Annotated in this window: 52 protein-coding genes and 1 tRNA gene (1 of these 53 running past the window's edge); 15 read left to right on the top strand and 38 right to left on the bottom strand. The window is 70.3% G+C overall.

Going from position 1 to position 57,671, the window contains the following annotated elements; translation table 11 throughout:
- On the bottom strand, positions 1–678 hold the 5' portion of the coding sequence (locus J5V16_RS02825; protein WP_208494457.1) for a LacI family DNA-binding transcriptional regulator. It extends 351 nt beyond the left edge of the window; only the first 678 of its 1,029 coding nucleotides appear in the window; it begins with the start codon at positions 676–678; the stop codon falls past the left edge of the window.
- A 107-nt stretch (positions 679–785) separates the two neighbouring features.
- Between J5V16_RS02825 and J5V16_RS02820 the strand changes: the two genes are divergently transcribed.
- The 3 genes from J5V16_RS02820 to J5V16_RS02810 all read left to right on the top strand — a co-directional run bounded on the left by J5V16_RS02820 (position 786) and on the right by J5V16_RS02810 (position 5,004).
- The gene (locus tag J5V16_RS02820) at positions 786–1,859 is read left to right on the top strand and encodes a LacI family DNA-binding transcriptional regulator (RefSeq protein WP_208494456.1); all 1,074 of its coding nucleotides are present in this window, start codon (positions 786–788) and stop codon (positions 1,857–1,859) included.
- Positions 1,860–2,068: 209 nt separating this feature from the next.
- Complete coding sequence (locus J5V16_RS02815; RefSeq protein ID WP_208494455.1) at positions 2,069–3,328, top strand: family 16 glycosylhydrolase; 1,260 nt, start codon at positions 2,069–2,071, stop codon at positions 3,326–3,328.
- Positions 3,329–3,411: 83 nt separating this feature from the next.
- Positions 3,412–5,004 (top strand): cellulase family glycosylhydrolase, encoded by a 1,593-nt coding sequence (locus tag J5V16_RS02810; protein ID WP_208494454.1) that lies wholly within the window; start codon positions 3,412–3,414, stop codon positions 5,002–5,004.
- Between the two features lie 312 nt (positions 5,005–5,316).
- Here the strand turns inward: J5V16_RS02810 and J5V16_RS24870 are convergent, their stop codons facing one another.
- Complete coding sequence (locus J5V16_RS24870) at positions 5,317–5,832, bottom strand: tyrosine-type recombinase/integrase (protein ID WP_208494453.1); 516 nt, start codon at positions 5,830–5,832, stop codon at positions 5,317–5,319.
- 31 nt (positions 5,833–5,863) lie between these two features.
- Here J5V16_RS24870 and J5V16_RS02800 point away from each other — a divergent pair, with 31 nt between their 5' ends.
- Positions 5,864–6,313, top strand: coding sequence for a hypothetical protein (locus tag J5V16_RS02800; RefSeq protein WP_208494452.1), 450 nt, complete (start codon positions 5,864–5,866; stop codon positions 6,311–6,313).
- Between the two features lie 27 nt (positions 6,314–6,340).
- Here J5V16_RS02800 and J5V16_RS24865 read toward each other — a convergent pair whose 3' ends face one another.
- The 12 genes from J5V16_RS24865 to J5V16_RS02740 form a co-directional block, all read right to left on the bottom strand.
- On the bottom strand, positions 6,341–6,535 hold the full coding sequence (locus J5V16_RS24865; RefSeq protein WP_208494451.1) for a tyrosine-type recombinase/integrase: 195 nt from the start codon (positions 6,533–6,535) through the stop codon (positions 6,341–6,343).
- Positions 6,536–6,801: 266 nt separating this feature from the next.
- Positions 6,802–6,875, bottom strand: a tRNA-Pro gene (locus tag J5V16_RS02790).
- A gap of 85 nt (positions 6,876–6,960) precedes the next feature.
- On the bottom strand, positions 6,961–8,352 hold the full coding sequence (der, locus tag J5V16_RS02785) for a ribosome biogenesis GTPase Der (protein WP_208494450.1): 1,392 nt from the start codon (positions 8,350–8,352) through the stop codon (positions 6,961–6,963).
- Positions 8,345–9,022 (bottom strand): (d)CMP kinase, encoded by a 678-nt coding sequence (cmk, locus tag J5V16_RS02780; protein ID WP_208494449.1) that lies wholly within the window; start codon positions 9,020–9,022, stop codon positions 8,345–8,347. The genes der and cmk overlap by 8 nt, the downstream gene beginning before the upstream one ends.
- A gap of 95 nt (positions 9,023–9,117) precedes the next feature.
- Entirely contained in the window at positions 9,118–9,492 is a 375-nt protein-coding gene (locus J5V16_RS02775) for a YccF domain-containing protein (RefSeq protein ID WP_208494448.1), read from the bottom strand.
- Positions 9,493–9,536: 44 nt separating this feature from the next.
- A complete protein-coding gene (locus J5V16_RS02770; protein ID WP_208494447.1) occupies positions 9,537–10,274 on the bottom strand; it encodes a pseudouridine synthase in 738 nt (245 codons plus the stop codon).
- Positions 10,261–11,019, bottom strand: a complete 759-nt coding sequence (scpB, locus tag J5V16_RS02765; RefSeq protein ID WP_208494446.1) for an SMC-Scp complex subunit ScpB — start codon at positions 11,017–11,019, stop codon at positions 10,261–10,263. The genes J5V16_RS02770 and scpB overlap by 14 nt, the downstream gene beginning before the upstream one ends.
- A complete protein-coding gene (locus J5V16_RS02760) occupies positions 11,016–11,888 on the bottom strand; it encodes a segregation and condensation protein A (RefSeq protein ID WP_208494445.1) in 873 nt (290 codons plus the stop codon). The genes scpB and J5V16_RS02760 overlap by 4 nt, the downstream gene beginning before the upstream one ends.
- A gap of 105 nt (positions 11,889–11,993) precedes the next feature.
- On the bottom strand, positions 11,994–12,866 hold the full coding sequence (locus J5V16_RS02755) for a ParA family protein (RefSeq protein ID WP_408612362.1): 873 nt from the start codon (positions 12,864–12,866) through the stop codon (positions 11,994–11,996).
- A gap of 225 nt (positions 12,867–13,091) precedes the next feature.
- On the bottom strand, positions 13,092–14,213 hold the full coding sequence (gene ald, locus J5V16_RS02750) for an alanine dehydrogenase (RefSeq protein ID WP_208494443.1): 1,122 nt from the start codon (positions 14,211–14,213) through the stop codon (positions 13,092–13,094).
- A gap of 189 nt (positions 14,214–14,402) precedes the next feature.
- Entirely contained in the window at positions 14,403–14,957 is a 555-nt protein-coding gene (locus J5V16_RS02745) for an NUDIX hydrolase (protein WP_307792851.1), read from the bottom strand.
- A gap of 32 nt (positions 14,958–14,989) precedes the next feature.
- Entirely contained in the window at positions 14,990–15,529 is a 540-nt protein-coding gene (locus tag J5V16_RS02740) for a TetR/AcrR family transcriptional regulator (RefSeq protein ID WP_208494442.1), read from the bottom strand.
- Positions 15,530–15,661: 132 nt separating this feature from the next.
- On the opposite strand from J5V16_RS02740, the gene J5V16_RS02735 reads away from it, so the two are divergent.
- From J5V16_RS02735 to J5V16_RS02725, 3 genes are all read left to right on the top strand, one after another.
- The gene (locus J5V16_RS02735; RefSeq protein WP_208494441.1) at positions 15,662–17,173 is read left to right on the top strand and encodes an MFS transporter; all 1,512 of its coding nucleotides are present in this window, start codon (positions 15,662–15,664) and stop codon (positions 17,171–17,173) included.
- 102 nt (positions 17,174–17,275) lie between these two features.
- The gene (locus tag J5V16_RS02730; RefSeq protein WP_208494440.1) at positions 17,276–17,662 is read left to right on the top strand and encodes a DUF805 domain-containing protein; all 387 of its coding nucleotides are present in this window, start codon (positions 17,276–17,278) and stop codon (positions 17,660–17,662) included.
- A 174-nt stretch (positions 17,663–17,836) separates the two neighbouring features.
- Positions 17,837–18,199 (top strand): DUF805 domain-containing protein, encoded by a 363-nt coding sequence (locus J5V16_RS02725; RefSeq protein ID WP_208494439.1) that lies wholly within the window; start codon positions 17,837–17,839, stop codon positions 18,197–18,199.
- A 59-nt stretch (positions 18,200–18,258) separates the two neighbouring features.
- Here the strand turns inward: J5V16_RS02725 and J5V16_RS02720 are convergent, their stop codons facing one another.
- From J5V16_RS02720 to J5V16_RS02680, 9 genes are all read right to left on the bottom strand, one after another.
- On the bottom strand, positions 18,259–19,929 hold the full coding sequence (locus J5V16_RS02720) for a CTP synthase (protein ID WP_408612361.1): 1,671 nt from the start codon (positions 19,927–19,929) through the stop codon (positions 18,259–18,261).
- 85 nt (positions 19,930–20,014) lie between these two features.
- A complete protein-coding gene (locus tag J5V16_RS02715) occupies positions 20,015–22,255 on the bottom strand; it encodes a hypothetical protein (RefSeq protein WP_208494436.1) in 2,241 nt (746 codons plus the stop codon).
- A gap of 7 nt (positions 22,256–22,262) precedes the next feature.
- On the bottom strand, positions 22,263–23,360 hold the full coding sequence (locus J5V16_RS02710) for a glycosyltransferase family 4 protein (RefSeq protein ID WP_208494434.1): 1,098 nt from the start codon (positions 23,358–23,360) through the stop codon (positions 22,263–22,265).
- Entirely contained in the window at positions 23,357–25,054 is a 1,698-nt protein-coding gene (gene murJ / locus J5V16_RS02705) for a murein biosynthesis integral membrane protein MurJ (protein ID WP_208494432.1), read from the bottom strand. The genes J5V16_RS02710 and murJ overlap by 4 nt, the downstream gene beginning before the upstream one ends.
- Complete coding sequence (locus tag J5V16_RS02700; RefSeq protein ID WP_208494430.1) at positions 25,051–25,947, bottom strand: hypothetical protein; 897 nt, start codon at positions 25,945–25,947, stop codon at positions 25,051–25,053. Before J5V16_RS02700 ends, murJ begins: the two co-directional genes overlap by 4 nt.
- A 10-nt stretch (positions 25,948–25,957) precedes the next feature.
- A complete protein-coding gene (locus tag J5V16_RS02695; RefSeq protein ID WP_208494428.1) occupies positions 25,958–26,887 on the bottom strand; it encodes a copper transporter in 930 nt (309 codons plus the stop codon).
- Complete coding sequence (gene steA, locus J5V16_RS02690; RefSeq protein WP_208494426.1) at positions 26,884–28,086, bottom strand: putative cytokinetic ring protein SteA; 1,203 nt, start codon at positions 28,084–28,086, stop codon at positions 26,884–26,886. The genes J5V16_RS02695 and steA overlap by 4 nt, the downstream gene beginning before the upstream one ends.
- A 76-nt stretch (positions 28,087–28,162) precedes the next feature.
- Positions 28,163–29,899: a DNA repair protein RecN gene (gene recN / locus J5V16_RS02685; RefSeq protein ID WP_208494424.1), complete on the bottom strand. Its 1,737-nt coding sequence runs from the start codon at positions 29,897–29,899 to the stop codon at positions 28,163–28,165.
- Positions 29,900–30,108: 209 nt separating this feature from the next.
- Positions 30,109–31,008, bottom strand: coding sequence for an NAD kinase (locus tag J5V16_RS02680; RefSeq protein WP_208494422.1), 900 nt, complete (start codon positions 31,006–31,008; stop codon positions 30,109–30,111).
- Positions 31,009–31,231: 223 nt separating this feature from the next.
- On the opposite strand from J5V16_RS02680, the gene J5V16_RS02675 reads away from it, so the two are divergent.
- Positions 31,232–32,827, top strand: coding sequence for a GMC oxidoreductase (locus tag J5V16_RS02675; RefSeq protein WP_208494420.1), 1,596 nt, complete (start codon positions 31,232–31,234; stop codon positions 32,825–32,827).
- Here J5V16_RS02675 and J5V16_RS02670 read toward each other — a convergent pair.
- The 3 genes from J5V16_RS02670 to J5V16_RS02660 are packed head-to-tail and all read right to left on the bottom strand — an operon-like array spanning position 32,824 to position 34,265.
- Positions 32,824–33,612: a TlyA family RNA methyltransferase gene (locus tag J5V16_RS02670; RefSeq protein ID WP_208494418.1), complete on the bottom strand. Its 789-nt coding sequence runs from the start codon at positions 33,610–33,612 to the stop codon at positions 32,824–32,826. The two genes, J5V16_RS02675 and J5V16_RS02670, sit on opposite strands and share 4 nt — an antisense overlap.
- A gap of 30 nt (positions 33,613–33,642) precedes the next feature.
- Positions 33,643–33,843, bottom strand: coding sequence for a hypothetical protein (locus J5V16_RS02665; protein ID WP_243900582.1), 201 nt, complete (start codon positions 33,841–33,843; stop codon positions 33,643–33,645).
- Positions 33,840–34,265 carry a phasin family protein gene (locus tag J5V16_RS02660; RefSeq protein ID WP_208494416.1) on the bottom strand — a complete coding sequence of 142 codons (426 nt, stop codon included), beginning with the start codon at positions 34,263–34,265 and terminating at the stop codon, positions 33,840–33,842. The genes J5V16_RS02665 and J5V16_RS02660 overlap by 4 nt, the downstream gene beginning before the upstream one ends.
- Before the next feature lie 199 nt (positions 34,266–34,464).
- Here J5V16_RS02660 and J5V16_RS02655 point away from each other — a divergent pair, with 199 nt between their 5' ends.
- Positions 34,465–34,803 (top strand): SCP2 sterol-binding domain-containing protein, encoded by a 339-nt coding sequence (locus tag J5V16_RS02655; protein ID WP_208494414.1) that lies wholly within the window; start codon positions 34,465–34,467, stop codon positions 34,801–34,803.
- Between the two features lie 212 nt (positions 34,804–35,015).
- On the top strand, positions 35,016–35,363 hold the full coding sequence (locus tag J5V16_RS02650; RefSeq protein ID WP_208494412.1) for an SCP2 sterol-binding domain-containing protein: 348 nt from the start codon (positions 35,016–35,018) through the stop codon (positions 35,361–35,363).
- Positions 35,364–35,458: 95 nt separating this feature from the next.
- Here J5V16_RS02650 and J5V16_RS02645 read toward each other — a convergent pair whose 3' ends face one another.
- Positions 35,459–36,493: an HAD-IIA family hydrolase gene (locus tag J5V16_RS02645; protein WP_208494410.1), complete on the bottom strand. Its 1,035-nt coding sequence runs from the start codon at positions 36,491–36,493 to the stop codon at positions 35,459–35,461.
- A complete protein-coding gene (locus J5V16_RS02640) occupies positions 36,468–37,466 on the bottom strand; it encodes a hypothetical protein (RefSeq protein ID WP_208494408.1) in 999 nt (332 codons plus the stop codon). The genes J5V16_RS02645 and J5V16_RS02640 overlap by 26 nt, the downstream gene beginning before the upstream one ends.
- Positions 37,467–37,481: 15 nt before the next feature.
- Between J5V16_RS02640 and J5V16_RS02635 the strand changes: the two genes are divergently transcribed.
- Positions 37,482–38,807, top strand: a complete 1,326-nt coding sequence (locus J5V16_RS02635; protein ID WP_208494406.1) for a hypothetical protein — start codon at positions 37,482–37,484, stop codon at positions 38,805–38,807.
- Here the strand turns inward: J5V16_RS02635 and tyrS are convergent.
- From tyrS to J5V16_RS02605, 6 genes are all read right to left on the bottom strand, one after another.
- A complete protein-coding gene (gene tyrS / locus J5V16_RS02630) occupies positions 38,797–40,053 on the bottom strand; it encodes a tyrosine--tRNA ligase (RefSeq protein ID WP_208494404.1) in 1,257 nt (418 codons plus the stop codon). The two genes, J5V16_RS02635 and tyrS, sit on opposite strands and share 11 nt — an antisense overlap.
- A gap of 64 nt (positions 40,054–40,117) precedes the next feature.
- A complete protein-coding gene (locus tag J5V16_RS02625) occupies positions 40,118–41,965 on the bottom strand; it encodes an RNB domain-containing ribonuclease (protein ID WP_208494402.1) in 1,848 nt (615 codons plus the stop codon).
- A 189-nt stretch (positions 41,966–42,154) separates the two neighbouring features.
- Positions 42,155–42,874 carry a cupin domain-containing protein gene (locus J5V16_RS02620; protein ID WP_208494400.1) on the bottom strand — a complete coding sequence of 240 codons (720 nt, stop codon included), beginning with the start codon at positions 42,872–42,874 and terminating at the stop codon, positions 42,155–42,157.
- 2 nt (positions 42,875–42,876) lie between these two features.
- On the bottom strand, positions 42,877–43,788 hold the full coding sequence (locus J5V16_RS02615) for a DUF6807 domain-containing protein (RefSeq protein WP_208494398.1): 912 nt from the start codon (positions 43,786–43,788) through the stop codon (positions 42,877–42,879).
- Positions 43,789–43,816: 28 nt separating this feature from the next.
- Positions 43,817–44,914 carry a Gfo/Idh/MocA family protein gene (locus J5V16_RS25330; RefSeq protein WP_208494396.1) on the bottom strand — a complete coding sequence of 366 codons (1,098 nt, stop codon included), beginning with the start codon at positions 44,912–44,914 and terminating at the stop codon, positions 43,817–43,819.
- Positions 44,915–44,996: 82 nt separating this feature from the next.
- Positions 44,997–47,321: a beta-glucosidase family protein gene (locus J5V16_RS02605; RefSeq protein ID WP_208494394.1), complete on the bottom strand. Its 2,325-nt coding sequence runs from the start codon at positions 47,319–47,321 to the stop codon at positions 44,997–44,999.
- A gap of 267 nt (positions 47,322–47,588) precedes the next feature.
- Here J5V16_RS02605 and J5V16_RS02600 point away from each other — a divergent pair, with 267 nt between their 5' ends.
- Complete coding sequence (locus J5V16_RS02600) at positions 47,589–48,611, top strand: LacI family DNA-binding transcriptional regulator (RefSeq protein WP_208494392.1); 1,023 nt, start codon at positions 47,589–47,591, stop codon at positions 48,609–48,611.
- Positions 48,612–48,615: 4 nt separating this feature from the next.
- Here J5V16_RS02600 and J5V16_RS02595 read toward each other — a convergent pair whose 3' ends face one another.
- Positions 48,616–49,875: an ABC transporter substrate-binding protein gene (locus J5V16_RS02595; protein WP_208494390.1), complete on the bottom strand. Its 1,260-nt coding sequence runs from the start codon at positions 49,873–49,875 to the stop codon at positions 48,616–48,618.
- A gap of 193 nt (positions 49,876–50,068) precedes the next feature.
- Complete coding sequence (gene bioB, locus J5V16_RS02590; RefSeq protein ID WP_208494388.1) at positions 50,069–51,136, bottom strand: biotin synthase BioB; 1,068 nt, start codon at positions 51,134–51,136, stop codon at positions 50,069–50,071.
- Positions 51,137–51,387: 251 nt separating this feature from the next.
- On the opposite strand from bioB, the gene J5V16_RS02585 reads away from it, so the two are divergent.
- Positions 51,388–52,305, top strand: coding sequence for a C40 family peptidase (locus J5V16_RS02585; protein ID WP_208494386.1), 918 nt, complete (start codon positions 51,388–51,390; stop codon positions 52,303–52,305).
- Positions 52,306–52,378: 73 nt separating this feature from the next.
- Here the strand turns inward: J5V16_RS02585 and J5V16_RS02580 are convergent, their stop codons facing one another.
- Positions 52,379–53,440 (bottom strand): TerC/Alx family metal homeostasis membrane protein, encoded by a 1,062-nt coding sequence (locus J5V16_RS02580; RefSeq protein WP_208494384.1) that lies wholly within the window; start codon positions 53,438–53,440, stop codon positions 52,379–52,381.
- A gap of 269 nt (positions 53,441–53,709) precedes the next feature.
- Between J5V16_RS02580 and J5V16_RS02575 the strand changes: the two genes are divergently transcribed.
- Positions 53,710–54,000, top strand: coding sequence for an antibiotic biosynthesis monooxygenase family protein (locus J5V16_RS02575; RefSeq protein WP_208494380.1), 291 nt, complete (start codon positions 53,710–53,712; stop codon positions 53,998–54,000).
- Between the two features lie 53 nt (positions 54,001–54,053).
- Here J5V16_RS02575 and uvrB read toward each other — a convergent pair whose 3' ends face one another.
- Positions 54,054–56,114, bottom strand: coding sequence for an excinuclease ABC subunit UvrB (uvrB, locus tag J5V16_RS02570; RefSeq protein WP_307792849.1), 2,061 nt, complete (start codon positions 56,112–56,114; stop codon positions 54,054–54,056).
- Positions 56,115–56,240: 126 nt separating this feature from the next.
- Between uvrB and J5V16_RS02565 the strand changes: the two genes are divergently transcribed.
- Positions 56,241–57,596 carry a hypothetical protein gene (locus J5V16_RS02565; RefSeq protein ID WP_208494379.1) on the top strand — a complete coding sequence of 452 codons (1,356 nt, stop codon included), beginning with the start codon at positions 56,241–56,243 and terminating at the stop codon, positions 57,594–57,596.
- Positions 57,597–57,671 lie beyond the last annotated feature (75 nt).

The following is a 57,671-nucleotide window of genomic DNA, read 5'->3' as shown; positions in this document are numbered from 1 at the left end:
GTGCTCGACGACCACCGAGCCCGGGTCAAAGCCCCGCTCGGACAAGCCCCGCAGGAACCCTTCGGCGCGGCAGTCGAGCGCCGGGTGCCCCGGAGTGGTCAGGACGGCGGCGCGGCGCCGGCCCAGGCCGCCCATATGGCGGCCGACGACCCTCCCGGATTCGAAGTCGTCGAAGCGGACCGCCGGAAACGGCGTGTCGTGCTCGCCGATGAAGACGACACCGCACCCGTCCTCGCGGAAGCGCTCGAGCTGAGGGAGGACCAGCTCCTTCGGGACATCAGCGAAGCTCGCACTCGTCACGACCAGCGCCCGGGGCCGCAATGCGCGCAGCACCTCGAGCGCCGTCCGGTGCGCGGCGGTGCCGCTTCCGGCCCCGGTGATGCTGACCAGTGCGCCGCGCTCCCGGCCGGCCGCCTCCATCCCGGCGGCGATCGCGGCAACGGACGCGGTCCTCGGATCGCTCGCGAGCAGGACGACTGCCGTCCGCCGCCCCCGCAACGCCCGAGCCGCCTGATTCGAGACGTAGCCGAGGGATTCCGCCACCGCGAGGACGCGCGCGGAAAGGCGCTCGCTCACGTGGAGATCACCGCCGTTGAGCACTCGGGAGGCCGTCGAGGGCGATACTCCGGCCGCCTGCGCGACGTCACGAAGCGTTGCCCGCTGATACGATCGCCGCACTCATCCTCCAATGTCGGACACGACCCCGTGTGCGCTCACCGACACCGGGAGGTGCTCGAGGAACGGGGCGGCGCACCCTGGGATGCACCCAGTGCCAGGATGTCATTGTGACCACCGACCCCGCCACCGACGACCGGTCCCCCGGCGTACCGAACCGGCCGTCGGCGGCCACCCTCCGTGACGTCGCCGAGGCCGCCGGGGTCTCCAAGGCCTCGGCCTCCCGAGCGCTCGACCCGGCCTCCCAGTACGTGTCGTCGAACATGCGCACGCGCGTCCTGGACGCCGCCGGTCGACTGGGCTACCGGCCGAACGCGTCGGCGCAAGCCACGACCACAGGCGCGACCGCGATGGTGGCCGTGCTCGTCTCCGACATCCGCGACCCTTACAACGCCGAGATCGTGCACGGCGTGATCGAGCAGGCGGGCGCCTCCGGGCTCGTGGCCACCTTCGCCGGGACGGACCACGCCATCGACGACGAGATCCGGGTCGTGCGGATGATGCGCAGTCTCAGGCCGCACGCCATGATCCTGACCGGCACCCGCAGCGGCTCGACCGTCTCGCGGTCGTCCCTCGAGGATGAACTCGCGCGCTACACGCACGAGGGGGGCCGGGTGGTGATCGCCGGAGACGACGAACTGCCCTTCGACACCGCGGTCGTCCCCCGTCTGCGCGGTGCGTCGGCGCTCGTCGACGAACTGTTCCGTCTGGGCTACCGCTCGCCCGCCCTGATCCGGCCCGACCGCGATTCGGCTGCCGCGCGCCGATGGGAGGACGGCGTCGTCGAAGCCGCAGAGCGGCACGGGATGCGGATCGAGCGCGGCGCCGTCGCGCGCGCACCGATGACCCGGGACGGCGGGTACGACGCGGCCGCCGACCTCATCGCGCGGCGGCCCGAGCACCTCGACGTCATCCTCGCCGCCACTGACGCGATGGCCATCGGCGCGATGACGGCGATGCGCGACGTGGGCCTCACTCCTGGCGCCGAGATCGGCGTCGCCGGGTTCGACGATGCCGTGGGCGCCGAGGACGTCACCCCGGGTCTGACCAGTGTGGACCTTGCCTTGGCGCGGGTGGGCGCCGCCTCGGTGGAGCTGGCGCTGACCGGTTCCGGCGACCGTCGAAGGATCGAATTCGAACCCCGGGTCGTCGTTCGGGGCACCACGCCCGTCCGTCCCCGCTGACACCGCGCCAGCGATGCGTGCGTTATGAAAGCGTGACTTAAATATTGATACATGTAGATTGACAGTTTCTGGAACCGTTGTCATTCTGATTCTGAAGTTCCACAGCGATCGCTCCGCATCTGCGCGGCCCTGCCCGGAGGCGGCGGCAGAAACGATCCGCTCACCGTCTGCACGTTCCGTATGCAGGACATCCCCCCGAAGGAGACCTCATGGCTTTCGATCCCGAACGCGTCAAACTCGCCCGCCGCGGCCTGTTGGCCGGCGGTGGCGCCCTCGCCCTGTCGGCATTCCTGGAAGCCCCCGTGTCCGCGGCCGAAACGCCCCCGAACCCGCTCGAGAAACCAGGCTGGATCCTCGACCGGCACGACGAGTTCAACACCGGCAGCCTGGACACGAACCTCTGGATCCCGAGATACCTGGAGTCCCGGACCACCGTCGAACGGTCCGCAGCGCGATACGGGTTCCGCAACGGCGCCCTCGTGCTCCGCATCGACGACGACCAGCCCACGTACTACAACGGCAACCCGATGAAGGTCTCGAGCGTCCAGACCGGCCAGCGAACGGACCTGCACAAGGACAACGCGTTCGACCACTCGATCCCCACCGACATGAAGTACACGCCGCAGTACGGCTACTTCGAGATCCGCGCGAAGAGCTCCGCGAGGAGCGGCATCCACACCGCGTTCTGGCTGACCGGCCGGCAGGACACGTGGGAGCAGCGCGGGGAGGTCGACGTCGTCGAGCACGCGGGCATCCACGGGAAGAGCAAGTTCAACTGGAACCTCTTCAAGTGGTCGGACCCGAACCTCTCGACCCACACCGAGCAGGTCGGCGTCGGATTCGACATGACCACGGAGATGCACATCTACGCGCTGGAATGGACCCCGACCCAGTTCAAGCTCTACATCGACAACGTCCTGACGCGGACCATCAACCAGTCCTTCACCTATCCGGCGGTGTTCTACCTGGGCATCTACGAGCACGCCGACTGGACCGGAACGGTCGACCCCAACGACCCCCGGCCGAAGGAGCTGGTCGTCGACTACTTCCGCGCCTACAAGCCCGCCGCGGACGCCGCCGACCCCCGCAGCGGCCAGACCTACCGGCTCCGCAACGTCGCCACAGGCCGGTATCTCGACTCGGGCGCCGCCGGCGCGGTCTCGCTGGAACCGGGAAGCACCTATGACGACCAATTGTGGACCCTCACCGAGCAGCAGCCCGGCTACTGGACGATCGACAACGTCCGGGAGGGCCGCGGCTACCTCGACACCGACCCGGACGGCAAGGTCATCTGGGGCGACGCCCGCGTGGGCGACGACACGCTCTGGGCAATCGCACCGGTCTCCGGCGGATTCCGGATCGACAACAAGCAGAGCGGCCGCGGCTACCTCTACGGGTCGGGCGCTTCGGTCGCGTGGAACGCCGGAGCGGCGGACGCGAACACAGTCTGGGCACTCGAACGGCGGTAGCCGGCCTTCGCAAACGCCTGCACCACAGCACATGACGTTCGAACATCACGATCAGACGGGAAGTCGAGAAAGGAGGGCTCCGAGTGAGTCCACTGAAGATGAGAGTCAGGGCCGCGCTGGTCGCGGTGATGCTGGCGGTGGGCGTATCGGTCACCGGTTGGTCGTCCCCGGCATCGGCCGATACGATGACGCAACGGAACGCGTCGCAGATCATCGCGGACATGGGCGCGGGCTGGAACCTCGGGAACAGCCTGGAGGCCAACACCAACGGCGTCCCGAATGAGACCGCCTGGAACAACCCGACGGTGACGCAGTCACTGATCGACAGCGTGCAGGCGGCGGGGTTCGACACGATCCGGATCCCGGTGTCCTATCTGAACCACATCGGGTCCGGCCCGAACTACACGATCAACGCCAACTGGCTCAACAGGATCCAGCAGGTCGTCGACTACGCCTACGACCAGGGCATGCACGTCGTGATCAACATGCACGGCGACGGCTACAAGACCGTCGGCAGTGCCTGGCTGATCTGCGACGCGTCGAACCAGACCGTGATCAAGGCCAAGTACAAGAGCGCGTGGCAGCAGATCGCAACGAGGTTCCGCGACTACGACCAGCGCCTCATCCTCGAGTCGATGAACGAGAACTTCGACGGGCAGTACGGCGCGCCGACGCAGCCCTGCTACTCGAACATCAACGCCTACAACCAGATCTTCGTCGACACGGTGCGCCAGACCGGCGGGAACAACGGTTCGCGCTGGCTCCTCGTGCCCGGCTGGAACACGAACATCGACTACACCACGGGCAACTACGGCTTCGTGATCCCGACCGACAACTACCGCAGCTCCGTCATTCCCAGCGGTGAGCGACGGATCATGATCTCCGTCCACTACTACGCTCCGTGGGACTTCGCCGGCGAGGAGAACGGCACCATCACCCAGTGGGGGCCGAACGCCACCAACGCTTCCAAGACGTCCACCTGGGGCCAGGAGGACTACATGGACTCGCAGATGAAGAAGACCTACGACGCGTTCGTCTCGCGCGGTTACCCGGTCGTCGTCGGCGAGTACGGCTCGATCGACAAGACCTCGCACGACTCGGCGAACAACCGGTACCGCCAGGACTTCGCACGCACCATGGTCGCGACGGCCAAGAAATACGGGGCCGCAACCATCTACTGGGACAATGGTGTCAACGGCCAGTACGGGTTCGGGCTGTTCAACCGGTCCTCGAACGCGGTGACCCAGCAGGGCATCGTCAACGCCATCATGAGCGGGCTCGATGCGCAACCGTCCGGGTCGACCCCGATCGTGGGCGCGGCGTCGAACCGCTGTCTGGACATCCCTAACGCCTCGACGGCGAACGGTACTCAGGCGCAGCTGTGGGACTGCAATCAGCGGTCCAACCAGCAGTTCACCCGCACGTCCGCCGGTGAACTGAGGGTGAGCGGCAAGTGCCTGGAGGCGTCGGGCTGGGGCACGGCGAACGGCACCAAGGCCGCGATCTGGGACTGCACCGGCGGCGCGAACCAGCGCTGGAACGTCAACTCCAACGGCACGATCACGAACGCCCACAACGGCCTCTGCCTGGACGCCAACGGGGCCGCCACCGCCAACGGCACCCCGATCATCCTCTGGACCTGCAACGGCGGCAGCAACCAACGCTGGACCCTCTGACAGACCTCCAGAAGCTGGAGTCGGTGAAAACGGGCCTCTGATTCGATGTTGAACTGATCCAGAGGCCCTTCCGGCACCCCACGAAGGTCACCCTGGACGAGGAGTGCAGTCATCAGCCGGGTGCGCTCCTCATCGGCGTATGCCCTAAGTAGTTGATGAGCGCCGATGCCATCGCGGGCTCCCGACCGCTACCGCTCCGGCTAGGGAACAAACGATCACCAATACGGCGGCGCTAATGTGCGAACCCCCGCTCCCAAAGCGGTTGCTCTTGGGTCAAGAGGACTCACCGTCTTCCTACTTTCGGCATCCGCGTCAGCGTCGCCGTTTGTGAGCTTCCTGAGCATTGCCTGCAGTTCGGCGATCTGGGGACTCGGCTCCTTTGCTACGGGTCTTGGCAAGGGCGGTGAGGGCGGTCTCGTCGGCGTTGTCGAGGGTGTGGAGGTAGCGTTCGGTGGTGGTGATGGAGGCGTGGCCGAGGTGCGCTTTGACGGTGGCGAGGTCGGCGCCTCCGGCGAGGAGCCAGGACGAGTAGGCGTGGCGGAGGCCGTGCATGCGGGTGTCAGAGGGCAGGCTGGCCCGTTTGAGGACGGGTTTGTTGCAGTGATCGGTGAACCAGCGCTTGGGAATGTGGCCGTCGGTGTTGACTTTGCGGCGCGGACGGGGCCGGTCCTGACCGGTGCGGCGGCGCCGGGACCGGTATTCGCTCATCGCGGCCCGGCAGTGCTGGCACCGGCATTTGCCGTCGGTGTAGGCGGTGAGGGTGCCGTGGGCGTGGATGCGGCCCTTGGCGTCCGGGCCGGGTATAGCCGAAGGTGCCCGGTGCTGCACCGAGCACCGGCGTCTTCGCGGGCGGGTCCAAGTGCTCGAAAGGGAACAGCAGGTCTTCGTCCCCGAGGCGGCGGGACTCGATGTGGGCGGCGATCTTTCCGGCGAAGGCCTTGTCGACTCTGACGTGCCGCAGCTCCCGGCCTTTGGGGTGGGCCTCCACGTGGAAGGGCTGGCCGTCCGGTTGGTTGCGTGCGGTGAGGCAGACGACGGCGCGGGCGAGAGTGAACACACCGGTGGCGCGGTCGAAGTCCCCCACGCGCAGTTCGGTCAGCTCGCCCCAGCGTATGCCGGTCTCGATCGCGCATTCGACGAGCAGGCGCGGCGTCCCTGCGGGGAGGGCCTCGAGGAACGCGTCGAGTTCGGCCGGGGTGATCAGGCGGACCGACCGGGAGGGGACGGGATCAGTCTTGACCCGGTGGCAGGGGTTGGAAGCGATGAGCTCGTCGTCGACGGCGGCGGTGAGCCGGCGGTTCGCCGCTGAGAGTCCGAGGTGCTTCAGCGTGGTCTGTCACTGCTTGATCGCGGTCGGCACGATGTAGGCCAGCGGGCAGTGGCCGAAGAACGGCATGATGTGGGCGCGGAGGGCACAGGTGTAGCCCTCGCGTGTAGACGCTTCGATGCGGTGGTTCGGCAGCCAGTACCGCTCGGCGTACTCTCCGAATCGGATGCCCCCGTCCGAGGCCGCGACAGCGCCGCCGTTCACGGGGGCCCGCGCAGCCAGCTTGCGGTTTGCTGGCGTGGTCGGGCTTGTGTTCGGTCAGGTCATCACCGGGCTTGAACCTGCGGCCCCTTGACTCATCACCGTTTCGAGTGAACTTCAGGTACGAATGCTGCCGTCATTCCGTGATAGCCCATATGACTTCATGCTGGATCGTACCGATCCGTCTGAGCAACAAAAACTGCAACAGGACACGGAAAACCCGGTCCCCCTGCAATAGGAGAACCGGGTTTGACCTGCGATTTCGCCGGTCGGGCTGACAGGACTTGAACCTGCGACCCCTTGACCCCCAGTCAAGTGCGCTACCAAGCTGCGCCACAGCCCGTTTTTTGCCGCGTTGTCTGCGGCGGTGACAACTTTAGCTCATGGGCTCGGGGACCTCTGAGGCGAGGCCCCCTGTGTGAGCCCGGCTATTTGCGTTTGTCCTTCTTGCGGGATTCGCGGGGTTTGACCACCAGTTCGATGGGCGTGCCGACGAAGCCGAAATCCTCGCGGAGCTTGCGGGTGATGAACTTCAGGTACTGCTTGTCGAACGGCGCGTTCGTGAAGAGGATGAAGCGCGGCGGTTCGGCGGCGGCCTGGGTCGCGTAGATGACCTTGGGGGCCTTGTTCGCGCGGACAGGGTGTGGTGTGGCGGCCTGGAGGTCGCTGATCCACTTGTTGAGCTCGCCGGTGCTGATGCGCTGGCCCCAGCCTTCGAGGGCTTCGCGGAGGGCGCGGGCGATCTTCTCGACGGCGCGGCCGGTCATCGCGGAGACGTTGACGCGGGGCGCCCAGGAGACCTGGCCGAGCTCGCGGTCGATCTCTTTCTCGAGGTAGTAGCGGCGGTCGTCGTCGACGAGGTCCCACTTGTTGAAGGCGAGGACCATGGCGCGGCCGGACTCGGTGACCTGCGTCAGGACCCGCTGGTCCTGCTCGCTGATCGGCTCCGAGGCGTCCAGGAGGACCAGCGCGACCTCGGCGGCCTCGACGGCGGCCTCGGTGCGCAGGGACGCGTAGTACTCGGTGCCGGAGGCGAACTTGACGCGCTTGCGCAGGCCCGCGGTGTCGACGAGGATCCAGTCCTCGCCGTCGATCTCCACGACGGAGTCGACCGGGTCGACCGTGGTGCCGGCGACGTTGTCGACGACCGCGCGGTCCTCGCCCGCGATGCGGTTGAGGAGGCTCGACTTGCCGACGTTCGGGCGGCCGACGAGGGCCACCTTGCGGGGGCCGCGCTCCTTGAGCTGCCCGGTGGGCTCCTCGGGGAACGCCCAGATGATCTTGTCGAGCAGGTCGCCCGAGTTGCGGCCGTGCAGGGCCGAGATCGGGAATGGCTCGCCCAGGCCCAGGCTCCACAGCTCGTGGACCTCGGCCTCCTGGCGCTCCGAGTCGGCCTTGTTGGCCACGAGGATCACCGGCTTGCGGGTCGAGCGCAGGATGCGCACGGCCGCCTCGTCGGCGTCCGTTGGGCCCACGCGCGAGTCGACCACGAACACGATCACGTCCGCGGTGCGCATCGCCAGCTCGGCCTGGAGGGCGATGGACCTCGCCATGCCCTCGGCGTCCGGGTCCCAGCCGCCGGTGTCGACCAGGCTGAACTCGCGCCCGGCCCACTCGGCGTCGTACGCCACGCGGTCGCGGGTCACGCCCGGCTCGTCCTGCACCACCGCGGCGCGGCGGCCCAGGATGCGGTTGACCAAGGTCGACTTGCCCACGTTGGGGCGGCCGACCACGGCCACCGTCGGGACCGGACCGCGCTCGTCGACGTCGTCGCTCTCGCTCCAACCGTCGTCGTCGGTCCAGGTCGCTTCGTCAGTCATCAATGTCCCTGTTGCTCAGCAAGGCCAGAATCTTGGCCACTACCTCCACGATCGGCAGCGTCGTGGAGTCGATCACCACGGCCCCCTCCGGAGCCTCCAGGGGTCGGGTGGTCTTCGAGTCGGCGGTGTCCCGCCGCTCGATGTCCTTCGCCGTCGCGTCCGCGTCGGCGCCGTTCTCCGCGGCGCGGCGCTTCGCGCGCTCCACCGGGTCGGCCGTCAGGTACACCTTGACGTCCGCGTCGGGGGCGACCACCGAGACGATGTCGCGGCCCTCGACCACGATGCCCCCCTTGGCGTCGGCGATGATGCGCCGCTGCTCGTCGATGAGGAACTTCCGCACCGACTTGTTCCCGGCCACCGCCGAGACCGCCTTCGTCACGTCGTCCCCGCGGATCGCCAGGTCGGCGTCCTCCCCGTCGACGCGGGTGAACGGGTCGTCGGGGGTGGTGCCGAACTCGAGCTTCGCGTTCTTCACGGTCTTGGTGACCTGCGCGGTCTGCGAGGGGTCGACGCCGGCGTTGAGGACCGCCAGGGTCGCGGCGCGGTACATGGCGCCGGTGTCGAGGTACGCGGCGTCGATCGCGGTCGCCAAGGTCTTGGCCACGGTCGACTTCCCGGCCCCGGACGGGCCGTCGATCGCGACGACCGGTCCGCTCTTCTGCTCAGGCACTGTCGCGCTCCGTTCTTCAACTGCAAACCAAGCAAACCTACATCATGCCCGGTTCTACCTGGTGAGGTGTGGAATGACCTCACTGTTCGCGGGGGCTAGCGGCGCTCCACCACCCGCGCGCCCATCGGCCACAGCGCCATCGGGATCATCTTCCAGTTCGCCACCGCCAGCGGGATGCCGATGATGGTGATCGCCTGCAGGAACCCGGTGACGAGGTGCGCCAGCGCCAGCTCCCAGCCGAAGAGGATCAGCCACAGGATGTTGCCCAGCAGCGAGAAGCAGCCCGCCGACTGGTCGTAGACGACGGTGCGCCCGAACGGCCACAGCACGTACCCGGCCAGGCGCATGTTCGCGATGCCGAACGGGATGGTCACGATGAAGACGCAGAAGAGCAGGCCCGTCAGGAAGTAGCCGATCGCGAGCCACAGCCCGGCCAGCACGAACCAGATCACGTTCAGAATGGTTGACATGCCCGAACATTAACCGGGTCTTGCCCTTGCGTCAGTACAGCCAGCTAGAGTCCGACCTCGCGGAACAGCTCCCCGATCTCGTTGGGGGAGAGCCGCCGCAGCGTCCCCGGCTTGAGGTTCCGCAGCTGGACGGGGCCCATCTCGGTGCGCACGAGGCGCGAGACGTGGTGCCCGACCTCGTCCATGAGCCGCCTCACAATGTGCTTGCGGCCCTCGTGGATCGTGATCTCGATCAACGACTGCCCGGCGTGCTCGTCGATGATCTTGAGCTTGTCGGCCTTCGCCATGCCGTCTTCGAGCTCGACGCCCTTGAGGAGCCGGTTCCAGGTGGCGCGGTCCATGATCCCCGCGACCTGCGCCCGGTAGACCTTCGGCAGGCCGTGCGAGGGGTGCATGATGCGGTTGGCGAGCTCCCCGTCGTTGGTGAGCAGCATCAGGCCCTCGGAGTCGGTGTCGAGGCGGCCGACGTGGAAGACCCGCTGGTCGATGCCCTTGGTGAACTCGGCGAGCGAGGGGCGGCCCTCGTCGTCCTCCATGGTCGAGACGATGCCGCGCGGTTTGTTGATCGCGAAGTACACCTTGTCGACGTCGGTCACGACCCGCTTGCCCGAGACGTGGATGACGTCCTTCTCGGGGTCGACGCGCTGGCCGAGGCGGGCGGGTTCGCCGTTGACCTTCACCTTGCCGCGGGAGATCAGGTCCTCGGCGGCCCGGCGGGAGGCGATCCCGGCCTGCGACAGCACTTTCTGCAGGCGGATGCCCTCTTCGTCAGCGTTGTTCATCTTCCTCGATATCCGTCACGTCGTCCGGCAGGAACGGGGCCAGCTCAGGCAGCTGGTCGACCGTGTCCAGTCCGATCTTCTCCAAGAACAGGGTGGTGGTGCGGTAGAGCGTCGCCGATCCGTCCGGGTCCGTCCCGCACTCCTCGACCAGGCCGCGCGCGAGCAGGGTCCGCATGACCCCGTCGCAGTTGACCCCCCGGATGGCCGAGATGCGGCCGCGGGTGACCGGCTGGCGGTAGGCGACCACGGCGAGCGTCTCCAGGGCCGCCTTGGTGAGGCGGGCGGAGGCGCCGTCGGTCACGAACCGCTCCACGTAGCGGGCGTAGTCGGCCCGGGTGTAGAAGCGCCAGCCGCCGGCTTGGCGACGCAGATCGAATCCGCGCCCGTCGCCAGTGTATTCGGCGCTGAGTCGGCCCAGCTGCTCGCGCACCTGTGAACGTGGCCGCTCCAATACCGAGGAGAGGAACTCCTCGCTCAGGGGCTCTTCGGCGATCATGAGGATCGCCTCGAGGACCGCGCCGAGGTCGACGTCGTCGGGGACGGGGCTGGTGGCCGTGACCTCGGGTTCGTCGTCCGGTTCCGCTTGGGCGGGAACGGCGGCGAGCGCGTTCGAGTACTCGTCTCCCTCGCCGGGCGGTTCGTCGGCGGGCGTGTCGGGGCGCAGCGGCGCGGCCTCCTGGCGCGCGCCGGGCATCTTCCAGGTCGCCAGGTCCCGTTCGAGGGAATCCCCCACGTGCTCGGTCATGTACTCGCTTCCTCCCCCGCTTCCGGTTCCGCAGGGCTCCCTGCGTATTCGTCGACTTCGATCTCGGTGTTGCCGGTGCCGCCGAGCCAGCGCACGGTCAGCTCGCCGAGCGCCTGCATCTGCTCGAACCCGACCAGGGCCTCCCGGTACAGCTCCAGCAGCGCCAGGAACCGGGCGACGACCTCGAGGTGGGTCTCGCAGTCCGAGGTCAGGGCCCGGAAGGTGGCGGTCTGGACGCGCTGGAGGCGGCGGGAGAGGATGACGGCGTGCTCACGCACCGATACGCGCTGCATGTGGATGTGGCCGGTGCCGACGGTTGGCGGCGGCTTGGGCTTCATCGCCTGGCCCGCCAGGGCGGCCAGCGCCTCGGGGGTGAGGTCGAGGACGAGTTCGGGGAGCAGGCCTTTGTACCGCTCTTCGAGGCCGACGTTGCGGGGGACGCGGGTGGCGGCGGACTCGACGAACATCGCGAGCGCCCCGGCGGCCTCCTTGTAGGCCTTGTACTGCAGGAGGCGGGCGAAGAGGAGGTCGCGGGCTTCGAGGAGGGCCAGGTCCTCCTCGTCGTCGACGACGGTGCCGGGCAGGAGGCGGGCCGTCTTGAGGTCGAGGAGGGTCGCGGCGATGAGCAGGAACTCGGAGGTCTCCTCGAGGTTCCAGGCGTCGTCGAGGCCGGTCACGTAGGCGATGAACTCGGAGGCGACCTGGTGGAGGGCGAGTTCGGTGACGTCGAGCTTGTGCTTGCCGATGAGCTGGAGCAGCAGGTCGAACGGGCCCTCGAAGTTGGCGAGCCGGACGTGGAAGCCGCTCTCGGCCTCCTCCGGTTCGCCCTCCCGCTGGGTCGGGAGTTGGGGCGGCTGCTGGTCGGTCACGCACGCAAGCTTAGACGGACGTCTCGGACACGACGGGGTGAACTCGGGGTTTCAAGCGCCGGAAAGCGATCGGGTTCCCGTCCGTCGGTGCTCAGTCGGCGGCGCTCATTTGTCGGTGGCGGCGATCAGTTCCCGGGCGAGCTGGCGGTAGGCGCGCGCGCCGGAGGACGCCGGCGCCCAGGTGGTGATGGGCTCGCCGGCGACGGTGGTCTCGGGGAATCGCACCGTGCGGGTGATGACGGTGGAGAACACCTTGTCGCCGAAGGCTTCGACGACCCGCTGGAGCACCTGGCGGGAGTGCGTGGTGCGCGAGTCGTACATGGTCGCGAGGATGCCGTCGAGCTCGAGGTCGTAGTTGAGCCGCTCCCGGACCTTGTCGACGGTGTCGAGCAGCAGCGCCACGCCGCGCAGCGAGAAGAACTCGCACTCGAGCGGGACGAGCACCGAGTGCGCGGCGGTGAGCGCGTTGATCGTCAAGAGCCCCAAGGAGGGCTGGCAGTCGATGAGGATGTAGTCGAAGTCGGGGATGACCGGGCGCAGCACGCGGGCGAGCGTCTGCTCGCGGGCGACCTCGTTGACGAGCTGGATCTCGGCGGCCGAGAGGTCGATGTTCGCGGGGAGCAGCCGCAGTCCGGCGACGTTCGTCTTGACCATGACGTCGTCGATGTCGACGTCGTCCTGCATGAGGAGGTTGTAGACGGTCAGGTCGAGGGTGTGGGGGTTGGTGCCGAAGCCGACCGAGAGCGCGCCCTGCGGGTCGAAGTCGACCAGGAGCACCTTGCGGCCGTACTCGGCAAGGGCTGCACCGAGGTTGATCGTCGTGGTGGTCTTGCCGACCCCGCCCTTCTGGTTGGCCATGGCGATGACGCGGGCCGGTCCGTGGCGCTCCAGCGGCTGGGGCTGCGGGATCTCGCGCTTGTTCGTGTAGGCCTCGGGGTCGGGCGAGGACAGGTCCTCGGTTCCGTCAGCGGGAGGCATCTGCGCGGCACCGCGCAGGGCCGCCCATTTGTCGTTGCTGTCCACACTGCTCATTTCTTCGCGCCTCCGGGTGCGAGGTCGACACCGGGTGCCGGGCGTCTCACCATTGCCTGTCTTAGCGACTGTACGTCAGTGTATCGAGGCTGTCGACGGCTTGGGAGACTCCGAGGCACCCGGCGTGAGTTCGCCCGCTGCACGGGGCGCGGCCCAGGACCTGAATGGACGTCAGTTCTCGGCGAGCACCTGCGCGATCGGCTTCAGCGGCAGGTGGTGCGTGATCGCCACCGGCTCGTTGACGACCTGCCCCGCATAGGTGTTGAGGCCGCGCGCGAGGGCCGGGTCGGCCTTGAGCGCCGCGGCCCAGCCGAGGTTGGCGAGCTTCATGACGTACGGGAGCGTGGCGTTCGTCAGCGCGTACGTGGACGTGTTCGGCACGGCCCCCGGCATGTTCGCGACGCAGTAGAAGAGCTTGCCCGCGTGGGTGAACGTGGGGTCGTCGTGCGTCGTGGCCTTGGAGTGCGCGAAGCAGCCGCCCTGGTCGATGGCGATGTCGACGAGGACCGCGCCGTCCTTCATGTCGGCGAGCACTTCGTCGTCGACCACGGTGGGGGCCTTGGCGCCCGGCACGAGCACCGCGCCGATGACGAGGTCGGCTTCGGCGCAGGCGCGCTTGACCTCGAAGCGGTTGGAGACGATGGTGCGCAGGCGGCCCTGGTAGAGGTCGTCGGCGGCGTGGAGCTTCTCGATGTTGAGGTCGAGCAGCTCCACGTCGGCGCGCATGCCCACGGCGATCGCGGCGGCGTTCATGCCCGAGACGCCCGCGCCGATGATGACCACGCGCGCGGGCGCGGTCCCGGGGACGCCGCCCATGAGGGTGCCGCGGCCGCCTTCGGGGCGCTGCAGGTGGTACGCGCCGGCCTGGACGGCGAGCCGCCCGGCGACCTCGCTCATGGGCGCCAGGAGCGGCAGCCGCCCGTCGGCGGTCTGCACGGTCTCGTAGGCGATGCCGGTGATGTGGGCTTCGAGGAGCGCGTCGGTGCACTCGGCGCTGGCGGCGAGGTGCAGGTAGGTGAAGAGGGTCTGGCCGGGCCGCATCCGGTGGAACTCGTCCTGGATCGGCTCTTTGACCTTGAGGACGAGGTCGCCTGCGTCCCAGGTGGATTCGGCGTCGGGGTAGATGAGCGCCCCGGCGTGGCGGTAGTCGGCGTCGGTGATGGCGGAGCCGAGGCCGGCCCCGGTCTCGATGTAGACGTCGTGTCCGGCGGCGACGAGCTCGTGGACCCCGGCGGGGGTGAGGGCGACGCGGTACTCGTTGTTCTTGATCTCGCGGGGGACGGCGACTTTCACGTGCGGGTTCCTTCCGAAGCGTTGTGCCAGTTCGGGGCCGGTCGGCATCCCGCACGGGCAGTCTAGGACGCCAGACGTCCTGGAGCGCGCATTCCTTGTGGGTCAGCGGTTCGGACGGCGTCGTCGCTGTGATCGTAAAGAGGCCCGCCGCACAACGTGCGACGGGCCATGTGAGCGTGCGCTCTGCAGCTAGGCGCGGTCGAGGTGGAGCTTGGTGAGCGTCAGGGCGAGGGCGCAGACGCCGTTGCGGATCTCGCCTTCGGCGACGGCGGTGAGCGCCTTGTCGAGGTCCCACCAGGCGAGCTCGATGTGGGTCTCCTCGTCGGTGCGCTGGTGCAGGTCCGCCTCGGGGACGGGGGTGAGGCCGGTGGCGAGGTAGTAGTGGATGACCTCGCTGGAGATGCCGGGGGTGGAGTAGAACTCGCCGAGCTTGACGAGTTCGGCGGCGTGGAGGTCGGCCTCCTCGGCCAGCTCGCGGCGCGCGGCCAGCTCCAGGTCCTCGCCTTCGACGTCGCGCAGGCCCGCCGGGAGCTCCCACAGGACCTCTTTGGCGGGCACCCGGAACTGCCGGATCAGGCCGACGCGGCCCTGGTCGTCGAGCGGGACGGTGAGGACCGCGCCGACGTGCTTGATGAACTCGCGCTTCGCGGTGCCCCCTCCGGGCATCGCGATGGTCTCGGCGGTCAGCTCGTAGGCCCAGCCGCGGTGGATGATTTCGCTGTCGAGGACTCGGTACTCATGCACGAGGGCCACACTAGTCCGCTCAGGTTTCGGGATCAGGACTCCGCGGCGTCGATGCGCAGGCGCCGGAGGATCTGCTCCACGACCTCGCGGTCGGGGAGCGGGGCGCCGGCCAGCGCCGAGAGGAAGAGGCCGTCGCCGACCAGGCGCACGATCTCGGCGGTCACGGGGTCGGCGACCTGTTCGTGGATGAGGTCGCGCCAGCCGTTGAAGATGAAGAGCACGTCGGCGCGGGCCTGCTCGGAGAGTTCGCCCTTGCCTCGCAGCGCGGTGAGCAGCGCCCAGAGTCCGGCCGCCGACTCCTCGGATTCGACCCAGGAGACCTCGAGGAACATCTCGACGACGCCGCTTTCGCGGGCCTTCGCGATGTTGGCCTCCTCGACGGCGCGGTGGCGGCGGGCCAGGCCGTCGTAAAGGTCGGACTTGGACTTGAAGTGGTACAGCAGCCCGCCTTTGGAGACGCCCGCCGCGGCGGCGACCTTCTCGAGGGTCACTCCCGAGGAGCCCTCATCCACGAGCAGTCGCTGGAGCGCGTTCAGGATGCGGTCCCGGGTGGTGATCTCCGGCTCTTTCATGTTTCCTCCTGGTGACTACTGTACCGTCCGGACGGTACAGTCGAGGGGCGTGTCGGTCTCCGGCACGCCCGGTGTCTGGGATGCCGCCTCGCGAGCCGTGCCGCGGCTCACGTCAAGAAAGTAGTGAAACCCATGGCCGCCACGCTTCGCGCCCCGCAGGAGCCGCGCGCCCGCATCAGCGCCAAGCAGGGCTGGGCGCTCACGGTGCTGGTGCTCCCGGTGCTGCTCATCTCGATCGACATGACGGTGCTCGGCTTCGCCGTGCCGTTCCTGTCCGAAGACCTCGCGCCCTCCAGCTCGCAGCTGCTGTGGATCGTCGACGTCTACGGCTTCGTGCTCGCCGGGCTCCTGGTCACCATGGGCACCCTCGGCGACCGCATCGGCCGCCGCCGGCTGCTCGTCATCGGCTCGGCCGCGTTCGCCGCCGCGAGCGTCCTGGCCGCCTACGCGCCCACCGCCGAGGCCCTCATCGCCGCGCGCGCCCTCCTCGGCCTCGCGGGCGCGACCCTCATGCCGACCACGCTGGCGCTCATGCGGAACCTCTTCCACGACGACCGCCAGCGCAAGTTCGCCATCGCCATCTGGGCCTCCGGCTTCTCGGCCGGCTCGGCCCTCGGGCCGATCCTCGGCGGTTGGCTGCTCGAGCACTTCTGGTGGGGCTCGGTGTTCCTCATGGCCGCGCCGGTCTCGATCGCCGTGCTCTTCGCCGCGCCGTTCCTGCTGCCGGAGTCGAAGGACCCGGACCCGGGCCGGATCGACCTGCCGAGCGTCGCCCTGTCGTTCCTGGCGATGTTCCCGTTCGTCTACGGCGTCAAGACCATCGCCGAGCACGGCGTCACGGTCCCGGCGGCGGCCGCGATCGCGGTCGGCGCGGCCGCGGGCGTGTGGTTCGTGTGTCGCCAGCAGCGCCTCGAGCACCCGCTGCTCGACGTGGGCCTGTTCCGTATCCGCCGCTTCAGCGCCTCGCTCGCCACGAACTTCACCATCGTGTTCGCGATGATCTCCTCGCTGTTCCTGCTGACGCAGTACCTGCAGCTGGTGCTGGGCTTCTCCCCCATGCGGGCGGGGCTGCTGCTCCTGCCGGGCATGGCCGTCTCCGTCGTGACCGGGCTGCTCGCGGTCCGCATGAGCGAGCGGATCGGCATGGTGCGCACGGTCATCGGCGGTCTGGTGCTCATCATCGCCGGGTTCGCCGCGATGACGTTCATCGGCGTCGACGCCGGCGCCGCGGTCGTCGCGGTCGCGTTCGCGCTCATCGGCGGCGGCTCCGGGCTGGCGCAGACGATCACGAACGACGCGATCCTCGCCGCCGCCCCGGCCCACCGGGCGGGCGCGGCCTCGGCGATCTCCGAGACCGCGTACGAGCTCGGCGGCGCCATGGGCGTGGCCCTGCTCGGGTCGCTCGCGACCGGGATCTACCGGGCCGAGCTCGGCGACGCCCCGGCCGCCGCGGCGCAGACCCTGGGAGAGGCCGTGCACGCGGCAGCGGCCATGCCCGCCGCCGCCGGGGAAGCGCTCCTCGAGGCCGCCCGCACCGCGTTCACCGACGGCCTGCGCACCGTCGCGGTCATCGCCGCGGTCCTGGTCCTCGTCGCCGCCGTCGCCGTCGGCCGGGCACTGCGCACGCGCACCGCAGAACGCTGAAGCGGCTTCCCTACCGGACGATTCGTCCTACGATTCTCTGACCGGGTCCATTTGGGACCCGGTCAGCGGATCGCCCCTGCGGGGCGGGGAAGGGGCACGGCAATGAGCTGGTACATGACCGCCCTCAAGAAGTACGCGGTGTTCAGCGGCCGCTCCCGCCGCCGCGAGTACTGGTGGTTCGTCATCGTCAACGCCGTCATCAGCGCGATCCTGGGGTGCCTGAGCAACCGGCCGGACGACGCGAGCGACTGGAACTACCTAGGGGACGACCCGAACTTCTTCAACTACCTCGCCTTGATCTACGCCCTCGCGCTCATCATCCCGACCATCGCCGTCCAGGTGCGGCGGCTCCACGACACCGGCCGCACCGGCTGGTGGTGGTTCATCGGGCTGGTCCCGTGCGTCGGCTGGATCGTCCTGCTCGTGTTCAACCTCTTCGACAGCGAACCCGGCCCCAACCGCTATGGACCCAATCCCAAAGGCGCATAAGCGAAAGCGACAAAGGCGGGACCCGAAGGGGTCCCGCCTTCGCCGTTTCGGTGAAAACTCCCGCCCCGATTCCACAGCGGACGTGATAAATTCTCCTCCGGTCCTGGCCCAGGACCCCTACCCCCGATGAAACCCCTGCGTCCCCTCCCCCGGACGCTCTTGAAAGGAATCACCATGGAGTGGATTCTTGCTCCCCTCAAGAAGTACGCCGACTTCTCCGGCCGCGCCCGCCGAAAGGAGTTCTGGCTGTACCTCCTCGCCTTCTACATCGTCTTCATCGCCCTCTACATCCCCTTCCTGAACGACCCGACCTCGCCGATGATCTTCGTCCTCGGCCTGTACTCGCTCGCGCTCCTGCTGCCCACGATCGCCGTGTTCGTGCGCCGCCTGCACGACGTCGACAAGTCCGGCTGGTGGTACCTCATCAACTTCGTGCCGGGCGTCGGCGGGATCATCCTGCTGATCATCTGCATCCCCGAGGGCGCCCAGGGCACCAACCAGTACGGCCCCGACCCGAAGGCCGTCCCGGTCGGCTAACCCCCCGAGAACGAGAGCGGGCCACTCCCGGTGGGAGTGGCCCGCTCTCGCGTATTCGCTTACGCCGCTTCGATGTCGAGGCGCTCCGCCGCCTGGCGCTTGAGCGCCGCCTCCACCAGGCCCGCGAACAGCGGGTGCGGACGGGTCGGGCGGGACTTGAGCTCAGGGTGCGCCTGCGTCGCGATGTAGTACGGGTGCACATCGCGGTCGAGCTCGATGAACTCGACCAGGCGCCCGTCGGGCGACAGGCCCGAGATCACGAAACCGGACTTCACCAGCTGATCGCGGTAGGCGTTGTTCACCTCGTAGCGGTGGCGGTGCCGCTCGTTGACCTCGGTCGCGCCGTACACCTCGGCCGCGATCGAACCCTCGGCCAGCTTCGCCGGGTACGTGCCCAAGCGCATCGTCCCGCCCATGTCGCCGCGCCCGGCCACGATGTCGGTCTGGTCGGCCATCGTCGAGATGACCAGGTGCTCGGCCTCGCCGTCGAACTCCTCCGAGTTCGCGCCCACGAGCCCCGCGACCTCGCGCAGGCCCTCGATCGCCATGCACTGCATGCCCAGGCACAGGCCCAGGGTCGGCACCAGCCGCGTCCGCGACCAGGTGAGCGCCTGCAGCTTCCCGGGCACGCCCCGGTCGCCGAACCCGCCCGGGATGACCACCGCGTCCACCCCGGCGAGCGCCTTCGCGGTGCCCTCCGGCGTCGCGCACTCGTCCGAGATGACCCAGCGGACCTTCACCTTCGCGCGGTTCGCGAACCCGGCCGCGCTGAGCGCCTCCACCACGGACTTGTACGCGTCGGGCAGCTCGACGTACTTGCCCACGATCGCGACCTCGACGGTCGCCACCGGGTGGTGAACCCGGTCGAGCAGGTCGTCCCAGCGCGTCCAGTCCACGTCCCGGAACGGCAGGTCGAGCTTGCGCACCACGTACGCGTCCAGGCCCTCGGAGTGCAGGGTCTTCGGGATCTCGTAGATCGACTTCGAGTCCGGCGCCGAGACGACCGCCGCGTCGTCCACGTCGCAGAAACCCGCGATCTTGCTCTTCAGCCCGTCCGGCAGCGGCCGGTCCGAGCGGCACACGATCGCGTCGGGCTGGATGCCGATGCTGCGCAGCTGCGCCACCGAGTGCTGCGTCGGCTTCGTCTTCATCTCCGAGGACGCCGCCAGGTACGGCACCAGCGAGACGTGCAGGAAGAAGCAGTTGTCGCGCCCGATGTCGTGCCGGTACTGGCGGATCGCCTCCAGGAACGGCAGCGACTCGATGTCGCCCACCGTGCCGCCGACCTCGGTGATGACCACGTCGGGGACGCGCCCGGTCTCGGGGTCGGGGTCGGCCATCGCCGCCAGGCGCGCCTTGATCTCGTTCGTGATGTGCGGGATGACCTGCACGGTCGCGCCCAGGTAGTCGCCGCGGCGCTCCTTGGCGATGACGTCGGAGTACACCTGGCCGGTGGTCACGTTCGCGTACTTCGAGAGGTTGCGGTCGAGGAACCGCTCGTAGTTGCCGATGTCGAGGTCGGTCTCACCGCCGTCGTCGGTGACGAAGACCTCGCCGTGCTCGTACGGGTTCATGGTGCCGGGGTCGACGTTGAGGTACGGGTCGATCTTCTGCATCACCACGTACAGCCCGCGCGCGGTCAGCAGATTGCCGAGACTGGCGGCGGTCATCCCCTTGCCCAGGGCGGAGGTGACCCCACCGGTGACGAAGAGGTGCTTCGTGGAACGGATCTGACCATTAGCGGCGCTGGCCAAAGCGAACTCCCGTGGTAATCGTGTCGATCGAGCCGTTATTGAAAACAGCCGGTGGATCGCATCATCCACGGGATTCCACACTAACACTTTCACCGCCGTTTTCCTCATCGACCCACGAGGGTGCGTCGACGATCATGTCCGAGTACTGGCCGTCCTTGACGTGCGCGCGGGCCAGGACGCGGTGGCTCATGATGACCGCCAAGGGAACCATGACCGCGAGGGCCGCACCGAGGCTCATGAGGCCCTTGCCGAGGAGGAGGCCCGCGATCGCCGATCCGGCCACGGCGGCGGAGAACGCGGCGCGCAGCGGCGGGTAGAGGCCGAAGGCCCGGCGCAGGCCGCCACCGGGGCGCAGCAGGACCAGCCAGCAGTAGGCCCCGGCCATGACGGTGAGCACGCTCAGCGGCGACGTGAAGACCGCCACGATGTTCGAGCCGACGCCGGAGGCGATGACCCCGTTCGTGTCGCCCATGATGTCGCCGAGGAACGAGCCGAGCTCGCCGCGTTCGGCGACGGGACGCTGATAGTCGATCCAGGAGAGCCCGAACAGGACCGCGACGCCGGCCAGCCCCGACCAGGCGAAGCGCGGGAAGGTGACCCAGCCGCCGGTGGCGAGCGCCGCCGCGAGGCAGGTCCCGACGATGATCGCGACCGCCGCGGGGACGGAGTCGCCGAGGAACCCGGCCGAGACGACGAGCACGCCGACGCAGCCGATCCCGGCCATCGCCGGGGACTGGAAGCGCCGCGGGAGCCGCCACGCGACGGCCGCGGCGAGCAGCCACAGCGAGGCGATGAACATGCCGGTGGCGACCGGTCCGAGCGCGTTCGACGCGGAGTCGGCCACCGTGTAGTCGCCGAGGAGGGTCCCGAGCGGGTCCTCCGTGTGCAGGAGCATCGCGAGGACGGTCACGATGAGCCCGAACGCCGAGACGGCGACCATGAGGGCCGCGGGACCGTGGCGGCCGGGCAGGCCGATCGCGATGAACGCGCAGACGACGGCGATGCCGAGCGCGGTGAGCGGGCCGATGACGCCCGGGTGCGCGGCCGACCACCAGCCGAAGAAGTCCGCGAGGATCGCGGCGGCCACGAACAGCGCGCACACGAGCGCCGAGACGATGTTCAAGCGCATGAGCCACAGCGGCGGCGGCTTCACGCCCGGCTGCCCGGCGCTGCGCAGCAGGTGCAGCAGCGGCCAGGCCACGAAGGTCAAGGCGAGGAACAGGAGCACCTGGAGCCACTGGGTGGCCGGGGCGGCGACCGAGGCGGCCATGAGCCGCGAGTCGGTGTCGTCGAACACCGCTTGTCGGTCCTCATAGGACAGCAAATCGGCGGTGGCGCCAGCGGCCGTCCCGCTCGTGGTGTCCGGCAGCGGCGAGTCCAGGAGCGTCAGGATCGTCGCGGTGAGGTCGGTCAGCCGCAGGTAGCCGGGGCGCTCCGCGGGCAGGTCGAGCAGGTTGTGGCCGTCCTCGTCGCCGAAGTTCGCGACCGTCGCGAGCAGCCGGTTCGGTTCGGCCACTTGGGCGAGCCCCGAGACGATGAGCGCCGAGTCCTCGCCGCGCGCGGCCTGGAGCTCCCCCACCGCGGCGTCGAGGTCCGCGAGCGCCTCGGCCCGCGCCCGCTCCTCGACCGGCAGGACGCCGCCGTCCACGACGGTGAGCGGGCATTCGGCCAGCGCCTCGATCAGCTGGTCCCCCGCGGGCAGGGCGGAGCGGTACTCGCCGACGCGGCCGACCGAGTTCGCGGTGGCGTACGCCGCGCCGGGGCCGACCGCGGTCGCGCAGCTGGTGCCGGCCGCGAGCGTCCCGAGCTGGGTGCCCTGGTCGAGGTCGCGGTTGAGGGTGACGAGGTCCGTCATGTCCCCCACGGTGGCGGTGCCGTCCTCGACGCTGATCTGCTCGGCCGAGACCGGGTCGCACGAGGAGCCCTGGCCGTACGGGTCGCTCACGGCGGGGGCGCCCGCCGAGAGGGTGAGCCAGCCGTCGAGCGCGCACGTGAAGTTGCGGCCCGAGTTCGTGTTCAGCTCCGCGAGGGAGCCGTTCTGTGCCAGCGCGGCGAGGTTCGGGGTGGTCTCGGCGTCGACGTCGGTCCAGGTGAGGCCGCTGACGCCGAGGAGCACGACGGATTCGACGGTGGTGGGCAGGGCCTCTTCGCCGTCTTCGGGGAGGAGCTGGACGACCGCGAAGACCGCGAGGACGGCGACGCCGAACCAAGCCGCGATCGGGCCGAGGTTGTCGGCGATGCCCCTGGTGATCCTCTTGCGGGCCTTGCGGGTCAGTCGCCCGGCGTCGAGTTGTCGCGACACGGCGGCGCTATCTTCCCGTCAGTTCCAGGTAGAGCGCGTCGAGGGCGTCGAGCATCTGGGCCTCGTCGGGCCAGGTTGCCGCGCGGGCGAGGCTCTTCTCCCCGTAGCCGGCCAGGCGCTCGGGATCGGCGAGGAGGTCGCGCACGGTCCGGTCGAGGCCGTCCACGTCCCCGACTTCGAAGTACGCGGCCGCGTCGCCCACGAGTTCGGGTATGCCGCCGGTGCGGGTGGTCACGAGCGGCACGCCGGCCTGCATGACCTCCTGTGCGAAGAGCTGGCGGGCCTCCCACTGGCTGGAGATGACGGCGAGGTCGGCGGCGGCGAGGAGGTCGGCCACGTCGGTGCGGTGGCCGAGCAGGCGCACGTCGGCGCCGGAGGCGTCGATGAGCGCTTGCAGGCGCATCCGTTCGGGTCCGTCGCCGGCGACGGCGACCACGGGCGGGGCGTCGAGGTCGGTCCAGCGCGCCGCGGCGGCGATGAGGGTGTCGTAGTCCTTCTGCGGGTGCAGGCGGCCCACAGAGAGCAGCAGCGGGCGGTCGCCGATGCCGAGTTCGGCGCGGACCGCGCCGGCGTCGCTCACGGCGACACGCGGCGGGGCGGCGACGGGCGCGAGACGGGCGTCGCGGGCGCCGAGGTCGACCAGGTGCTCGTGGAGGTCGGAGGAGGCGGCGAGGGCGACGTCGACGCCGCGCGCGAGCCGCTTCTCGATCTCGTCGGAGACGCGCCGCTTGAACCCGGCGGTGATGAGCTGGTTGTGCCAGGTCGTGACGAGCGCGGCGCCGGCGGGGCGGGCCGCGAGCGCGGTGATCCCGGCGGTGAGGCCGTGGGCGTGCACGAGGTCGACGCCGCGGCCCGTGATGCCGCGCAAGGCGTTTCGCGCGGCCCACCAGGCGAGCGGGAGTTCGGGCGAGGGCTTGGCGGTGATGGGCGCGGGCGCGAAGCGGGCGCCGCGGGCGCGGAAGCCGAAGCGCTCCTCGGTCTCGGGCGGGCCGACGACGAGGACGGCGTCGCCGCGTTCGACCAGGCCCGCCGCGAGCGACGCGACGTGCGTCCCGATGCCGCCGGTCGAAGGGCCGAGCACCAAGGCGATACGGCGATGGCTCACTTGTCTGCTCCACTGGTCTCGTCGGGCGCGTGGTCTTCAGGAGTGGGGTCTTCGGGCGTGCTGTCGTCCGGAGCGGTGTCGTCCGTTCGTCCGGACCGGATTATGCCAGCGCGTCGCAGGACGGGCTGCACGACACCGGATCCGCCGATGAGCGCGGCGACGCCGAGGTAGACGACGCCGGTCGCGGCGCCGACGACGACGCCCTGGAAGAGCGCCGTGTAGAACGTGTCCGCGTGGCCCCACAGGACGATGAGTTCGCGCGCGGCGAGGACGGCCACGACGGCCGCGAGGACGGTGGCGAGCGCGGCCCGGGGGATGCCCTTGAGGCTGGCCGCCCCGGTGTGGCGGGCGATTGCGGCGGTGAGGGCGAGGCCGATGACGGTCATGCCCACGGACCAGGCGATGGCGAGCGCGAGCGTGCGGTCCTCGACAGGCATGACCATGGAGAGGACGATCGCGGCGACCGCTCCCGCGGCCCAGCCGATCGAGGTCGCTCCGGCGGCGTACTTGTTGCGGCCGATGGCATAGAGGCCGCGCGAGTAGATCGCGAAGACCGAGTATCCGAAGAGTCCGAACGCGAGGCCGGTGAGCGTGCCGCGGAACTGCTCCAGCGTCGCTTCTGACTTGTCCGGGGACACCGAGGACAGGACCGTGGCGATGGGTTCGGCGATGCCCGCGAGGGCGGCGACCCCGAGGCCTGAGAGCAGCAGGATCGCGCGGCCGGTCTGGGAGAGCCGCCGCTCGAAGCGGTCGTTCTCGCCGAGCGAGTAGGCCTCGGCGAGGATCGGGTAGGCGGCGGTCGCGAGCGGGACGGCGAGGATGGCCCACGGCAGCAGGAAGAAGGTCTGCGAGATGGTGAAGACCGCGGCGGGTCCTTCCCCCGCGCGGTTGGCGAGCGTTATGAGCAGTGCCTGGCAAAGCTGCTGCGCGCCGACGGTGATCGCCCCGGCGATGGCGAGGGACTTCAGGCCCGAGGCGACGTGGGTCTCCAACCGCCAAACCGGGCGGATGCGCAGGTGGAGGCCGCGCAGGGGCATAATGAGCGATCCGGCGAGGACGGCGACGCCGACGGTGGTGCCGAGTGCGAGGAGGACCAGTTCACTCTCGGTGACGTGTTCGACCTTGTAGTTGCGGCCGGAAGTCAGGCCGTAAAGGACGTAGACCCCTGCCATGACGACGCTCGAGAGGAGCGGGGCGAGGGCGGGCCAGGCGAAGCGTCGGTGCGACTGGAGGATGCCGGTGAGGACGACCGCGACGCCGTAGAGCGGCAGCTGCGGAGCGAAGAGCACGAGCATCTGGGTTCCGGCGTCGATGCCCTCTTCCGAGTAGCCGCCGCCGGAGAGCAGTTCGATGATGTGCCGGGCGAAGACCGCGACGATGAGCCCGGCTGGGACGAGGATGGTCAGGGCCCAGGTCAGCAGCGCGGAGGCGATGTGGCTGACTTGCTCGGGTTCGTGCCTCGCCAGTGGGGCGGCGAGCAGCGGGATGACGAGGGCGGCGAGCGCGCCTCCGGCCACGAGTTCGAAGATGATGTTGGGGATGCCGTTGGCGGTCTGGTAGACCGCCCCGAGGGTGCCCGCGCCGACCGCCCAGGTGAACACCATGGTGCGGCCGAATCCGGCCAGGCGGGAGGCGACGGTGATCGCACCGATGACCGAGGCGGCACGACCGACTTCGCGTCGGGTCTCGGTCAAGACTTCGTCCGACCCAGCTCGTCCAACTCCCGCAGCACGGGCGTCTCGGCGATCACTTTCGTGAAGCTCACTTTTTCGGAGGCGGCGATGAGGGCAGCGACGCCCGCGAGGGCGACGTGGCGGCCGATCATGCCGGTGCGGGCGATGTAGGCGAGGCCGAGGAGCGCGCCGAGGGCGTTCGCGCCGCCGTCGCCGAGCATGGTCTTGCCTTCGAGATCTTCGGCCATGGCGGCGCCGGCGGCCGCGGAGACCGCGAGCGCGGTGTTGGCGCCGCCGGCTGCCGTGGCGCGGTCGGACTTCGCGCCCGCGGGGCGCGAGAGCGGCGCGGCGGCGAGGGTGACGACCTTGAGGGCGCGGCCGGGCCGCAGGTCGAACAGGTTGACCACGTTGGCGGCGCCCGCGATGACGCCGCCGCCGACGCCGACGTTCCAGAGGCGGCGGATCAGCGGGCGGCGCTCGTCGGTGAGATCGCCGTTCTGCAGGTCGATGAGGGCGGCCGCTGCGATCCCGGCGGTGGAGATGCCGAGAATCTTGATCAGGCCCGCGCTGAGGCGGCCCTTCAGCAGGGCGCCGACGTGGCCCTTGAAGCCTTTGGCCTTCTCGCCCTTGGCGTCGGCCATGTCGTCGTAGAGGCCGACCCCCCCGGCGGTGAGGCCGGCGGTCGCCGCGGCGGCGGCGTAAGCCGGGGAGTTCGCGCCGAGGACGGCTCCTGCTGTGGCGCCCACGGTGATCCCAGGCCCTTCGGCCAGGGACACGGTGTCGCCCTTGTGGTTGACGCGTTCCAGTTCGGCCGCCCATTTGGAGCGCCGTACGGCGCTGATCGCGGCGATCGTGCCGCCCGCGGCGAGGCCTCCGATGAACGCCCGCCCTACCGTGCGCGTTAGCTGGCTCATGGGCGCGATACTAGGCCGCGGCGGGAAGCAGGCCGGAAGCGCCCTCCCCGGTGCCCAGGTGATCGACGGTGTTCGTGTTGACGTAGTCGGCGAGCGCGGCGACCGCGGCGATCTGGCCCTGGGTGAGGGCGGCGTTGTCGACGGTGGCGACGGTGTCGGCGTTGTCGGTGCGGAGGATCTTGATCGGGTTGCCGTCGCCGGTCGAGGTGGTGGCGGCGTAGACCGTCGGGTCGTCGGCGGCGAACTCGGTGGTGAACGCGACCATGCCGGCGTTGCGGTCGGCCGCGTCGGAGTCCGTCGAGCCGGGCCCGGCGAGGATGAGGACGCCGTCGGCGACGCCGGTCGGCGTGACCTCGACGGTGAGCATCCCGAGGTCGCTCAGGCCGGTGGTGACGGTGGTGATGTCCCCCGCGGTGATCGCGACCGTGGCCCCGGCGGCCTCGCCGGTGGTGACCGCGCCGAGCACGTAGCTCATCGCGGTCACGCCGTCGTAGGTGACGGGGGTGGTGACGGTGTCGGGCGTGGTGGTCTCGGCGAGGTCGCCGAGGGTGCCGGTGTTGGCCGGGTCGAAGAAGTCGTCGAGGATCGAGAGGCGGCCCGAGACCGTGGCCCCGGCGTACCCGAGCATCTCGACCGCGCCGTCCACATAGGCGGTGTCGGCGCCGGGGAGGGCGACGACGAGCACGTTGCGGCCGGTGAGCTGCCCGGCGAGGTAGGAGGGGGCGACCGCTTCGGCGAAGGCCTGGTCGTCCTCGAGGTCGGCCTCCAACTGCTCGGCCTGGTCCCGCAGCTGCTCGTTGCTGTCGCGCAGGCTCTGGATGTTGCTCTCGAAGGCCTCGATGGCGGGGCCGTTGAGGGCGGCCGTGCCGAGGATGAGGCCCACGGTGAGGGCGAGGAACACCGCGGTGAGGCTCACCAGGTGATAGCGGAAGTTGATCACGAGAACAGCCTTTGGATTTGGAAGAGCAGTCCGTCCCACCAGTCGGCGATGACGTCGACGAAGGAGCGGCCCACCGTCGAGATCGCCACGGCGGTGGCCATCGCGGCGAGCCCGGAGACGATGAGCAGGAGCAGCGCGGAGATCGACATGTCCTGGCGGTAGAGGCGCGAGACGCCCTTGGCGTCGACGAGCTTGCCGCCGACGCGCAGGCGGGTGAGGAACGTGGAGGCCATGCCGCCGCGTCCCTTGTCGAGGAACTCGACCATGGTGACGTGCGTGCCGACGGCGCAGATGAGCTCCGCGCCCTTCTCGTCGGCCATGAGCATCGCGATGTCCTCGGAGGTGGCCGCGGCCGGGAACGGGATCGCGGGGACCCCTAGCTTGTCCATGCGCTCCATGCCGGGCGCGCGGCCGTCGGCGTAGGCGTGGACGACGATCTCGGCGCCGCAGCGGAGCGCGTCGTCCGAGACCGAGTCCATGTCGCCCACGATCATGTCGGGCGTGTACCCGGCCTCGAGGAGCGCGTCCGCGCCGCCGTCCACGCCGACGAGCACGGGCTTGAACTCGCGGATGTACGGGCGCAGGACGTCGATGTCCTCTTTGTAGTTGTAGCCGCGGATGACGATGAGCGCGTGGCGGCCGTTGAAGGAGGTCTTCACGTCGGGCACGCCGACGCCGTCGAGCAGGAGGTCCCGCTCGCGCTTGAGGTACTCCATCGTGTTGGCGGCGAAGGCCTCCAGCTGGATCGAGAGCCCCTCCTTCGCGGCCTCCATGTCCGCGCTCACCGTGGCGGCGGTCTGGACCGCGCCCTCGGCGATGAGGTCGCCGCCGGAGTAGATCGCGCCGGCCTCGATGTCGACCGAGACGGACCGGCCCTCGCGGACCCGGTCGAAGATCTCGTCGCCGACGCCGTCGATGAGGACGATCCCGGCCTTGACGAGCACTTCGGGGCCGAGGTTCGGGTAGCGGCCCGAGATCGACTTGGAGGCGTTCACCACCACCGGGACGCCGGTGCCGACCAAGGTGTCGGCGGCGACCCGGTCGAGGTCGACGTGGTCGATGATCGCGATGTCGCCGGGTTCGAGCCGGCCGCACAGACGCTTGGTGCGGCGGTCGAGGCGGGCGGTGCCGACCAGCCGGTCTTCGGAGGGGTCGCCCTCCGGGCTCCGCCCGGGCAACCGCAAGCTAGGTACACGCATCGTGCATCATCATGCCATCCGATCGCCGGTGCCGAGGCGACGGCTCGCCGGGGCGAACCGCGCGAATCGGACAACCCTACGACTTCATCTTCGCGGCCTCTGCCAGCAGCTCCTCTGCGTGCGCCACGCCCAGGTGCGAATCGGGCATCCCCGCGAGCATGCGAGCAAGCTCACGCGCCCGCTCCGCGTCGTCGACCACGCGCACGCCCGAGACCGTGACGGCCCCCGACGTGTCCTTCGAGACCACCAGGTGGCGGTCCGCGAACGCCGCGACCTGCGGCAGGTGGGTGACGACCAGGACCTGGTGGCGGCGGGCGAGCTTGGCGAGGCAGCGGCCGATCTCGATCGCCGCGCCGCCGCCCACGCCCGCGTCGACCTCGTCGAACACGAGCACCGGCGGGCCGCCGATCTCGGCGAACACCACTTCGATCGCGAGCATCACGCGCGAGAGCTCACCGCCCGAGGCGCCCTTGTGCAGGGCCGCCGGGAGCGCGCCCGGGTGCGGTCGCAGCAGCAGCTCGACTTCGTCGGCCCCGTCCTCGGTCGCACCTGAGATCGCCGTCTCGACGGCGAGGTCCACACCGCCGCGGCCGGCCGGCCGCGGCTCGACCGCGGCCGTCACCTCGGCGTGCGGCATCGCGAGGCCCTTGAGCTCGGCCGACACCGACGCCGAGAACCGCTCGGCGGCGGCCCGGCGGGACGCCCGCAACTGCGCGGCGAGCTCGGCGGCGCGCGCCGTCAGCTCCGCGTGCTGCGACTCGAGTTCGGCGACGCGCTCATCGGAGACGTCGAGCTCCCCGAGCCGCTTCTGCGCGTTCTCGGCCCACGCCAGCACCCCGGGAAGGTCCTCGGCGTACTTGCGGAACAGGGCCTTCATGGCCGCCTGGCGCTGGTAGATCTCCTCCAGGCGCCGCGGGTCGGCGGCGAGGTCGTCGAGGTACGCCGAGAGGTCCACGGCCGCTTCGGCGAGGAGCGCCCCGGCCTCGGCCAGGCGCTCGGCGAACTCGGCGAGCTTCGGGTCCGAGTGCGCGTCGTGCTCGAGGGCGCGGGCGGCGGCGCCGACCGTGTCGGTGGCCCCGCCCTCCCCGGTGGCCGGGTCGCCGGTGATGGCGGCGTGCGCGGTCGCGGCGGCGAGGCGCAGGGCCTCGGCGTTCTCGAGGCGGCGGGCCTCCTCGGCGAGTTCGGCGTCCTCGCCCTCCTGCGGGTCGACGGCGGTGATCTCGTCGAGCCCGAGGCGCAGCATGTCCGCCTCGCGGGCCATCTCGCGGGCGCTGGTGCGCAGCCGCGAGAGCTCGGCGGCGCAGGCCCCGAGCTCGTGGTAGACGGCGCGGTAGGCGTCGAGGATCTTCCCGTGGTCGGCCCCGGCGAAGCGGTCGAGCGCGGCCCGCTGCTCGGCGGGCTGCAGCAGCCGCATCTGGTCCGACTGGCCGTGCACCGAGATCGCCAGCTCGCCCAGTTCGGACAGGACGCCGACGGGCGCGGACCTGCCGCCGACCCACGCCTTCGAACGGCCCTCCGACGACACCGAGCGGGCCAGCAGCAGCTCGCCGTCCTCGAGGTCGGCGCCGGCCTCGATGGCACGTTCACGCAGCTCGAGGGCGCGCTCGCCCACGGCGAAGCGGCCCTCCACAAGGGCCTTGTCCGCGCCGAGGGGGGCACGGGAGGCACGACCGCCGAACAGCAGACCCAGACCGGCGACGACCATGGTCTTACCGGCGCCGGTCTCACCGGTGATGCAGGTCAGGCCGGAATCGAGCGGCAGGGTGGCGTCAGCGATCACGCCCAGATTCTGGATGCGAAGCTCCTCCAACACGCTTCGAAGCCTAGCCGGTCCGTCCGACAATCGGCGCTCGAGCGGGTGGGGCCCGCCGGGCGGGCCCGGGCGAGGCTGGGGCCGAGGCCATTTGATCGCTCGCAAGGCGGAAGGCCTTCCAGATACCGGTGTTGTATCTGGAAGGCCGACAGCGCAGCGAGCGGGCGAATGGACCGGGCCCAGACCGGCTGGGCTCGCCCGGCGGGCCCTCAGACTCGGCCGTGACGCCAACCGTCAACGGGCAGAGAGAGTTTCGACACCAAACGGGAGGCGAAGGGCTGACCGGACATGCGCACCAGCCGCACCGGGCGCGCCGAGCGGCGGATCGTGACCGTCGCGCCCGAGGTGAGCCGGGTGAGCTCCTTGCCGTCGGCGACGAGCGCGCCCTCGGTGCTGGTGGACTCCACGCCGATGCGGATCACCGATGAGGAGTGCACCACCATCGGCTTCGCGAACAGCGCGTGCGCGTTCATGGGCACCACCACGAGCGCGTCCACGTCGGGCCAGACGACCGGGCCGCCCGCCGACATCGCGTGCGCGGTCGAACCGGTCGGCGAGGCCACCACGACCCCGTCGGAGCCGTAGCGGGAGATGCGGGTCCCGTCGATCTCGATGTACAGCTCGAGCATCCGCGCGGGCTCGGCCTTCTCCACCGCGATGTCGTTGAACGCCCAGGAGACGTGTTCCTCGCCGTCGATGCCCATCGCCTCGACCGACAGCGCGGTGCGCTCCTCGACGGTGTACTCGCCGTCGAGGAGGCGCGACACGACGGTCTCGAGCTCGCCGGTCTCGGCCTCGGCGAGGAAGCCGACCTTCCCGAAGTTGACGCCGAGCAGCGGCACGTCGGCCTCGGCGGCCACCTTCGCGGCGCGCAGCACGGTGCCGTCGCCGCCGAGGGCGAGCACGAGGTCGGCGGTCTCGCCGTTCGATTCGCCGCCGACGACCAGCGCGTCGCGGCGCATGAGGGAGCGGGTCGCGCCCGAGCAGATCTTCACCTCGACGCCCGCGGCCCGCAGTGCGGCCGCCAGCTTCTCGGCGAGCTCCGCCACATCCTCGCGAAGCGGATGCGTGACCACCAAGACACGGCTCGGCTTCTGCTGCGGCTCCACTCGCGCTCCTACTCAGACGGCTACAGGGCCTCGAACTGTACTCCAGCCCGGTTCACCGGGAGTACCGGAGAGCATACCGATGAGAACGCTTGCACAATCCCGTTCGGCGTGAAAGCCCTGCACCCGGCTTCCCTTGGGCGGCAACCCGCTCTGAAGACCGCTCCAATGTGATCCGTTGCGGCACAATGTCTCTCCAACACCACCGGAAACCAGAGGAGACCCCGTGACCACCCGCAGACAACTCCTGGGCTACTCGGCCCTCACCGCCGCCGCCGCGGCCGGGCTCGCCACCGTCGGCCCCCGCGCCGCCGCCGCGAACGGCGCGCACGTTCCCGCCGTCGCCATCGGCTCCGGCTACGGCGCCGCCGTCTCGGCACTGCGCCTCGGCGAGGCCGGCGTCCAGACGACCGTCCTCGAGATGGGCCGGCTATGGAACGAGCCCGGCGAGGACGGCAAGGTCTTCTGCACCATGACCGCCCCCGACGAGCGCAGCATGTGGTTCAAGCGCCGCACCGAAGCGCCGCTCTCGACCCTGCTGTGGCTCGACGTCGTCAACCGGGACATCGATCCTTACCCGGGCGTCCTCGACCGCGTCAACTACGACGACATGTCCGTCTACGTCGGACGCGGCGTCGGCGGCGGGTCGCTCGTCAACGGCGGCATGGCCGTCGTCCCCCGCCGCGACTACTTCGAAGCAGTGCTCCCCGGCGTCGACGCGGCCGCCATGTACGACCGCTACTTCCCGCTCGCGCTGGCCGAACTCCAGGTCAACACCATCGACCCCGCGTTCTACGAAAAAACCGAGTACTACCGGTTCAGCCGCGTCGCCGCCGCGCAGGCCGAGGCGGCCGGGCTCAAGACCGTGTTCGTCCCGGACGTCTACGACTTCGAGTACATGGAGCGCGAGGCCGCCGGGACCGCCCCCAAGTCCGCGCTCGGCGGCGAGGTCATCTACGGCAACAACGCCGGCAAGATGAGCCTCGACAAGACCTACCTCGCTTCCGCGCTCGCCACCGGCAACGTCACCATCGCCGCCCGCCACGAGGTGCGGTCCATCGCGATCGACGCGAACGGCGACTACGTCCTCACGGTCGACCACCGCGACGACGCCAACGAGGTCATCGAGACCAAGCGCATCACCTGCCGCCACCTCTTCCTCGGCGCGGGCAGCCTCGGCACCACCGAACTGCTCCTGCGCGCCCGCGAGACCGGCGCCCTCCCCGACCTCGACGAGGCGGTCGGATCGGGCTGGGGGCCGAACGGGAACGTCATGACCGCCAGGGCGAACCACCTGTGGAGCCCCACCGGCCTCAAGCAGTCCACCATCCCGGTCATGGGCATCGACGACTGGGACAACCCCGACGCGCGCGTCTTCGCCGAGCTCGCGCCGCTCCCGGCCGGGATCGAGACGTGGATCAGCCTCTACCTCGCCATCACCGACAACCCCGAGCGCGGCCGCTTCACGTACGACGCCGCGACCGACAAGGCCGTGCTCGACTGGCGGCTCGAGCAGGCGCAGCCGGGCGTCGCCGCCGCGAAGTCCATGTTCGACCGCATCAACAAGAAGCACGGCACCTCGTACCGGTACGACCTGTTCGGCGACGACCGGGCCTTCGCGGACGACTTCTGCTACCACCCGCTGGGCGGCTGCGTCCTCGGCGAGGCCACCGACGCGTACGGGCGCCTCAACGGCTACGAGCGGCTATATGCGACCGACTCCTCGCTCATCCCCGGGTCGATCGGCGTCAACCCGCTCGTGACGATCACGGCGCTCGCGGAGCGGAACCTGGAGGCGATCCTCGCCGCCGACTTCGCTTAGGCGGGAACGCCGCAGGCCGCGTCCACCCCGGCGCGGTGGATCGGTTCGCCTTCGGTGACCATGCGGCAGAAGAACTCCACGTTCCCCTTCGGGCCGGGCAGCGGGCTCGCGGCCACCGCGGTGGTGGTCCAGCCGAGCTGTCCGGCCTTCTCGATGACGCCCCACACGGCGGCGGCGCGCTGGGCCGGGTCGCCGACGACCCCGCCCGCGCCGACCTGGCCCTTGCCGACCTCGAACTGCGGCTTGACCATCGGCAGCATCATGCCGCCCGGTTTCGTGCAGGCCGCGAGCGCGGGCAGGACGAGTTCGAGCGAGATGAAGGAGAGGTCGCCGACGGTGAGGTCCACCTGCCCGCCGAGCTGCTCGGGGGTGAGGTGACGGACGTTGGTGCGGTCGTGGACGACGACGCGCTCGTCGGTCTGGAGCTTCCAGGCGAGCTGTCCGTAGCCGACGTCGACGGCGAGGACCTCGGCCGCGCCGCGGCGCAGCAGGACGTCGGTGAAGCCGCCGGTGGAGGCCCCGGCGTCGAGGACGCGCAGGCCCTTCGGGTCGACGCCGAACGCGTCGAGGGCGCCGATGAGCTTGTGGGCGCCGCGGGAGACGTAGTCGTCGGCGTCGCCGACGAGGCGGATGGAGTCGTCGCCGGTGACGCTCGTGGCGGGTTTCGTGGCGGGGATGCCCCGCAGGTGGATGCGGCCGGCCGCGATGAGTTCGCGGGCGTGCTCGCGGGAGCGGGCGATCTTGCGGCGCACGAGTTCGGCGTCGAGTCGGTAGCGCGTCGGCATGGCGCGGGTTCGGTGCTCTCTAACTGGTTCTTAGGCGTCGTCGACGTTGCTGAGGATCTCGGAGAGGCGCTGCTGGACGCCTTCGAAGACCTGCACGTGCTCGGTGACCGGCAGGTCGGGGAGGGCCTCGAGGCGGCCCAGGGCCTCCTCGACCTCCATCTCGACGTCGTCCGTGTCGGCCGCGGGCTTGAGGCGGCCGGCCAGGGCCCCCGGGCTCGGCATGTCGGTCATGCGTCCTCGTCTTCCTCGTCGTCGATCGGCTCCATGGTCGCGGCGGGGGCGGGCGATGGCGTCTCGGCAGGGCGGGGCTCCGCCTGCTGCGCGAGTTTCGCCGACGCGGCGTTCGCGCGGGCCTCGGCTTCGGCGAGTCGGATGCGGAGGTCGCGGATCTGCTCCTCGGAGTGCTCGAGGCGGAGGTTGAGGTCGTCCAGGTCGGCCTGGGTGGCGACGCCGAGGCGCGTGAGGCCGGCGTCGAGCTCGGCGCGGAGGAGGCGGCCGACGTCGGCGGCGGTGCGGGTGCCGTGCTCGCGTACCTGCTCGGAGCCGGTGCGCAGGTCCTCGCGGACCTTGCCGGCGAAGTCGCGGGCGCGGCGGCCGGGTCCGCCGGCCATGCCGAGGAAGGAGTCGAAGTAGGCGCGGGCGGAGTCCGTCATGACGGTCCCACTCCCTTCTGCTGGTGCGGGCGGGGCTGGCGTCCCCGCCTCCGTGCGGCTCGCGAGCCGTAGTCTGGCTCTGGCGTCAACGGTACTGCCAAGCTACCGGTCCACGGCCATGCCCGCATGGCCGTACTGGCCGGTAACATTCTGAGGGGGCGCACCGCCGCGCCCGCGCCGATCGAAATCAGGAGGGCCCATGGCCACCATCGACGAATGCCGGACCGCACTCGAGCAGTTCGCGGACAACCTCGCCTCGAACCCCAAGTCGGTGCGGAAGCTCCAGGGCTTCCAGCGCTCGCTCGCCGCCGACATCACCGACCTCTCGGTGTCCTTCAACGGCAAGTTCGACCAGGGCAAGCTGACCGGCATCACCGACGGCGACAACCCCGACGCGGAGATTCGCATGATCGTCGCCTCGGACGACCTGCTCAAGCTCGTCGCCGGGGAGCTCGACTTCATGAAGGCCTTCACCGGGGGCCAAGTCAAGATCAAGGCGAACATGATGGACCTCATGAAGCTCCGCGGCGTCCTGTAGGTCCTGGCTGCCCGCGCCTTCGGTTCACATTGGGGCGCTTGCACAATGCGGATCACGTAGGGTGCGCGGGCGCGGACCGTGAGGTCCGTCCCGCGCCCTCCCCGGTCCGCGGGGCAAATGCGTCCCGGTCGGACGCAACGGCATTCGGGCCACGTTGTAATCTCTCGGCAGTCGAGCGCTTCGAGCTCAAGAACCAAACCGGGAGGACCGTTATGGCCACTGTTGACGAATGCCGCAATGTGCTGGAGAAGATGGCGGGCAAGGTCGCCCGGAAGTCGGACGAGCTCGACCTCGAGGAAGACTTCGAGCGCACCTTGGCTGTGGAGATCACCGACCTGAACCAGGCCTTCAGCGCCAAGCTCTCGGGCAACAAGCTGACCGACCTGCTCGACGGCGACGCCCCCGACGCCGAGGTTCGCATCATCATCAGCTCTGACGACCTGATCGCCCTGTCCAAGAAGGAGCTCAAGCCCGCCAAGGCCCTCCTGACCGGCAAGATCAAGATCAAGGCCTCGGTGAAGGACCTCGCCAAGCTGCGCAAGGCCCTCAAGGTCGACTAAGACCCCGCGACCTGAGGCGCTGCGCCGCAACGGCACGGCACCGCAACGAAAACGAAGCCCGGACTGCGGCAGTCCGGGCTTCTCGCTTGTCCGCGTTACGACGCCAGCAGCTTCTCAGCCGCCTCGCCGACCGGGATCGGTGCCACCGCCGGGTCGTAGCCGGTCATATCGGCTGCGGCCCAGCTCAACTCGCACAGCGCGCGCCAGGCGTCCAGTTCGGCGCCCTGCCCGCTGAGGCGGATCTCCTTGCCCTGCAACACGGCCGTCCAGCCGCCGCACATGATGCGGTCGACCTCTTCGTTCCAATCGGGCTCGGGGTGCGGCTCGGTCAGGGCCGCGAGGCTCCAGCCGAGGTACGTCGGCCGCTGCTCGGGCGGCAGCGCCAGCGCCTGGCGCGGCGTGACGACGCCGGTGAAGACCAGCAGCGAGTCGATCCCGGCCCGGTTGGCGCCCTCGATGTCCGAGTCCGGCCGGTCGCCGACCATGACGGCCCGCGCGCCCGGCTTGCGCGCCAGCGCGGAGCGGTAGATCCCCGGCTCGGGCTTCCCGGCGACGACGTCGGGTCCGCGCCCGAGCGCCGTGGCGATGGCCCCGGCCAGCGCGCCCGTGCCGGGCAGCGGACCGTCCGGTGTGGGCAGGGTGGCGTCGAGGTTCGTCGCCACCCACATCGCGCCGTTGCGGGCCGCGATGGTCAGGTCGGCGAGGTCCCGCCAGGTGAGGGTCGGGATCATGCCGTAGCCGATGCCTTGGGCCGCTTTGGGGTCCGTGACGGCGGTGAGGCCCTGGGACTCGACGGCGGCGCGCAGCGCCTCCGAACCGGTCACGAGGATGCGGGCGCCCTCGCCGAGGCGGTCGCGCAGGATCTCGGCCACCACTTGCGCGGAGGTGAGGACCTGGGACTCCTCGGCGGGGATGTCCATGCCGCGCAGGGCTTCGGCGACGACCCGCGGGCTGCGGGAGGCGTTGTTGGTGACGAACACCGGGTCGCAGTCGAGGCCCGGAAGGGCCGCGAGGGTCGCGGCCGCTTCCGGGATCGGCTGACTGAGCAGGTAGACGACGCCGTCGAGGTCGAGCAGCGCTTGGTCGTAAGCGCCGGCCAGTGCCTCAGGCGCGCCTTTCAGTCGGGTCATCGGACTCCTCAGCGTCGGGGGTCGGCCTGCCGTCCGCCTTCACGTCGTCCTTGACGGGGGCCTCGGGCGCCGCTTCTTCGTCCTCGAAGTCGTCGTCGTCTTCGTCGGCGTCTTCATCGTCGTCGAAGTCGTCGTCGTCCTCGTAGTCGTCGTCCTCGTCGTCGAGGTCGTCCTCGGCGAGGTCGTCGTCCTCGTCCTCTTCGTCGTCGTCTTCGAGGTCGTCTTCGTCGTCCTCGTAGTCGTCGTCTTCGAACTCGTCGTCCTCGTCGTACTCCTCGACGACGATGCCCTCGAGCTCGAGCAGGCGCTCGGCGGCGCCCGTCTCGCCGGTCTCGTCGGCGGCGACCGCCTTCGAGAGCCATTCGCGGGCTTCGTCTTCGCGGCCGTCGGCCAGCAGGCCCTCGGCGTAGGCGTAGCGGAGGCGGGCGACCCACGGCTCGGTCTTCGGCGAGTTGAGCGCGCCGACCTTCAGCATCGCGGTCGCGGCCTCGCCCATGCCCATGTCGCGGCGGGCGCCGGAGGCGACGATGAGCAGTTCGACCCGCACCTCGGGGTCGACGCTCTCGTCGTTGCCGAACTCGCGGTAGAGGTCGATCGCGCGCTCGGGGTGCCCGAGGGCGCGTTCGCAGTCGGCGATGAGCGCGACGTGGTCGTGGGTGCCGCCCAGGCGCTGCGCGGCGCGCAGCTCGTTGACGGCCAGCTGCCACTCCTCGGCGCCGTACGCGGCCACACCGGTGACCTCGCGGACCACGGCCACGCGGGAGGCCTTGCGGCGGGCGTAGCGGGCCTGCTCGAGCGCGCCTTCGACGTCGTCCTCGGCGAGGAGCGCGGCGGCGGCGATGAGCCGGTTGCCGACGGCCTCGGCGAGCTGCTTGTTCAGGCTGCGCAGCCCGGCCTTGGTCTCCTTGTCGAGCTGGTCGTAGCCGTACTCGACGCCTTCGGGGAGGTCGGGGGCCTGGTCGGACTCGCCCATGCGGATCGGGCCCTCGTGGCCGGCCTCGCGCTCCTCGAGCGGACGCAGGTTGTCCTTGCCGCGGCGCTCTCTGCCATCGCGGCCGAAGCGGTCGTCGCCCCGGTCGTCGCGGCGCGGACGGTCGTCCCGGCGGGGCCGGTCGTCGCGGTCGAACTTGCGCGGGCCCTGGCCCTCGCGGTTCTCGAAGCGGCGGGGGCGGCCCTCGCTGCGCGGGCCGCGGTCGTCGCCCTCGAACCGGCGCGGACCCTGGCCCTCGCGGTTCTCGAACCGGCGCGGCCGGTCGTCGTCGCGGCGGGGCCGGTCGTCGCGGCTCTCGAAGCGGCGCGGACGGTCGTCCCGGTCGCCTTCGAAACGGCGCGGGCGGTCGTCGCGGTTGTACCCGCCACGGTTGTCGCCGTCGCGGCGCGGGCCGCGGTCGTCACGGTTGAAGCCGCCACGGCCGCGGTCGTCGCGGTTGCCTTCGAAGCGACGGGGACCGCGGTCGTCGCGGTTGTACCCGCCACGGCGGTCGTCATCACGACGCGGACCGCGGTCATCGCGATTGAACCCGCCACGGCCGCGATCGTCGCGGTTGAAGCCGCCACCACGGTTGTCACGGTTAAAGCCACCGCCGCGGTTGTCGCCATCGCGACGCGGACGGTCGTCCCGGCTGCCCTCGAAGCGACGGGGACCGCGGTCGTCGCGGTTGTACCCGCCACGGCGGTCGTCATCACGACGCGGACCGCGGTCATCGCGATTGAACCCGCCACGGCCGCGATCGTCGCGGTTGAAGCCGCCACCGCGGTTGTCACGGTTAAAGCCACCGCCGCGGTTGTCGCCGTCCCGGCGGGGACGGTCGTCCCGGCTGCCCTCGAAACGGCGCGGGCCGCGGTCGTCGCGGTTGTATCCGCCACCGCCCCGGTTGTCCCGGAAGCCGCCGCCGCGGTTGTCGCCGTCCCGGCGGGGACGGTCGTCACGGTTGCCCTCGAAGCGACGGGGGCCGCGGTCGTCGCGGTTGTACCCGCCACGGCGGTCGTCGTCGCGGCGCGGGCCGCGGTCGTCGCGGTTGTACCCGCCGCGGCTGTCGCCGTCACGGCGGGGACGGTCGTCCCGGTCCTCGTAACGACGCGGGCGGTCGTCGCGGCCTTCGCTGCGGCCGTAGCCGCCCCGGCTGTCCCCTCGGCCTTCCTGGCGGCCGTAGCCGCCGCGGCCCGAACGGTCGCCGTAGCCGCCGCCCTCGCGACGGCCGTAGCCGCCTCGCCGGTCATCTCCACCCTTGCGGGCGCGGCCGTCTTCAGCCACTCGATTCTCCCCCTCTATTCACCGCGACAAAACCAACCAAGTGTATGCCTCAGCCGATGACCTCGAACCCGGCGACGGTCCTCTTACCGCGCCGGATCACTCCGTACCGTCCGTGAAGCAGGTCAGACGGGTCGATAACGGCCGCAGGATCACTCACGCGGACGTTGTTCAGGTAGGCCCCGCCCTCCTTCGCGGCGCGGCGGGCCTCGCCCAGGCTCGCGACCACACCGGACTCCTTCATCGCCTCGGCGACCGTGACATCCGGCTTCGTGAACTCGGCCAGACCGGCCTCGACGAGCGCCGCGCGCAGCGTCGCCTCGGGCAGGTCGGCGAGCTCGCCGCGGCCGAACAGCGCCTGCGACGCGGCCACCACGTGCGCGGTCTCCTCCGCGCCGTGCAGCAGCGTGGTCAGCTCCTCCGCGAGCGCCTTCTGCGCGAGGCGCGCGGCGGGCTTCTCGGCAGTGGCCCGTTCCAGCTCCTCGAGCTCCTCGTGCGACTTGAGCGAGAACGACTTCAGGTACCGGACCACGTCGGCGTCGCCGGTGTTCACCCAGAACTGGTAGAACGCGTACGGGCTCGTCAGCTCCGCGTCGAGCCAGACCGCGCCGCCCTCGCTCTTGCCAAACTTGGTGCCGTCGGCCTTGGTCACGAGCGGGCTCACGAACGCGTGGACGTGCTCGCCTGAGCGGCGGCGGATGAAGTCGACCCCGGCGGTGATGTTCCCCCACTGGTCCGACCCTCCGAACTGGAGGGTGCAGCCGTGGCGGCGGTTGAGCTCGAAGAAGTCGTTCGACTGCAGCAACTGGTACGAGAACTCCGTGAACGAGATGCCCGACTCCAAGCGGCTCTTCACCACGTCGCGGGCGAGCATCTTCGAGACCGGGAAGTGCTTGCCGACATCGCGGAGGAACTCCACGACGCCCATCTCGCTCGTCCAGTCCAGGTTGTTGACCAGGATCGCGCCGTTCTCGCCGTCGTAGGTGACGAACGGCGACACCTGCGCGCGGATCTTCTCCACCCAGCCGGCCACGACCTCCGGCGGGTTCATGACGCGCTCGCCGACCTCGCGGGGGTCCCCGATCTGGCCGGTCGCGCCGCCCACGAGCAGCAGCGGCTTCAAACCGGCCTGCTGCAGGCGGCGCGCGGTGACCAGCTGCATGAGGTGGCCGACGTGCAGGCTCGGCGCCGTCGGGTCGAAACCGATATAGAACGTCACCTGGCCCGCGTCGATGTGCTCGCGGAGAGCGTCGATACCGGTCGAATCCTGGATGAGGCCGCGCCATGCGAGATCGTCGAGAATATGCACGACCCCATTGTGCCCTAGCGGCCGAAACGCTTTTCGCGCTCCGAGCCGGGGCGTGACCGCGCCGTCAGGCGTCCGCGCGCCGCCCCGTCTCCCCCAGCGCGAGCGCCACCTCGATCAGGACCCGCAGCTCAAGGGCCGCATTCGTCTTCGCGACCTGCTTCGTCGGCCCCTTGCCCTCGGCGGCGATCCGCTCGTCGGAGGCGGGCAGCCGGCCCTCCGCGCGGCACGTGAAGGTCCGCTCGTGCGAGGGACCGTCGACCGAGAAATCCCACGTCAGGGGCCTCACCACGCCGCGGGCGGCGTAGATCTGGACCGCCTCGGCCGGATTGACCCCGGCGTCGACGAGGACCTTCTTCGGGCCGTCGACGCGCGGCTTCGCAGTGGCGTCGGACGACAGGTCGGGCAGCCCCGCGAGCGTCGCCACCAGCGCCAGCGCGGCCTGGTTGCGGGCTTCCTTCTTGTTGCGCTGCAAACGCTTCGGAGAATCGACCTGCTCGCCGTCGTAGCGGATCGAGACCTGCGCGGAGAACAGCGGGCCCTCGAACCCGGGGGCATCCTCCACGGTCCACAGCACGTTGGTCTCGTTGCTCACCGGCCCGCCGAGGCGGTCCTGCAGGTAGACGTTCACGATCGACTGGGCCTGCTGCGGCTCGTCGGCCAGCAGCCGGTTCATGCGCTCGCGCAGCGGCTCGAACCCGCCGCGCCCGTAGAGGTACACCGACGCGAACTCGCGCAGCTGCAGTTCGCGGGCGTCGAATCGCCGCGTCGTGTCCTCGGCCAGTCCGGGCGGCATCTCGCCGCGCTCGACGGCGAACTGGAGCACGCGCGCGAACTGCTTGTAGGGCAGGGCCGCGAAGTCGGCGGACTCGGCGTGCCGCGCGGTCTGCTCGTGCGCCTTCTGCTTGAAGTACTCGGCCTTCGCGCGCCGCTCCTCCTCCACGCGTTCGTTGACGTGGGCGGCGACCGCCTCGAGCTCCTCGATCGGGTAAGGGCTCGGGCGGCCGAGCGCGGCCGCGAGCAGGATGCGCTGGACGACGAGGTCGGGGTAGCGGCGGATCGGGCTCGTCGCGTGCGTGTACGCGGGGAGCTGGAGGCCGTGGTGGCCGTGCACCGTCGGGCCGTACGTGGCAGCGCGGGCGACCATGCGCATCCGGGTGCGCAGCATCTCGAACGCGGTCCCGTCCCCGGTGGCGGCGATCGACTCGAGTTCAGCGCGCAGTTCGGCGGGGTCCCCTGCGACGGCGGCGAGGCGGTGGTTGCGGAACAGGATCGGCAGGTCCTCGCGGACCGCCCAGGCCGCGATCTGGGCGTTCGCGGCGATCATGAACTCCTGCACGATCACGTACCCGGAGTTGCGCTCGGCGCTGTCGAGCCGGACGAGCTGGCCCTCCTCATTGGTCGCGAATCCCGAGAGCAGGTCGTAGAACGCGAGCGCTCCCGCGCTGCGGCGCGCGGCCAGCATCGTCTGGGCGAAGCGCAGGGCGAGCGCGAGCGTGCCGTGGAGAGGGTGCGCGGGGTCGTTCGCGGCGTCGGCGGCCTCGGCGTGGGTGAGGATCCAGGACTTGGTGAGCCGGCCGGGGCCGAGGTCGGCGGCAAGGAGGTTCCCGGCAGCGTCGAGTCGCAGGTGGACGGCGAAAGTGTCGTTCTCGCGGCCGGGTTCGAGGGAGGCGGCCTCCACGACGGGCGCGGGTAGCATGTGCTTGGTCTGCTCGGGCCGGTAGCGCGTGTGGACGCGGCGGTGGGCCTCGATGTCAGCGCTTCCGCCGGTCGTGACGTGGTCGGCGACGCGGGCGATGTGGATCCAGACGGCGAAGCCGTCGCCGTCGGGCTCGATCCAGATGGCGTCGTCGCGGTCGACGGTGGTCGCGGCGTCGATCATGATCCCGGTCTCGGCGGGGTTGTGGTCGGCCAACTGCGCTCCTCGATTTTTCCGGCGCTCATCGTATCGCGTAACGCTTCCCGTACCGGGAAACGTTACGGGCACGCCCGCGTGACCGGCAAAGGCCGACCGCACGGTGTACCGGAGGCGAGCATCGGATCGGAGCCGCGTGCGGCAGCGGAGGGACCGGGCGCCGCGCACGCCCGGTCCCTCCGTCTAGGGTCAGGGACGCAGCTCCCAGGTCTCCAGCCGCCCGCACATCCCCCACTTCGCGGCCGGGTCCCCGGCGTCGGCGACGTGGGCGTCGCACAGGTGGGCCGGGTCGGCCTTCGCGAGGGCGTCCAGGTGGGCGCCGGTCGCGTCGGCCTGGGCCTTGGGCCCGTCGGCCCAGAGCCGCCGCCAGGTCTCGGTGCGGGAGGAGACGAGGCGGGCCGCGCTGTCCCACAGCGGTTTCATGGCCGCCGGGCCTTCGGCTTCGACGCGTTCGCGCAGGACGAGGTAGCCGTCGACGGCGAGGTCCCGGCGTGCCCTGGTGGCCTCGCCGCGCTCGGCCTCGGTGAGGTCGGGCGCGGCCGGGGCCGTCGCGGCGGCGAGGTACGCCTCTGGGTCGGCCAGGACCGCTTCGGGGAATGTGAACACGGCGTCCCCGGCCTCGGGGATGCCGGCGTTCTGCATGACCACCACGAGCTGGAGGTCGCCCGAGCCGTTGATGAGGCGGTGGACCGTCCCGGGCGTGAACCACAGGACGCTGCCGCGCGCGAGGTCGTGTCGCTCGTAGCCGTTCCCCGAGAGGGTCTCGACCGCCCCGGTGCCGCCGGTGACCACATATCCCTCGGTGGACGCCGTATGCAGGTGCGGGCTGCCGCCCGCCTGGCCATCTACAGTGGGCCAGTCGTAGACCGTGACGAGGGAGACGGCCGTACCGCCCGGGAAGCCGCCCACCGCTACCCCAGCCGGGCCAGTTCGGCGGCGGCCAGTTCGGCGATCTTCGCGGCCCCGTCGATCCCGGTGTCGCCGTTGCAGATCGCCACGGCGTGCCGCAGGGTCACGGAGTCGCCGGGCGCCATCGGCAGCTCGGTGTCGAAGAACGGCGCCGGGCAGACCGCGGCGAACGGCGTCGTGCGGACGAACCACTTGACGGGCGCGGTCGGGTTCTCGGGGTGGTCGGTGAAGACCAGCGTCGAGGCGGCGTCGACCGAGTCGTGCTTGCCGCGGAAGGCCAGCCAATCGCCGCGCTCGCCCATCTTCTCGTCGCCGCCCTCGCCCGCGGCGGTGTAGACGGCGCCCTCGGTGAAGGAGCGCGGTCCGCGCCAGAAGAAGCCGCCGTAGCCGGCGTTCTCGCGGCCCTCGGTGGTCGGGCTGCCCATGACGACCGTGTCCTGCGTGTCGTTAGTGAACGCGGTCGAGAAGGAGAGCACCCACTGGTCGTCTGAGAGGACGGTGACGGCGAAGGCGCGCGTCTCGGAGAAGAAGTGGCGCCCGTCCTGGGTGATCCAGTCGAGGGTCTCGGCGACGCGCACGCCGTCCTCGTCGGCGACGAGCTCCGTGAACTCCTTGTGCGCCATGGTGCCGTCGTTCTTCTCGTCCACGTAGCCCTTGCCGCGGCGGAACGTGGCCCCGCCCCAGAAGTTCTCCGGCCCGGCGTTCGGGATCGAGAGGGCGATGCCCTTGTGCCACACGTGGTCGTGCGGGCGGTAGAGGCTCACCTGGTTCCCGGCGAGGTCGAACAGCGGCTCGAAGTACGGCCGGGGCGACTCGAACTGCGCGTTGTCGGGGCGGTACACGTACCGCAGGATCTCCAAGTCGCCCTTGGTGATCGAGAGCGCGGTGCCGGAGTCGTTCAGTTGCAGCGTCATCGGTGTTCTCTCTTCTCGGGTCCAGGAGTCACTTGCGGTCGGGCCAGGGCGCGCCGGAGCCGTCCATGCGCTGGTAGAACGGCGAGGTCGGGTCGATCTCGCCGGCGCGGACGCGCTTGCCGGTGAAAGCGGAGGCGTAGATCGCGGCGAGCAGTTCGAGGGTGCGGCGGGCGTCTTCGACGGTGACCGGCGGGGCGGTCTTGCCGTCGAGGGCGTCGGCGATGCGCAGGAACTGGGCGTAGTGGCCGGAGGACTTGCCGCGCGGCTCGCCCGCCCAGGCGCGGTTGACCTCGTCGGCGGCCGCGTCGATGGGGTGGACGCTCCAGTTGTCGTCGCCGTAGCCGTAGAGGTGGTCGAGTTCGACGGTGGCGTTGTCGAAGTCGAGCCGGATCTGCGAGACTTCGCGCGGGGAGAGCAGCGAGTTCGTGATGACCACGGACGCACCGGACTCGAGGGTGACGATCGCGTGCGAGACGTCCTCGGTGTTGGTGATGCGGCGGTGGCGGTGCGCGGTGGCGACCACCTCCGACCAGGGGCCGACCATCGACAGGAGGGTGTCGATCTGGTGGATGCCGTGGCCCATGGTGGGGCCGCCGCCCTCGGTCTCCCAGCGGCCGCGCCATTCGACCGCGAAGTACTCCTCGGGGCGGTACCAGAGGGTGTCGCACTTGGCGACGGCGAGGCGGCCGAGGACGCCGGAGGCGGTCATGGCGCGCACGCGGTCGGCGCCGGAGCCGAAGCGGTGCTGGGAGATGAGCGCGAAGTCGGCGGTGGAGGCGGACGCGGCGGCCGCGATCCGGTCGAACTCGGCGAGGCTGAGGGCCGGGGGCTTCTCGCAGACGACGCCGACACCGGCCTCGAGGGCCGCGATGGCGCCGGGCGCGTGGGCCACCGGCGGGGTGCAGAGGTCGACGAGGTCGAGGGTTTCGGCGGCGAGCAGCTCCTCGATCGAGGCGTAGCCGCGCTCAACGCCGAACTTCTCCTTGAACGCGTCGAGCCGCTCGGTGTCGGGGTCGACGGCCGCGACCAGTTCGATCCGGCCCTGGCAGTGGTCGCGCAGCTGCTCCGCGTGCAGATGGGCGATGCCGCCGGTGCCGACCACGGCGAGGCGGTAGGGGGAGGACACAGTGGACTCCTTCGTCACAGGTATCGGTTGAACGTGGTCTGTAAGCGTTTTCCGGCGTCGGTTTTCATACTATCCGACGGCCTCAGCCGACGACAGCCGCGGTAGTGACGCCGGTCGCCAGCGCGCGCGTCCCCGGTTCGAGGCGGCGCGTGCCGGTGACCTCGACGCCGAGCGCGGCCACGGTGTCCGCCGCCGAGCGGGCGACGCGCAGTTCGAGCGCCCCGGCCTCGACGGTCCACTCGCCGTCGACGCCCACGAACGCGGCGAGGTCGACGGGCATCGCGAAGCGGGCCTCGCGGGCCTCGCCGGGGGCCAGGTCGAGCCGGGCGAAGCCGACGAGGCGCTGCACGGGCCGGACGGCGGAGGCGACCGGGTCGTGGAGGTAGAGCTGCACGACCTCGGTGCCGTGGCGAGCACCGGTGTTGCGCACGGCGACCGCGACCTCGACGACGCCGTCGGGGGCGACCTCGGGGCCGGAGACGAGTCGCGCCTCGTCCCACTCGAACTCGGTGTAGGAGAGGCCGTGGCCGAAGACGTAGCGGGCCGTGGGGTCGACCGAGGAGACCGAGGAGCGGCGGGCCAGTTCGGGGGCGAGGTAGGTGGCGGGCGGGGAGTCCGGGCGGGCCGGGACGCCCGCGGGCAGGCGGCCCTCGGGCTCGGCCGCGCCGGTGAGCACCGCGGTGATCGCGCCCGCGCCCTCCTGGCCGGGCAGGAACGCCTGCACGATCGCGGCGGCGCGGTCGGGGGCCGTGCCGAGGGCGTACGGGCGGCCGGAGATCACGACGACCACGGTCGGCGTGCCCGAGTCGAGCACGGCTTCGAGCAGTTCGGGCTGGCGGCCCGGCAGCGCGTGGGTCGGCACGTCGCAGCCTTCGCCGGAGGTGCCGCGGCCGAAGAGCCCGGAGCGGTCGCCGACGGCGACGATGGCGAGGTCGGCCGCGGCGGCGGCGTTCGCGGCCGCGGCGATCTCGGTGTCGCTCGCGTCGAGGACGGTGCCCGCGGCGAGGTGCTCGATCACGGTGCCCGGGAGGTCGGCGGCGAGGCGTTCGGCGACGGTGGCGATCGCGACGCCCATGTCCACGTGCGGGTAGGGGTCGTTCGAGTCGATCTCGGCGGCGTCGTTGCGGCCGTGGTGGTTCGGGAAGGCGTAGCAGCCGAGCATGACGGCCTTGTCGTCGGCGACCGGGCCGACGAGCGCGATCCGCCCGGGCGCGGATTCCAGCGGCAGGGTGCCGTCGTTGGCGAGGAGCACGATCGACTTGCGGGCGACCTCGGCGGCCAGCGCGCGGGCGTGCGGCGGGTCGAGGTCGATCTCGGCGGCGGGTTCCGGAAGCTCCTCGAGCAGGCCGAGCTGGATCTTCTGGGTGAGGACGCGCTCGACGGCGCGGTCGACGACGCTCTCGTCGACGCGGCCGGCGGCGACGGCGGCCCGCAGGGGCGCGCCGTAGCAGTCGACGCCGGGGAGTTCCACGTCCACGCCGCCGGCGAGGCCGAGGGCGGCCGCCTCGGCCTTGTCGGCGGCGACGCCGTGGAGGGAGTTGAGGAAGTTGACGCCGAAGTAGTCGGAGACGACGGTGCCGTCGAAGCCCCACTCGTCGCGCAGGATGCGCTGCAGCAGTTCGGGGTTGGCGTGGGAGGCGACGCCGTCGTTGGCGGCGTAGGAGGGCATCACGGAGCCGGCGCGGCCGATGCGCACGGCCATCTCGAACGGGGTCAGGTAGGTCTCGGCGAACTGGCGGGGGCCGACGTAGACCGGGCCGAAGTTGCGGGCGGCGTGCGAGGCGGAGTAGCCGGCGAAGTGCTTCAGCGTGGCGATGATCCCCGAGTCCTGCAGGCCCGCGACGTACGCGGTGGCGAGGGTGCCGGTGAGGTAGGGGTCCTCGCCCATGGTCTCCTCGGTGCGGCCCCAGCGCGAGTCGGCGACGACGTCTAGGACGGGGGCGAGGCCCTGGTGGACGCCGACGCTGCGCATCGTGACGCCGATCTGCTGGGCCATCGCGCCGACGAGCTCGGGGTCGAAGGTCGCGCCCCAGGCGAGGGCGGTCGGGAAGATGGTGGCGCCGTGGGCCATGAAGCCGGTGAGGCATTCCTCGTGGGCGAGGGCGGCGATGCCGAAGCGGCTGGAGGCCTGGATGCGGCGCTGGAGGGAGGCGAGGTTGGCGGCGCCTTCGGCGGGGGGCACGGGGGCCGAGCCGAAGGGGCGGGTCAGCTGGCCCAACCCGTGCGCGATGGCCTCGTCCTCGGAGACCGCGCCGGTCTGCTCGCTCTGGTGCGGGGCCATGTCGCCCGCGTCGGCGTCGACGCCGCGCCAGAGGCTGTACAGCTGCGCGCATTTCTCCTCGAGCGTCATCCGCTTGACCAGACCGGCGGCGCGTTCGGCCGCGTCCACGGGGGTGTCGGTGTCCATGCTGCTCCACTCAAGCGGCCCGGAACGCTGGAACTGCTGGTTCCGGGCCGATAGTTTCTGAAACTTTTCTGATCGTTTTCGATACAGGTTTGCACACCATAACATTGATGACGGGGTACTTCCAGCGTTGATCTGATCGTGGGATGCGCTTGCCCAGGACCTCGATTTGAGTAAAGTTCTCGAAAGTTTCGGGTGGAATCCGGGAGCCCAGAGACGCCGCTATAAGATGTCGGCACTACGGTTGGGCAGGAACGACCAGGAGGACCCTTGAGCGAAGACGAACACGGACGCGTCACGATCCGGGCCATCGCCGACGAGGCCGGCGTCAGCGTGCCCACGGTCTCGCGCGTCATCAACGGCCGCTCGGACGTCGCCCCCGAGACGCGCAAGCGCGTCGAAGAGCTGCTGAACGAGCGCGGCTACCAGCGCCGCCGCTCCACCCGCGCGCCCAGCCGCGCGCGCCTGGTCGACCTGGTCTTCAACGAGATCGACAGCCCCTGGGCCGTGGAGATCATCCGCGGCGTCGAGGACGCGGCGCACGCGGCGGGCGTCGGCACCGTCGTCTCGGCTGTCCACCGCCGCCGGGCCTCCACCGAGCAGTGGCTCGACAACCTCCGCACCCGCGCCTCCGACGGCGTGATCCTCGTGGTCTCCCAGCTCGCGTCCCCGATCCTGGAGCAGCTGCGCCACCTCGGCGTCCCCATGGTCGTGCTCGACCCCTCGGGCGGGCCCACCATGGACGCCCCCGCGATCGGCGCCACCAACTGGGCGGGCGGCCTCGCCGCCACCGAGCACCTGATCTCCTTGGGCCACAGCCGCATCGGCTTCATCCACGGCCCCAAGCAGGTGCTGTGCTCGCGCGCGCGATTCGACGGCTACCGCGCCGCGCTCGACGCCGCCGGCATCGCGTACGACCCGACCCTGGTCTACGACGGCGACTTCTACCACCAGTCCGGGTTCGACGCCGCCGCCGCGCTCCTGCGCCTCCCCCAGCCGCCCACCGCGATCTTCGCCTCCTCCGACCAGATGGCCTTCGGCGCCTACGAGGCGATCCGCCAGGCCGGCCTGCGGATCCCCGAGCAGGTCAGCGTGATCGGCTTCGACGACCTGCCCGAGTCGCGCTGGACCAGCCCGCCCCTGACGACCATCCGCCAGCCCCTCGCCGAGATGGGCGCCGTCGCCGCCCGCACCGTCCTGGAGATGGCCGCGGGCAACGACATCGACTCCCCGCGCCTCGAGCTCGCCACCGAGCTCGTCGTCCGCGAGTCGACGGCACGGCTCAAGGCCTGACAGGTCAGCCCTGCGGGATGCCGCCGTTCTCCAGCGGCACCGGCGCGGCGTCGACCTCGGTCACCTCGCCCACGTTCAGGTTGTACGTGGTGCCCTCGTAGTCCTGCACGCCGTCCTCGATGGTGGCGATGCCGACCGTCTGGTACCCGGCGTGGTTCGAGTCGCTGAAGCCCAGCGGCACGATCCCGTTGCCCAGCAGCTCCCCCGACTCGACCGCGGCGATGAGCGACTCGCGGGTCGGCTCGTCGCCCGCGGCGGCCAGGGCCTCGGCGAACAGGTAGCCCACGCTCATGCCGAACACGGTGTTGCCGGTGAACGGCGCCCCGTCGTTGTACTCGTCGTTGATCTCCCTGAACAGCGCGTTCCACTCGCTGTCGGCGTTGAACGGCAGGTAGTTGACGCTCACCAGGCCCTCCAGGAGCACCGGGCCCGCCTCGCCCAGGTACTCGAGCAGCGTCGGGTAGTCCGCGCCCGATGACGAGACGTACCAGTCCGGCGACCACTCCATCTGCGCCGCCGTCGCCAGCGCCATCGCGGTGAAGCCGTTGATGGTGCCGAGGATGTTCACTTCGCAGCCGGCGGCCTTCATGGTGGCGAGCTGGCCGGTGAGGTCCTCGTCCCAGGAGAGGTAGGTCTGGACCTGGGCGATCTCGTTGCTGTCGATGACGATCTCGACGCCCTCGAGGATGCCCTCGCCGTACTCGTCGTCCTGGCCGAGCACGCACACCACGGCGTCCGGGCGCTGGTCGACGGCGTACTGGGCGAGCGCGGCGCCCTCGGTGACGTACTCGGCGTTGTAGCCGAAGGTGTTGGGGTAGAGGTCGGGCTGGTTCCACACCCGCGAACCCGAGGAGATGAAGAGGTCGGGGACGCCTTCGTCGTCGACGTAGTCGAGCACCGAGGAGTGGGTGGGGGTGCCGAGGCCGTTGACGATGGCGAGCACGTCGTCCTGCTCGACGAGCTCGGTGACCGCCTGCTGGGTGGCGGTCGGGTCGTAGGCGTCGTCCTTGATGAGGTACTCGATGGTGCGGCCGTTGACGCCGCCGCCGGCGTTGACGTACTCGAAGTAGGCGGAGGTGGCCGCCGAGATCGCCGCGTATCCGGCCGCCGCGGGTCCCGTCAGCGGCTGGTGTGTGCCGATCGTCACAGTGGTCGGGGTGACGCCGGGGGTGTCCGGCTCCTCCGGCTCGGTGCACGCCACGAGAGCGAGCGACGCCGCCGCGACGAGTGCCGCGAGCGCCGAAGTTGTTGCGGGAGAACGCATGGCGATGACCTCTGAAATTCCACTACCGATGGGTCACTTACTGGCGAGTAAGCAACACGTGAAGCGAAATCGTATGCGTTTCCGTCGATTTTTGGGGTCCGGCGTTCGGCCAGATCTCCAATAGGTCGTTCGTCGCCGATCCGGGCCGTCGCGATCCGCCTCAGAGCGTCCACCCCGGCTGGGGCGCCCGCCCCTAGGCGTTCGGGGCGACGTCCGTGCCCGCTCCGCGCTTGCGCGGCCGCACCGCCTCGCGCACCGCCTCCGGAGCCGACTCCAGCCCCAGCGGCACCAGCCCGGCGTCGGCGATCAGCTCGAGGTCGTCCTTCGCGGCCTGGCCTTCGCTCGTCAGGTAGTCCCCCAGGAAGATCGAGTTCACGATCTGCAGCGCCACGCCCTGCATGTGCCGCAGGTGCACCTCCCGGCCCGCCGCCAGCCGCACCTCCGCGGCCGGGTTCGCCAGGCGCACCATCGCCAGGATGCGCAGGCACCGGCGCGGGTCCAGCTCCCACGTGTCCGCCAGCGGCGTGCCTTCGAACGGCAGCAGGAAGTTCACCGGGATCGAGTCCACCTCGAGCCCCCTGAGCCCCAACGCGACCGAGACGAGGTCGGCATCCGACTCCCCCATGCCCGCGATGAGCCCCGAGCACGGCGACAGGCCCGCGCCGTGCGCCGCGTTCACCGTGTCCACCCGGTCATTGAACGTGTGCGTCGAGCAGATCTCCGCGTACGAGTCCTCCGACGTGTTCAGGTTGTGGTTGTAGGCGTCCGCCCCCAGATCGGCCAGCCGCTCCGCCTGGCCCTCCTTCAGCAGGCCCAGGCACGCGCACACCTCGACCCCCGGCGCGGCGTTCTTCACCGCCGCGATGGTCTTCCCCACCCGCTCGACGTCCATATCGGTCGGACCGCGCCCGCTCGCCACGAGGCACACCCGCGACGCCCCGCCCGCGACGCCGGCCGCCGCCTGCTCCGCGGCCTGCTCCGGGCTCAGCCACGTGTACTTCAGGACGTCGGCCTTCGACCCCAGCCGCTGCGAGCAGTAGTTGCAGTCCTCCGGGCACAGCCCGCTCTTGAGGTTCACCAGGTAGTTGAGCTTCACGGTGTTCCCGAAGTGGCGGAAGCGGAGCCGCGCCGCCGCGGCGACCACGTCCATGAGCTCGGCGTCCGCGCTCGCCAGCACCGCTTCGAGATCGGCGGCGGCAGGGGCCTCCCCCGCGTCGGCGGCGGCGGACAGGCGGCTGAGGGCTTCGTGCACTGCGGTCATGGCAAAAATCTTGCCACAGCATGCCCGCCCGGGACCTTTCGCATGGTTCGCGGCCAATGCGCGCAATCGACCTCCGACATCATCCTCAGACCGCAGCGTCGCGATCTGGATACACTTGCTACAGTGGGTGGTCGGTGCTGCGACGAACGCGGCGGGCTGGTGGAGATCCCCCCTGCTCGCGTTCCCTACGACGAACCGCTCGAGCCATCCGGAGAGAACCAACCGTGCCGATCGCACCTGGACAACCGGCGTTGATCGCCGTCGCAGTCGCGACCCTCTGGGTCCAGCCCTCGGCCCCAGGACCGGAGGACAGGCTCGCGCTCGGCGCGCCCTCCGCCATCCGCGAATGGGTCGCCCGGCTCACCAACGACATCCGCGCCAACGGCCTCAAAGGACGCGTGCGCACCCAATGCCTCCTCGGCACCCGCGTCGAGGTCCTCCAGGTCGCCGAAGGCTGGGCCGAGGTGACCTGCACGCAGCAGGGCACCTCCGGCTGGGTCCCTGTCGACCAGATCGTGCACCCCGCCGAAGGCGACGCCGACGGCGTCGAGCACTTCGTGAGCGCCACCGCGACCGCCGTGCGCGACGAACCCGGCGGCGACGTCGCCATCCCCGGCGTCACGCTCGGCACCCGCCTGCGGGTCGTCGGCACCCCCTACCGCGGTTGGGTCCCCGTGAGCCTCCCGGGCCCCCGCCAGCCCGGCTGGGTGCCGCAGCGCGACCTCGCCGGCGAGCCCGTCACCGTCCGCGCGCTGGCCGAACCTCCCTCGAGCGGCCTCATCTCGGCGGGCCTCGACGCGGTCAAGCTCGCGCAGCAGCTCCTGGAGATCCCCTACCTCCACGGCGGCGTCAGCGCCTACGGCATCGACGCCCCCGGGCTCGTGTGGATCGTCTACCGCCAGTTGGGGATCGACGTGCCGCGGTTCAACGACGAGCTCATCAAGGCCGGCGAGGCCGTCGACTTCGACGACCTCCACCCAGGCGACCTCGTGTTCCTCGAGCACGGCGGCGACCCCAAGACCCCGGCGATCATGGCCGAACGCGGCCAGTCGGACCTGCCCGAGGTCATCTTCTCGTCCTCGGTCTACGGCAAGGTCGTGGTCGAATCCCTCAAGGACTCCGAGCTCGCCGGCATCACCGCCTGCCGCCGCCTCCCCGTCCAAGCCTGAAACGTGCGAAAACGGCCCGCCTCCCTTCGGGGAGGCGGGCCGTTTCGCTTGCGGTCGTGCGGACTCCTGACGCCTACTTCTCGGCGACGGCGACCTCGGGGGCGCCGGCGCCCATGGCGGCCTCGGACTCCGCGAAGAGCTCCTTGAACGACTTGCCCTGGCGGCGCAGCAGGATCCAGTTGGCGAGCACGACCGCGGCCAGCACGCCGGCGATGATGCCGAGCGAGATCGTGGTCGGGATGTGCGGCATCCACTCGATGTGGTGCCCGCCGTTGATGAACGGCAGCTGGTTCTCGGCGAGGCCGTTCATGACCAGCTTGACGCCGATCCAGCCGAGGATCGCCGCGAGGCCCAGGTGCAGGTACTTCAGGGACTTCAGCATCGCGGCCAGCAGGAAGTACAGCTGGCGCAGGCCCATGAGCGCGAAGATCGTGGCCGTGAAGACCAGGTACGGCTCCTGGGTGAGGCCGAAGATCGCCGGGATCGAGTCGAGCGCGAACAGGATGTCCGTCGAGCCGATCGCGATCATCGCCAGCAGCAGCGGCGTCACGAACTTGACGCCGTCGATGCGCGCGAACAGCTTGCTGCCGTGGTAGTCGGCGCTGACGCGCAGCTTCGACTCGGCGAACTTCATGAAGCGCGACTGCTCGTAGTGCTCCTCGCCCTCTTCGCCTTCGTGCGCGTTCTCACGCAGCTGCCCGATCGCGGTCCAGATGAGGATCGCACCGAAGATGAGGAAGACCCAGCTGAACTTCGCGATGAGCACCGAGCCCACCGCGATGAATCCGCCGCGCAGGACGATCGAGAGCACGATGCCCACGAGCAGCACACGGGACTGGAGCTCCGCCGGGACCCGGAAGCCCTGGATGATGAGGAGGAAGACGAAGAGGTTGTCGACGGAGAGCGCCAGCTCGGTCAGGTAGCCGGCGTAGAACTGCCCGCCGTACGTCGCGCCTTGCGTCGCGAACATGATGACGCCGAAGACCAGCGCCGCACCGATGTAAACGCCGGCCCAGGAGGCGGATTCCTTTGTCGAGAGTTTGTGGGGGTTGCGAACGGCCATCACCAGGTCGAGTACGACCACGGACGCCAGCACCGCCATCGTGAGAGCCCAGGCCCACGCGGGGAGGTCCAATGTGTTGCCTTCCTTGCCTTCTGGAGGGTCACATGGTCTCTCCCGGTCCGGGCGGACCAGCGCCACCGGGGACCGATCGCGGTCCCGTGCATTGACGACGACGCTAACAGCGGCGAGCGCTGCGGGATACTCCCCACATACCTGATTCTGAACAGACGGGACTATTCTGCCTGCCGGAACCCGACTTGTCATCAGTCAGATTTGTGACTTCACTCTCGACACTACAGCGAGTGGTGGCCGTGGGGCTGGAGCTGTGCAAAGCTCCGCTCATGGTTCTCGAAGTCGCCGAAATCAAGATCACCCCCGGCCAGGAACAGGCCTTCAAGGACGCCTACCGGGGCGCCCGCGAGTTCGTGCTGGCCTCCCCCGGCCTGCGCTCGATGCGGATGACCCAGGGGGTCGAAACCCCGACCCGGTTCGTGCTCCTCATCGAATGGGACTCCGTCGAGGCCCACGAACAGGGCTTCCGTGAAACCGACCGCTTCCCGAAATGGCGCGAGGCCATCGGGCCGTACTTCTCCCAGCCCCCGCTCGTCGAGCACTTCAACGACCTCGACTAGACCCTGCGAAGCAGAACGGCTCGCGCCTGCGGGCGCGAGCCGTTCGCGTCGTTCTAAGCCCCGGCCTCGTCGATTTCGCGGAGTTCGCGCTTCAGATCGGCGATCTCGTCGCGGTAAGCGGCGGCGAGTTCGAAGCGGAGTTCCCTTGCGGCCGCGAGCATCTGTTCGTTGCGTTCGTCGAGCTGCTTGAGGATCTCGGAGCGGACCTTGCCGGCGCCCTGCTCGCGCTTGCCTTTCGGGAGGGTCGCCCACGGGTCCTCCTCGACCATCTTCGCGGTCTCGGCGGCCGAGTCGTACAGGTCCTCCATGATGTCGCCGATGCGCTTGCGCAGCGGCTGCGGGTCGATCCCGTGCTCCAGGTTGTAGGCGACCTGCTTCTCGCGGCGCCGGTCGGTCTCGTCGAGGGCGGCCTTCATCGAGTCCGTCAGGTTGTCCGCGTACATCAGGACCGTGCCCGAGACGTTGCGGGCCGCGCGGCCGATCGTCTGGATGAGCGACGTCGCCGAGCGCAGGAACCCCTCCTTGTCCGCGTCGAGGATCGCCACCAGCGACACCTCGGGCAGGTCGAGGCCCTCGCGGAGGAGGTTGATGCCGACGAGCACGTCGTAGTCGCCGCGGCGCAGCTCCCCCAGCAGCTCGACCCGGCGCAGCGTCTCGACCTCGGAGTGCAGGTACCGCACCCGGATGCCGTTGTCCATGAAGTAGTCGGTGAGGTCCTCGGCCATCTTCTTGGTCAGCGTGGTGACGAGCACGCGTTCGTTGCGCTTGGCGCGCTCGTTGATCTCGTGCATGAGGTCGTCGATCTGGCCCTTGGTCGGCCGCACCTCCACGTGCGGGTCGACCAGGCCCGTGGGGCGGATGACCTGCTCCACGAACTGGCCCTTCGTCTGCTCCAGCTCCCACTTGCCCGGGGTGGCCGAAAGGTAGACGGTCTGGCCGACGCGCTCGCGGAACTCGTCGAAGCGCAGCGGCCGGTTGTCCTGCGCGCTCGGGAGCCGGAAGCCGTGCTCGACGAGGTTGCGCTTGCGCGACGCGTCGCCCTCGGACATGGCTCCGACCTGCGGCACGGTCTGGTGCGACTCGTCGAGGATCGTGATGAAGTCCGACGGGAAGTAGTCGAGCAGCGTGTGCGGCGGGGTGCCGGCCGGGCGGCCGTCGATGTGCCGCGAGTAGTTCTCGATGCCGTTGCAGGTGCCGATCTGCTTCATGTTCTCCAGGTCGAACACGGTGCGCATCCGCAGCCGCTGGGCCTCCAGGAGCTTGCCCTGGGACTCCAGCTCCGTCAGCCGCTCCTCGAGTTCGACCTCGATGTCCCGGATCGCCCGGGCCATGCGCTCGTTGCCGGTGGCGTAGTGCGAGCCGGGGAAGATGAGCACCCGGTCGACCTCGCGGATCACGTCGCCGGTGATCGGGTGGAGGTAGTAGAGCCGGTCGATCTCGTCGCCGAACATCTCGATCCGGATCGCCAGCTCCTCGTACGCCGGGATGATCTCGATCGTGTCGCCTCGCACCCGGAAGGTACCGCGGGTGAACGCGATGTCGTTGCGGCTGTACTGGACGTCGACGAGGCGGCGCAGCAGCTTGTCGCGGTCCCACTCCTGGCCGACCGCGACCTCGGTGGCCTGCTCCAGGTACTCGGCGGGGGTGGCGAGGCCGTAGATCGCGGAGACGGTGGCGACCACGACCACGTCGCGGCGGGTCAGCAGCGAGTAGGTGGCGCGGTGGCGCAGCCGCTCGACCTCCTCGTTGATCGAGGCGTCCTTCTCGATGTACGTGTCCGTCTGGGCGACGTACGCCTCGGGCTGGTAGTAGTCGTAGTAGGAGACGTAGTACTCGACCGCGTTGTTCGGCAGGAGCTCGCGGAACTCCTTCGCCAGCTGCGCGGCCAGCGTCTTGTTGTGGGCCATGACCAGCGCGGGGCGCTGCAGCTTCTCGATCAGCCACGCGGACGTGGCCGACTTGCCCGTGCCGGTCGCGCCCAGCAGGACCACGTCCCGTTCGCCGCGCTCGATGCGCTCGGCCAGCCCGGCGATGGCCGCCGGCTGGTCGCCCGAAGGCTTGTACTCGCTGACCACCTCGAAGCGCCCCTCGGCGCGCGGAATATCGAATGCCACGGCCCAACCGTAGCGCCGGGGTACGACACACTTCGCGCTCGGCGGTGACTTTTCCCGGTCCGACTCGTTGGTCCCTGCGTGAGCTCCACTACCGCAGTTCCCTGGAAATCGGCCCTGATGTGGGTCATGGCCATCATCGTCGCGATCGCCGTCGCCGGGTGGTTCGCCGTCTCGTGCAGCCCGGGCCGGTCGAACGCCGAGCGGCCCGTCAGCGAGCAGGAGGCCGCGCTGCTGGCCGGGATGCGCGAGCGCAACCACGGCGACGAGCCCGTCGCGGTGCGCATCAGCGTGCCCACGGACGGCGGGACGGTGACCGCCGACGGGTACCTCGACTGGCAGGTGCCGCTGCTGTACGCGCGCGTGCCCGACGCGGAAGGCGAGCACCGGCTGGTCCAGGCCATCCCGGGCCTCATCGCCACCCGCGCGGACGACGAGGCGGCCTTCAGCGAGCTGCGCGTCCCCGAGGACGGCTGGACCACCAGGCAGATGCTCTCGGGCGCGGTGACGCCCTTGGACACGACCATCGACATCCTCGCGTCGTCGCTGTTCACCTTGACGTCCGCGCAGGCCGACGACCCGGCCGAACTGGCCGAGAAGGCCACATGGCGGGAGGAGGGGGTCATCGACGGCGAACCGGTCGACTCCTTCCGCGCGCCCATCATGGTGGAGAGCAGCCAGGAGGGCGCGGCGAGCCCCGAGGCCCTGTACTCGCTCGACAAGGCCGGGGACCTGCGCCGCTTCCAGGTGAACACCGGCGAGGCGAGCCTCTCGGCCGTGGACTTCCTGCGCGACGTCGAACTCGACGCGACCGGGCTCGTGGCCACCGACCTCCTCGGGGGCCCCGCGATCGCGCCGACCGCCGTCAGCGAGGACCTGGCCGAGACCATCGCGCACGTGCGCGAGGAGAACTGGGAGGAGACCGCCGCGGTCGAGCTGACCGTGCCCACCGGCGACGGGCAGGTGACCACGGGCCGGGGCGAGATCGATTGGCGCACCATGACCGCGTACCTGCACCTGACGGACGCGAGCGGGCAGCGGCTGTTCCTGGCCCGTCCCGGCGGGTACGCGACCCGTGCCGCGGAGGGCGACGAGCTGCCCGAGACGCTGCCGACCGACGGCTGGGAGTCGCGCGCGCTGGGCGACGAGGGCGCCGCGGAGCACTTCGGCGCGGTCGAATCGCTCGTGTTCCGCATCCTGGAGATGGCCGCCGAGGACGCGGACGACGCCGATGCGATCGCGGAGCAGGCGGTCCTGCTCCGCACCGACGAAATCGAGGGTGAGTCGGTGGACGTGGTGGAGTTCCCCGTCGCCGGAGACGCGCCCGCGAACCCCGGTCAGTCCGCGTTCCGCTACCACCTGAGCGGCGAGCGGCTGAGCGAGGTCGAGATGATGTCGTACTTCGGGGTCGCCAGCGCGGCATTGTCCCCTGAGGAGTTTCCGATGGTCGAGATCCCTTGGGAGCTCGCCGAAGCCATCGGCTGAACGGACGAGTGAACGCGGGCGGGGGGCGGCGCGCCGGCCCGGCCCCCCCCCGGGGGGGGGGGGGAGAGGAGGGGA

Source organism: Glycomyces niveus (assembly GCF_017592475.1).
In the GTDB taxonomy this organism is placed as follows: Bacteria; Actinomycetota; Actinomycetes; order Mycobacteriales; family Micromonosporaceae; genus Glycomyces; species Glycomyces niveus.
The sequence above is the reverse complement of the archived record's forward strand: the minus strand, read 5'-3'. Positions and strand labels throughout refer to the sequence as shown.

Coding starts and splice junctions, on each gene's coding strand:
- J5V16_RS02815 (WP_208494455.1), top strand. CDS start 2,069: ATGGCTTTCGATCCCGAACGCGTCAAACTCGCCCGCCGCGGCCTGTTG.
- der (WP_208494450.1), bottom strand. CDS start 8,352: ATGACTGACGAAGCGACCTGGACCGACGACGACGGTTGGAGCGAGAGC.
- J5V16_RS02775 (WP_208494448.1), bottom strand. CDS start 9,492: ATGTCAACCATTCTGAACGTGATCTGGTTCGTGCTGGCCGGGCTGTGG.
- J5V16_RS02770 (WP_208494447.1), bottom strand. CDS start 10,274: ATGAACAACGCTGACGAAGAGGGCATCCGCCTGCAGAAAGTGCTGTCG.
- scpB (WP_208494446.1), bottom strand. CDS start 11,019: ATGACCGAGCACGTGGGGGATTCCCTCGAACGGGACCTGGCGACCTGG.
- J5V16_RS02755 (WP_408612362.1), bottom strand. CDS start 12,866: ATGCCTCCCGCTGACGGAACCGAGGACCTGTCCTCGCCCGACCCCGAG.
- J5V16_RS02740 (WP_208494442.1), bottom strand. CDS start 15,529: ATGAAAGAGCCGGAGATCACCACCCGGGACCGCATCCTGAACGCGCTC.
- J5V16_RS02735 (WP_208494441.1), top strand. CDS start 15,662: ATGGCCGCCACGCTTCGCGCCCCGCAGGAGCCGCGCGCCCGCATCAGC.
- J5V16_RS02730 (WP_208494440.1), top strand. CDS start 17,276: ATGAGCTGGTACATGACCGCCCTCAAGAAGTACGCGGTGTTCAGCGGC.
- J5V16_RS02725 (WP_208494439.1), top strand. CDS start 17,837: ATGGAGTGGATTCTTGCTCCCCTCAAGAAGTACGCCGACTTCTCCGGC.
- J5V16_RS02700 (WP_208494430.1), bottom strand. CDS start 25,947: ATGAGCCAGCTAACGCGCACGGTAGGGCGGGCGTTCATCGGAGGCCTC.
- steA (WP_208494426.1), bottom strand. CDS start 28,086: ATGCGTGTACCTAGCTTGCGGTTGCCCGGGCGGAGCCCGGAGGGCGAC.
- J5V16_RS02670 (WP_208494418.1), bottom strand. CDS start 33,612: ATGCCGACGCGCTACCGACTCGACGCCGAACTCGTGCGCCGCAAGATC.
- J5V16_RS02665 (WP_243900582.1), bottom strand. CDS start 33,843: ATGACCGACATGCCGAGCCCGGGGGCCCTGGCCGGCCGCCTCAAGCCC.
- J5V16_RS02660 (WP_208494416.1), bottom strand. CDS start 34,265: ATGACGGACTCCGCCCGCGCCTACTTCGACTCCTTCCTCGGCATGGCC.
- J5V16_RS02655 (WP_208494414.1), top strand. CDS start 34,465: ATGGCCACCATCGACGAATGCCGGACCGCACTCGAGCAGTTCGCGGAC.
- J5V16_RS02650 (WP_208494412.1), top strand. CDS start 35,016: ATGGCCACTGTTGACGAATGCCGCAATGTGCTGGAGAAGATGGCGGGC.
- J5V16_RS02645 (WP_208494410.1), bottom strand. CDS start 36,493: ATGACCCGACTGAAAGGCGCGCCTGAGGCACTGGCCGGCGCTTACGAC.
- J5V16_RS02640 (WP_208494408.1), bottom strand. CDS start 37,466: ATGGGCGAGTCCGACCAGGCCCCCGACCTCCCCGAAGGCGTCGAGTAC.
- J5V16_RS02615 (WP_208494398.1), bottom strand. CDS start 43,788: ATGACGCTGCAACTGAACGACTCCGGCACCGCGCTCTCGATCACCAAG.
- J5V16_RS02605 (WP_208494394.1), bottom strand. CDS start 47,321: ATGGACACCGACACCCCCGTGGACGCGGCCGAACGCGCCGCCGGTCTG.
- J5V16_RS02595 (WP_208494390.1), bottom strand. CDS start 49,875: ATGCGTTCTCCCGCAACAACTTCGGCGCTCGCGGCACTCGTCGCGGCG.
- bioB (WP_208494388.1), bottom strand. CDS start 51,136: ATGACCGCAGTGCACGAAGCCCTCAGCCGCCTGTCCGCCGCCGCCGAC.
- J5V16_RS02575 (WP_208494380.1), top strand. CDS start 53,710: ATGGTTCTCGAAGTCGCCGAAATCAAGATCACCCCCGGCCAGGAACAG.
- J5V16_RS02565 (WP_208494379.1), top strand. CDS start 56,241: ATGGCCATCATCGTCGCGATCGCCGTCGCCGGGTGGTTCGCCGTCTCG.